This is a genomic window from Dyadobacter tibetensis Y620-1 (genome assembly GCF_000566685.1).
Taxonomy (GTDB): domain Bacteria; phylum Bacteroidota; class Bacteroidia; order Cytophagales; family Spirosomataceae; genus Dyadobacter; species Dyadobacter tibetensis.
On the sequence record NZ_AZQN01000009.1, the window covers coordinates 1 to 57,671 of the forward strand.

Below are 57,671 nucleotides of genomic sequence, written 5' to 3' on the forward strand. Positions count from 1 at the left end.
AACCAGCTCCAGCACTGGCTGTGATGCTATAAGAAGTCCCACTTACTCCACCTGTTATTACTCCTGTATTAGAAATAGTCAATCCTGAGGGTGATGACGAGTAAGTGTAACTTGAATTATAATTGCTGATTGAGTGAGACGATGCAGAAGAACAGGAAGCCGCAGTAGTATTAATACTAGGAGTAGGAGGATTCTGCGCCGGAGTTTGAGTAAAGGAAGCACTAGAGGTACATCCCATACTTGAGGTAGCAGTGATAATATAATTGGTTCCATTTACAGCATTCTCAATCTCTCCTGTTGCCGAAAATATCAAGCCCGAAGGGACTGAAGAATAGGTATAATTAGGATTGTATACATTAAGAGTATGTTTCGAGTCTGACGTACAGGTGGCAGGGGCCGTCACTCGTGCCACCGGAGCCAAAGGAGTAGGATACGCATCTTGCTTCGTAAAAGTGGCAGAAGTTGCAGAACAACCAGCTCCAGCACTGGCTGTGATGCTATAGGTTGTTCCGCCTACACCTCCAGTGATAACCCCGGTACTAGAAATTGACAAACCTGAGGGTGATGAGGAGTAAGTGTAGCTTGAATTATAATTGCTGATTGAGTGAGATGATGCAGTAGAACAGGAAGCCGCAGTTGTGCTGATAGTGGGAACAGCAGGGGTGGTACAAGCCGGAGTAATGGATTCAGAGCAAATAACTAACAAACTATAGGGGCTACTCGGATTACGTGATCCAGAGACACTAGCTGTAATCCGAAGTTGCTTAAATGGAACTGAACTTGAAACCCTGATCCTTGCAGATGCTAAATTCGATCCTGTTAAGGTGGCTCCAGAAAGACTTGCACCTCCACATAACTGCGTGGCAGAATATACCAGAGGACGTCCCTCAGGTGAATTAAAGGTGATCGTCTCTGGACTTCCATCCCCAATTTTCCCTATATCTAGGGTAATACTGGTAATAGACTGTCCAAAAGTTAGGGTATAAGCGGTAGGTCGTACCTGGCCTTGTCCAAAACCTTCGCCTGTCATATTAAAACTTTCGCCTGAACTTACAGTTCCACAATAATTAGCACTGCGATGAACTTGTAGTACTCCTTCACCATTTACAGCGGTCACATTAACTCCAGTAGCGGAAGTTCCCGTAGTCATATGTGTACAGGTTTGGGCAAATGTCTCAGTAGTATTGCACAGTAATGTGGCCATTAACAGCAAAATAACCAGGAATTTGGTCTGATAAATTTTAAAGATAGTATTCATAAAATGTGTATTAGATGTGATATTAAAAATGTGTGGTTGTCTATTCTGAATCCTTAAGTTCTTTTACCTTCGTTTTTTTAGGTTTTCGATATCCAGGAAGTATTCAAAACGAAGATTAGCTCCGAATTTCAACAAACAGGCCAAGACATGCAGCCCAATTAAAATTAGATCAATGGTAAGAGTAGATATTATTAATACTCATTAAGAAAAGTGTTTTAGTGTTGAAAATTTTTGATAATTGTTTCATCCCAGCTCGAGATACTTCGACGACAAAGACAATAATGTTGGCTCGGAATCAGATACTTGAAATTTGGGATTATGCTCTTTTGTTTAGTTCATATAGTAGTGTAGTAATATATAGTGATTATTGATTTTAAATTAGGATTGCATGTGTTGTTGAGAAAAAGAGTGAATCTATATCTGCGATCTCTTCCATATCCCATTCATAATAGTCCTGTGGCCCTATTTTGCGGTTACCGATAGTTACTATCGCAGAGAATCCTATGAAAAGAGGAGCTTTTCTAGATGCGCTCTTAGGAAAAGTGATGGTTAATTATTAAAAGAATAGTCTCTCCCCAGGGCTGGAGAACCCGAGAAGATGGAATTTTTTTTGTGTGTGTATAATGAATCATATTAATCTTATTTTTTATGTACTTTATTAATATTTACTTATCACAGAAAAGTAGTTACCCTATCCCAGAATCCTAGTTCACCCTCGTATACGTACACAAATAATTCTTCAGAAATATCTGGTAACTAATATTTCAGAATGCTCCATTCTCATAAACTCATTCTATTGATTACATTATATGGACTATATTACATTCACCGTATATTACAAATACACCTCTGCTTATTGGCCTAACTATAGGCGGTCGCTAGGCGGTCGCTTCAACAAAATATTAGTATGATGTAGTCACTAAATCGAATAAATTTAATGATACAAATATAAAGCTATCACAAGTAGGCCATGAGGCACTAATTGATCTAAAAAGGGTGAGAAAATTGAGTAGACAGATGGCAAGGGTAAGAAAATAACATGAACTTCATAGGCATTTTCTAACTGATTTATATGGGACATATAGTTCTATTAAGTCTGATTATTCGTCAAATGAGAACGGTATCCCAAACTGTAAACCATGCGATGGGGAAGCATTTCAAGTTTCTAAATCGATAATTTGACGCTAAAATTGAGGATATTGAAGGTAGTCATCTGTCATTAAATGTTTAAAGCTTCCCATCTTACTAGAATTTATGTTAGTATTCTCATAGAAATTATATAAGTATCGACAGAAACCCAGTTTTTCATGAGATCGGCTAAAATATAACCCTCACCATTTAAAGGTTGACTGATACAGCCCCCCATTCATCTTTCGGATTCCAATAAGGAAGATTTAGTAACAGTTTTGAAAATGAATGAAAACACTCCATCGAGAGCTCAGTCCATCAAATGGAATTTGCATTCAATTAAATCCTTACACTATACAGCACTTCATGGAAAAATTATAATATTGAGATTCCAATTTACCGGTCAATATGGAATTGACCGGAATAGGTACAAAGTATTCGTACCGGAGAAGCAAAGAGACTATGACGCAAAATTCTAGCATAACACCTGGGTTCTGACATTCTTCCTCACTTAGGAAATCAATAGTACAGAAACAGGATTATAATTATGATCCATTCTTTTCACTTATAGTAACAGATGATTCGCTGTGCTTTGGTGGAGGGATGCGAGGTAGAGTAATACTATTGTAAGCTCCCCTGTTTTAATACCTGACAACTAAAGTTGAAAATTGTCTAATAATACTTCATATAGAAATAGCCAATTATCAATTTAGCGACCTTTTTAATTATGATATAACCATTAACTTGATCTAATTAATTGATATCATAAACACCCGCAAATAGTGAAGGAATAGATTACTATCGTAATAGATAGTATAGTAATTACTCCACCAAACGTCCTTCCCCATAATTTTAGAGAAAATCATCTAAATGTGATCGTTTTATGCCAATTTATAGCACACATTTCAATCCAACCCCCCTTTTTGAACGATCCAACCCCCTTATGTTAACCATGTAAATATCAAATTTGCAAAACAAAAATTGAAAAAATTGGATAGGTACTAGGAAACAAATCCTATTCAAAAGGTAACATAAAGTAAAATAGAAAACCATTACTCCCAAATTCCTTAAGTCAGGTCTGAAATAGTGGTTTAGGAAATTTGGAACTAAATAAATCAAAACACATTGTATCCCTATGTTCTTTCTGATGGATATCCTGCTATTTCTAACTGCAGAAAGTTCCGAATATCTTAAATATATGCTTAAACCCGGCACATCAACTTATAAACCCGGTGGAAGATCAATATTCAATCAAGTACGATACACCTATTTTTCAAAGTTGGAAAAATATTTGATTGTATATTTCAATGAATTAATTACACCTAAACCAGATGCGTTATACAATTTAGGGGTTGATATATATTTATCAAAAGAATCGAATATATTCGAGAAAGAAAATTCTGTTACTCAAATTCAAGTGCAATATTATACAGCATTAATGACTATATAAAAGCTTAACATGTCATTAAACTTTATAAATTCTTACAATATCACAATCTGAACTGGTAATAATCTCAAAACCAGAGGATTAGATTCTAGTTAAGTTCAGTAGAATTTACTCTCCAACTAAATACCATCTATAAAATGAGAGTGACTTTATAAAGATGAAAAGAAAGGCTGACCTTTTAAGAATAAAGTGAGAGTCAAGATTCAGTCCATATGTCAGGGCTCTAGTTTTGAAAAGCATTATTACACTTCACACCGATATTACATACTTTATTCATGACTAAAACCTCTATCCATAAAATAATATTTCAGGTTGTCTTTGTATGGGCTATTGGCTATGCCATTCCAGCAAATTCCCAAAAACCGACTCGTTTGGTGAAGACAAAGAACATACAGAGTGATAATGGCAAAATATTTGACACTGTGGTCTCAATAGCCAGCGACAGCCTAGGATTCCTTTGGTATGCCACGCCTTCTGGATTGTATAGGTACGACTCCCATCAATTTCGAAAATTCGATAAAAGTGATGGCCTGTATTCGAATTATGTTAAACGCCTATTCACCGACAGTAAAGGGGATTTATGGGTAGGTACCTATAATGGATTGAATCGCTTCGATACCAGTTTGTCAAAATTTGAAAAATATATCTATGATGACCATCTGAAAAATGGTTCAGCTCCAAATGATGTATTCAGTATCCATGAAGATAAGAGTGGAAAAATATGGGTCGGTACGGTAAGCGGTCTGTATAAATTAAATGATAGAAAAACTGGAACCTTTATAAAAAAGATGTCCAATCAAGCCGTTTTTAGTATTGCCTCTAATAGTAATGGTGAACTATGGGTAGCCTCGGAAAGAGGACTAGTAAATATGACTATCGATGGGATAACCTTGGCAACCTATCAAAATGAACCCCACAATCCTAAAAGTCTCAAAAGTAATATGGTAAAGGCGGTCTATGTTGATCCAAATAATACGCTTTGGGTAGGAACATATGACGGAACGGTCAGTAGATTCAACAGAAAAGAAAAAACCTTTAACCATATAATAATTCCTGATCCAAGTCATAATTTTCAGAGTTTCGAAGTTAATACTATCACGAGCGGAGCACAGGGATCTCTATGGGTTGGGACAAACAATGGAGCATATAACATTAATATATCGACTAATCATTATAATCATTATATCAAAAACCGAAGCGACTCAAAGGCTATTAGTGAAAACTATGTCTATTCGATCTTCGATAATGAACTTGGGCAAGTATGGGTGGGTACCTATAACTATGGAATAAATTTATTAGAAAGACCACATGTATTCAACTTTTTCCCTGAGGAAGCAGATAAAAAGGATTCAGATATAGGCGTAGTCAATTGTTTCACCAAGGATAAAACTGGAAACTGGTGGGTAGGCACAGAATCTGAGGGGATTAGTGTCATTGACGGCAATACAAAGCAAATCAGACCTATTCCAAAAATAAATCAGATACTGGGTTCCAATCGAGTTTTTACCATCTTTCCAGATAAAGATGGAAAAATGTGGATTGGCACTTATACCGGAGGCTTATCCCAGTTTGATCCAATAAATAAATCTTGGAGAACTTTTAGACATAATTCGGACTCGACATCCATATCATCTAACGACATACGTTCTATCCTTAGAGATAGTAAAAATCGACTTTGGATAGGAACTTCTTCGGGAATTGATCTATATAATGAAAAAAACCAAACCTTCCAGCATTATTTCCCAAGAAGTAAAAATCAGTACACTTTCACCATTTTTGAGGATTCTAATAAAAACATTTGGTTTTCTACTCAAAACGGAAGCTTCTATCTGGATCATAATGATAAAGTCCGGCCTGTAAGGATATTATCCCCAATAAGTAATGTACCCGATTCTCAGAACTATGCCCTTTGCTTCCAAGAGGATCTCTCTGGAAATATTTGGGCAGGCACCTTCAAGGAAGGACTGAAAAAATTCAACCCATTAAGAGGAGCATTCGAAAGCTACAAAGGTGTGAAAGAACTTACACAAGGGAGTTTAAGCGCTATACAAGTAGATAGGGCTGGGAATCTATGGTTGGCATATCTACACTCCTTGAAACAATTGAATATTAATAGCAACCGTGTGTTCACCTATTCCAGTTCAGATGGAGTATACAATAGTGCTTATAACTGGAATGCTAGCTGGAAGGACAATACATCTGGAAAACTATACTTTGGAACATCAAATGGCATTTTATATTTCAATCCGGCGGACGTTCAAATCAATCAAGTAAAACCAAAGGTTATTCTCACTGAACTGGAAATAGACGGACAAATAGTCCTTCCAATGGATAGTACCAACATCCTGGAAAAATCGATAGCATTCACAAGTAGGATTGATTTAGAGCATACCCAAAATTTTATAACCATAGACTTCGCTGTTCTTAATTACTTACGATCGGACAAAAATCAATTTTCATATAAACTTGAAGGGGCCGATTCTAAATGGCGACCGTTAAGCAAACCGTCAGTAACTTTCAATAATCTATTACCTGGTACTTATACCTTATTCATCAAGGGTGCCAATAATGACAATACATGGTCTATTCCCACTTCCTTAGAAATCGTCATTAAACAACCATTTTGGAAACGATGGTGGGCTATTGTCATTTATGCATTCCTTTTAATAGGTCTTATACTACTAATTGTGCGCTTTTTCTGGATACGAATGACTTTTCGCCAGGCAGCAATAGCCCATCAAGCCAAGCTGGATTTTTTCTCTAATATATCACATGAGATACGCACCCATTTAAGCCTGATATCAGGGCCGCTCGAAAAGATTCTTGAAATCAGAAAGGATGATTACAAAATTGCTCCCTTCCTTATTATCGCCAGAAATAATACTTCCCGGCTAACCTCCCTGGTAGGCGAACTACTTGATTTTACCCGCATAGATGATAAAAAGTTAAAATTAAAAGTAAGTGAATACGAGGTGGTCAGTTTTATGAAGAATGCTCTTTCCGTATTCGATCACCTCTGCCAGGAAAAAGGAATTACGATTACGCTTAAATCCAATATGGATTCCATCTATATATGGGCTGACCAGTTTCAGCTGGAAAAGGTGGTATATAATTTGCTTTCAAACGCTATAAAATATATAGATCGTGGAGATAATATAAAAATCCGAATAGAACAGTTGGAAAAAACTGTAAAAATTGATGTTATAGACAATGGACTCGGTATATCAGCCAAAAATCTTAAATACATATTTGAAAATTACTTTCAGGTGGCCGACGAATTGGGTAAAAATTCCGGCTATGGCTTGGGCTTAGCCCTTTCAAGAAAAATCATAGACCTTCATCATGGAAATTTAAAGGTGAAGAGTATACCAGCCACCCACGATTCCCTGGGGTATACATGTTTTTCCATCATTCTATTAAGAGGGAAAGAGCACTTCTCAGAAGCCGAGTTAGTCGAGAATCAATCAGTCAACCAAGTTAATGTTATAGCGGGGTCGCATAAATCATTATCCGAAATAGACGAAAACGATACAGACAATGACTGGATTAAAGAACAATCGATTCTTATTGTCGAGGACAATCCTCAATTACGCGATCTCCTCCGACTTAGTCTACACCAGACGTATAGAATTTATGAATGTGAAGATGGGGAAGAAGGTTTGCAGCGTGCATTAGAGATTTTGCCAAACATCATTATTAGCGATGTTATGATGCCGGGCATGAACGGTCTTGAGCTGTGCCATGCAATAAAAACCCATATCACTACCAGTCATATCCCCATCATTTTATTGACGGCAAAAGCTTCTAACGAAGATATTCAACAGGGCTATCATCACCTGGCAGACCACTATATCGTCAAGCCTTTCTCCATGATAGAATTAGAATTAAGAATCAGGAATATACTGAATCATAATAAAATACTGCATGAAAAGCTAAACCATCCATCCAATGGGTTGTATTATGAAAATGTGCGAATGAACAACATTGATCAAGACTTTCTTGCAAAAATGGCCTCGACTATTGAAGAAAATCTGACAGATCCGCAGTTCAATGTCATAACACTTTGTAAAAATATCGGGATAAGCAGGCCTGTACTTTACAGAAAAATCAAGGCACTTACAGGTATGTCTATCAATGAGTTCGCCAGAACCGTAAAATTAAAAAAAGCAGCTTGCCTCCTTCGCACAACTAATTATAATGTAAATGAAGTATCTGAATTGGTTGGATTCAGTGATAGAAAATATTTTAGTAAAGAGTTCAAAAAAATGTTTAAAATGAATCCATCGGAGTATATTAAAGTACCATAACGGCAAACAACCTTTAAGAACCAGATGGAGATTTATAATCTCCTCCGTTGCCGAAAATACTATCCGGTCTGTTTCTGGCGGGATTCGTGCACGTTGAACCCCTATTCTGGTGGTTCGAATATTCTTTCGCTGATTCACCGGATCGAATAAATAATTAAAAATTCATACATAGACTACATCCCTTACAACAAACTATAGAAATCATGCCCAATATATTAATTGCCGAAGATCATACGCTAATACGCATGGGTATCAAAATGCTTGTTAAAGAGGTATTAGGTCTCAGTTGGTTGGTTGATTTTGCTGCTGATGGAAGAGAAGTGAAGCAGAAGTTAAGTGAAAAATCATATGAAATGCTGATAACCGAGATTAATTTACCAAACACCAATGGCTTAGATTTGATTTCCTCCGTACTTTCAGCTTTACCCACATGTAAGATCCTTATCCTTAGTCTTAATAATGAAAGTGTTTTTGCTCACAGATTTTTAAAAATTGGAGCCTTAGGATATATTCAGAAATGCAATTCGGACGAGGAGCTAAAACGGGCCATATACCATATCAGCATGGGAAAAAGATACTTTACCGCCAACCAGGCCCAAGAGTTTTCTACTGCGTTTTTAAGTAATAATATTCTGAACCCATTTGAAAAACTTTCTGAACGAGAATTCGAAGTTGCCTTATTACTATTAAATGGCAAGAGTGTTTTAGAGATATCCAATAGCTTATCGATCTGCGTATCGACAGTAAGTACCTATAGAGGAAGAATTTTCGAAAAACTCAGGGTAAATAATCTAATTGATTTTTATAATCTGGCACTTAAAAATCAAGTTATCGTGAATCATTATAACTAATAACTATTTACGGAGAGAATATCATACCTTTCAAAACCTTAGCTATTAGCTAAAGGAACCAGATTACACTCCTTGGATTCCATTAAATGGGCTTAACCAACCACAGTATAAAAATTACTACCGTAAGGATTCCCTCTACGGTAGTAACCAACGAATCAACCTTGCTAACTTAACTTTTGACCTAAACTAATTATATTATCTACTTTCATTTTCTTGAAAATATTCATTTTGATAGTGCTAATGGTAGACACTTTTCTATTCAACATCTTAGCGATTTCAGTGGTTCGCTGTCCCTTAATCAAATAACCAGCTATCTCGCTTTCTCTTTTGGTTAAGCTATTCTCTGATTTTACATGATAAACCCTTTCCATTGCAGCTTCATTGCGCATCAACAGATAAAGCAAATCACAGCCAATATAGGGTTCGCCTTTTTTTAATTTTTCTATGCAGGACTCTAACTCCAATAGTTCATCTTGTTTGGAAAGATATCCCACAATACCGAGTTGAAAATATTTAGGTACCATTTCCGCTACAATCTGATCGTCATAGACAATTATTGAAGAATGAGGATAAAATCGCTTTATAAAACCAAGAATCTGTAGATTGGTTATTCCCTTTTGCTGACCTATAGAAACAATAATTAATTCGGGATTTTCATCTTTGAATTTTTCATAGAATGAAATCATACAACTGCCCTCCAAAGGGTTGGTAATTCCTGCCCTATTCTGTAGGACATTTTTAATCCCTGAACGTGTGATCGGATGTTTATCGATAATAGCAACTTTCATTTTAGTTATTATTTGGCGGACTATAAAACCATCTCCCAGATACATTTTGTCATGAGAGGATATTTTCTAAATTCCAGGTGAAAAAATAATGATTCTACATACGATAATTTTTTACAATGACCCTCACCTCAGAAGTAAATCATTACAGATTTGACCTTCTTTTTGGATTGTGGTCTGATTGTTAAATTATGATAGACAAACTTAGACTAAGTAGTCTCTGGATAAAATAGCTAAGCAATTACCCTGCTGTAGTTTTTGAGCTACAGGTCTCATCCTGACCAAATTGATTGGTATCACCGTACAATATTTGAATATACTTCCACCTATTAAAGCACATCGGGAATACATTGGGATTTAACCTCAATCCAAATAATTTTCTCCTATTTAAAACCAAAAAAGGTTAGAACCTCACCTCAGTTTCTAACCTTAACAATTCATTACGCTATCCTTAAATTTCGACCGGCTTTCAGATTCAGTGAATTCCAGATCATTGATAATGGCCATTCGTTTTTCTAACTAACAATTCTCGTCGAACTCTCAGTTTTCATTCCCATTGAAGCGAATCCATTGCCCCTTTAGCGTCCTGCCATTTATATTCAAAGCGCACCGCAAGTCTGATAGAGGTATAGACCCACTAATCTTAAAAATTCGACCTTGCACATGTGCACTTTCAAACAGAAAATATACCTGGCTGGCCTCATATTCCTCTATAAAGAATTGTCTGATAAATTGTCTTAAATCCTTTTTATGAACCTAAATTACCTTCAGGAGTTTTGTATTGCTGTATGATATTTCAGAAATGTGGTTTGGGAAAGTGCAACCATTCATAGCCCTTTTCGCTACGGCGAACCCACCCTATACCTGGAAACTTTAAATGCGCACCTGCCACCAGAACAGCTTTTTGAGCCATACGAGCATACATTTTTGTTCTCTGCATTTTACCCTTTTCCATGTCAATATCGTAGGTATCATCCAGTTCAGGCAAAACAAACTGTATTGCATCAATGTGAACCAGGTCTCCCCAGAAAATAATTTTCCGGCCTTTACTTTGGAGTTCAAAAGCGGAGTGGCCTGGTGTATGACCGGGTATTGAAATTGATCGGAACCCTGGGAGTAGCCGTGAAGAGCCCTTAAAGGTTTCTATCCTATTACCGTAAGCAGCAAGTATACTTTGTTCCTTTAAGAAAAATTCCTTTGCATCGCCTTCCATTCCCGACAAATAGGCACTGTTCATCCAATAGGCGTACTCTTTCTCATGTAAATGTAAGGTCGCATTGGGGTAAACGACTTGGCCATTCAGCGTTAATCCTCCGGAATGATCGGCATGCACATGCGTTAGATAAATATCAGTAATATCTTCTGGACGATATCCAGCTAATCTTAAACTTTGCGTTAGCTTCCCAGCTGAGGGTATATCCAGAAAATCACCAGCCCCCGTATCGATTAATAACCGTTTCTCCTCCCTCACAATCAGATAAGCGTTTACCGGTATATCCACCGGATTCCTTATACCAGATTTTTCTAAAAGGTGGACAATCTGACCAGGTTCTTCTTCTCTGAATAATTTTTGAGCATCGGTGGAAACAATACCATCAGAAAGTGCTATCACTCTAATGTCGCCCACATAAAAGGAATAAAAATTAGCCTGTTCCTGTGCATGGACATTGAACATGACAATCTGGATCATGAACACCAGTAAGATAGATGCTTTATTACTTTTCATTTTCATTAATATTTATTTGATTTTGCAAAAAAAATAAAACAAACCCGGCTCTAATAGGGCTAAAAGAAAGTCTAGTAACCTTTAAGTAACCAGAAAATGAATAGAGAGATTTTCATATGTAGTAATTGCCCGATGACCAGAACTATGGCCACGATCGGGACTAAATGGAAGCCCATTATTATATACGCCCTGGGAAATCGTACATTAAGATTTGGGGAACTTCATGTTCGAATCGATACCATTTCCCGCAAGGTACTTACCGACCAGCTTAGGGAATTAACAGAAGACGGTATCATTCAAAGAAGCCCCGCTCAAGACAGTTCCCGAAAAGTAGAATATCGCCTGACTGAAAAGGGACTGGCCCTGCTACCCATCATGAATATGCTTACGGAATGGAACCTTAGATATAATGAGTCCGAGATTTAGAATAATATTACATCTGGCAAACTTTTTATAGATATAAAATCAAACCATATCAGAGATTATCATGCCTTCAGAAATTGTTTTACGGTGCAGCGAGGCTTTAAAAAATAGGGAAATGTGCCTAGCCTTTGCAGAGAGTGCCACAGCGGGCCGGATGGCATTTGAGTTCTCGCTCTGCCCTCAATCTGGCAGCATACTCAAGGGGGGGCTTGTGTGTTATGATGCCAGCGTAAAAACGGACGTATTAGGCCTGGATCCGGAATTGATAGAAAAATTCACTCCCGAATCGGCTGAAGTAACGCAGGCCATGGCCCACCGGCTTCAGTATCTGATTCCCTCTGACATACAGGTGGCAGTTACGGGACTGACTACCCCGGGAGGGAGTGAAAATAAAGAAAAACCAGTGGGTACCATGTTTCTTCATATCATCCTCAAGCACCGATCCATTGCCCAAAAAGTCGCTTTCCATGGAAGTCCCGAGGAGATGGTGCTACAAACCATCGATCTTCTGGCGTATACTATTCTTCAGGCCCTGGAAACAAATGTGCCCCACTCCACTCTGGAATCCTGAAAGAGATAGGGTAGGCTAATGAAAACTCAAAATTCACGCTACCAAACCCGTATGGCAAAGTGCATTTGCTCATTCCCATTGTATAAATATCTTCATTAGGTCGTCCGATTTTCCGTCCGTTTTAGGAACTGCTTTAAACCCTAGATTCAAAATCAATGGTTGTTTATCCACCACACCAAATGCTAAAACCTTAAATTTAAAATTATTTCCACGTCGAAGTTCATATTGCTTACCAGTAAAATATCCACCATTCGAAACGAAACTTACAGCACTTGTTTTACTGTATTTAAGCTGGTCTTCGAACTGTCGAATAATTTCCTTTTCAATACCTTGCTCCACCATTTCCTTTGATAAGTAAAGCCATTGTGCAGAGAAAAAATCGCTTTCTATTGAATATTCGTCTTGGGCAGTATAATTTCCTGGGACTAGTATTTCAGTATTCACATATTGCACGCTTTTTATTTCAGCCTTTTGGCCAAAAATATTTGAAATGCTACAGATCAGAATAGCGCTTAACATCATTTTTTTTATCATTATCTTTTATTTATGGCAGCATATAAATGCCCCGGCTACCGCTCTGATTGATTAGTAGTATCAGACTTGAGTGTATTAATATCTTCGATCAGTTGTTCAATTTCCAATTGCAAAGTACCATTATAAATCCCCCTGATTCTTTTTGATTTGTCAACGAGCAAAATATGCTCTGTATGCAAAAAATCGGTGCTGTCTTTGGAAAAACCCAGGTCTTCTTCTGCAAAATACGATTGTCGGGCTAAGGTATATATTTCACTTTTGCTTCCCGTTAGCAAATGCCAATTATTGGCGGTAATTGCGTTTTCCTCTGCATACTGTTTTAGGCGAGATACGGTGTCCATCCATGGGGTCACACTAAAGGATAGCATCACCACTTCATTATTATTTTTAAACACCTCCTGCACCATTTTCATATGCTTTGTCATCACCGGACAGATGCTACCACAACGGGTAAAAATAAAATTGGCAATATGAATTTTACCCTCAATATCAGCATCTGTAATTTTATTCCCATGCTGGTCTGTCATCCCGAATGCAGCAATTTGATGAGTAATATTCTCAGTCGCATCCTTATCGGATGTATAGAACTGAGGAGTAAAATCCGGTGTATTATAATAGGGAAGCTTCATTTCACTATGCTCAGAAGAACAGGAAAACAAAGTTACACAAAGGATGGTCAAACTAATTTTTGAAAACGCTGTCCGGTACATTTATACAATTTTTTGTTCCTAATAATCCATAACGCCGACCATCTTTAATGATGTAATTGGCTTTTATTTTACCGTTGTCATACCACCACTGCTGGGCTCCTTCCTCGTGTCCAGCTTCATAGTTCATCTGTTTTGTCAACAAACCCTCTTCGTTCCATTCACGGCATGTTCCGGAATACTCGTCGGATTCAAAGAAGTAGTGTAATTTCTTATTTCCGTTTTCCCACCACCCGAGCAATTCACCCGTTTTCAAGCCATTGGCAAAATGTCTCTTTTCTTTTAGTATATTTTTGGGATAATACTTCCTCCATTCACCGTCTTCTCTGCCATTTCGGTAACTGGAAATTTCAGCAGTGTCACTGGTCTCCGGGTAGTATGTTAGCAGTATACCGCTAAATAGGCTGTCATTTTCATACAATTCTCCATTTCGCATGGTAATATGGGCCGAATCGGCGTTCACGATTTCCAGCGGAGTATTATTACTTCTTTCATTGGCACTACAGCGCAGCAATGAAAAAAGTAAAGTCAGGAGTAAAGCCTTAATTACTAACCGTTCCGGGCGTACCATAATATCCGCTTCCATTGATATAGGGGTCTGTATTCGTTATATGATAATGATAGATGCCATTTGGGTAATCTTCTGTGGCAGTGGTATGCCCATGATATGCATCCAAGCCTGTTACAGCAGCACCATTTTCTTCAGGCCCGTAGACAGGAAAACCGTCCAGCAAGAAACCCATTAAGGCAGACTTATTGGCTTTGACCGTCGTAAGGTATGTGGGCTCTACATGGTAGTGGTAGCGACTCCCTCCATCTGGATGTCCCCAATATCTATCAAAGCTTTGAATTTCATTAGTAAGGGGTTGTGCCGGTCCTGCATACTGATTATAAAAAGGAACTCCATTAATTGAAACCCCTATTGGCCCCAGGGGCGTAGCGGCATGGTTGTTGGCTTTTGTCGGATTCAATGGTATTTTGAATGTATAATTCTGAGAACCTATCGTATTTGGATTTTTTTTAAACGATACCCCGCCAAATGTAGTGCCGCTAAAAGCCTCATACATATTGCTGCTGGTGGAATAGTAAACACTTTTATAATCAGGCATTCCGTTTGTTTTGATGGTGATGTAGGTACCATCAGACGTTAGGCTGCTGGCCCCATATATTTTTTCATACACGGCAGGAACAGCATTTGTTGTTTCAGTAACTGGGGCATCATCATTCTTACAACTTCCATTAAGAAAAAGGGTAGCTATAAAAATAAAAGGTAGTAAGATCATTGATTTCATAAATTCATGGGTTTTGTCGACTGATTATAGACTTGACTTTATATTACTTAGCGCCTCCAGATTTTGTTGCGCCTCAGTGTCTAAAGGTTCAAGCATTAAGTTGATTGTTTCAAATGGATCCGTACTTAGCTTGTACAGGTATTCTGTTCCGTTTTGAAGTTTAATGTATTTATATTGGTTATTGCGCAAGGTATAGCCATCGTTTCTGGAAGGAGAATTCCCAAAAAATTCACTGTAATTATAGGTTCTCTTAGCAGCTGATGCGTTGGTAAATAGTGGTTTTACGCTTATTCCGTCAAAATAACTGGTATCGCCTATTCCTGCAATATCAGCAAAAGTTGAAAACATGTCCGGCGCTTGCACCAATGCGTTCTCTATTGCATTTTTTCTCGTTACATTTTTTCCGCAAACGATCAGTGGACAATTGATCCCTCCTTGATATAGCGTGCTCTTTGCCCTTCCAATATAGGGGGCTTGCGCCACCTGTGTTGGCGTACCATTATCGCCTATGATCATAAAAACCGTATTCTCTCTTTGAACTTCACTCATGGAAGCGATCATTCTGCCAATTTCTTTATCCATGGATTCAATGGACGCTAGGTAATACGGAAGTGGATTTGCATTCACATCGGACTGATTATTGGATAAAGACTGGTCCGTTATCAAATCCAGGGGAGGTCTGTGGAAGGGGGTATGGGGTGCATTAAAGGCAAGCCATAGGAAAAATGGTTTGGTTTGTTGCTCCATCCAGTTTATCGACTGATTTACAAAATGGGTGGTAGCATAGGTAGTAATATTTTGCTGAGCACCGTTGGTGGTTTGGGTCCAATTATAATAGTCGTTGACCATGCCGATCATGATACCGCTAAAATACTGAACACCAAGGCTTTCTGGTGCCGTAAGATTTACCCCTCCACTCACATGCCATTTTCCGATTACTGCATTGCTGTATTTATTGTCGGTCTTGTCGCTGATGTATTTTTGAATGATCATTTCATCTTCTGACAAAACTTGCCCTGCCGAGCCCACTCCTGTTCTGAAACCATACTTCCCCGTAAGCAATGACGCTCTCGTTGGAGAGCACTCTGGGCTAGTCCAAAAATTGGTAAATGTAATACCACTGCCGGCCATGGAGTCTAATACAGGCGTATTTGCCTTTACACTATTGATACCGGGCGCATTTCCAAATGCATCCCAACCCATATCGTCGGCGATAATAAAGACAATATTTGGCGAGTCATCCAAAACATCTCCTTCTTGGTCTATGGGCGTTTGTTTACAAGAGGCTGCTCCCAATACAAAAATTAGTAAAACTGAAAGTGGAATTATAAGTAGCTTCTGAGTCATCATCAAAAATATTTGTTCGATAGACCTTCTGAAGAGCTTAAGGTTTAAACTTGAGGGTATTTATTCTTGCCCAATGCTCAACTCGTCGACCTTAAGGTCGCTAGTGTGTCGGTTTTATTGAAAAAGTTTTTAGATTTATTCTATAATCATTTCATCCCTCCGGGATTCTACGCCTTTTGGTACTGGTTTGATTCTATAATCATATCATCCCTTCGGGATTTTACGCCTTATGGTACTGGTTTGATTCTATAATCATGTCATGCTTTCTGGATTCTACGGCTTTTGGTGCTGGGTTCATTCTATAATCATATCATCCCTTCGGGATTTTACGCCTTATGGTACTGGTTTGATTCTATAATCAATCATCCCTTCCTGGATTCTACGGCTTTTGGTGCTGGGTTCATTCTATAATCATATCATCCCTTCGGGATTTTACGCCTTATGGTACTGGTTTGATTCTATAATCATGTCATGCTTTCTGGATTCTACGGCTTTTGGTGCTGGGTTCATTCTATAATCATATCATCCCTTCGGGATTTTACGCCTTATGGTACTGGTTTGATTCTATAATCATGTCATGCTTTCTGGATTCTACGGCTTTTGGTGCTGGGTTCATTCTATAATCATATCATCCCTTCGGGATTTTACGCCTTATGGTACTGGTTTGATTCTATAATCATGTCTCATTTTAAAAGGTTACCAACCAAGCTGGAAGGTTGTTTTATCGGCGGGTTGTATTGAACCACGAAGTGGTGTAATGATTATAGCCATATCGAATGGCAATGTTTAGAACCCAGAATGGGTGACATTATTGGCCTATCCGTACATCTTTCGGGATTTTACGGCTTGCATTGCTGGTTTGATTCTATAATCAATCATCCCTTCGGGATTCTACGGAATGGATTTTAGTTTGGGTTTATTTTCCTGTCATTTTAAAAGGTTACCAACCAATCTGGAAGGTTGTTTTATCGGCGGGCCGTATTGAACCACGAAGTGGTGTAATGATTATAGCAATATCGAATAGAAATGATCATAACCCAGAATGGGTGACATTATTGGACCATCCGTACATCTTTCGGGATTTTACGGAATGGATTTTAGTTTGGGTTTATTTTCCTGTCATTTTAAAGGTTACCAACCGATCTGGGAGGTTGTTTTTTCGGCGGGATGTATTGTACCACGAAGTGGTGTAATGATTATACCAATGTCGAATGGCAATGTTTAGAACCCAGGATGGGTGACATTATTGGACCATCCGTACATCTTTCGGGATTCAGTGGCTTGCAATGCTGGTTTGATTCTATAATCATATCATCCCTTCGGGATTCTATGGAATGGATTTTAGTTTGGGTTTATTTTCCTGTCATTTTAAAAGGTTACCAACCAATCTGGAAGGTTGTTTTATCGGCGGGTTGTATTGAACCACGAAGTGGTGTAATGATTATACCAATGTCGAATGGCAATGTTTAGAACCCAGGATGGGTGACATTATTGGACCATCCGTACATCTTTCGGGATTCAGTGGCTTGCAATGCTGGTTTGATTCTATAATCATATCATCCCTTCGGGATTCTATGGAATGGATTCATCTTTCGGGATTCAGTGGTTGGGATTCCTGATTTGATTTGTCCTTAACTGCTTAATAATAAGGGAGCAGCCACATCACTTACGATGCCTTATCGAAGTGAGCGAAACTCCTTACAAAATCAGCATTAGGTCTTGCAAAGAGATGAGCAGCTCTCCTTCCACTGCCGCTACAGCTTCCCCAAACCCTTAACGATGTCTGAAAATCAAATAATCAGGAAGCATCATAGCCTCTTTATAGGTCAAGTTTATAGAGCCCATATCGTTTTCCTAGCCGCTGTTCAATTTCTCTTAAAATTTTAAACCCAAAACTTTCATAAAGATGTCGTGCTTTTTCCATAAACTCTGAGGTATGAAGAGCGATTGTCGTTTCCCCGCTTTCTTTCGCTTTATCAATACACATCGATATCAATGTTCTACCAATTCCCTGCCCTTCAAATGCGGGATCCACAGAAACGAAACGGATATAGCACCATTCCTTAAGATATAGGTCTGTTGGATTTCCATTCGGAACCAAAAAAGCCATTCCTACAATAGGGTCATTGTCGACAATTCCAAGAAAACAAGTTGATTGCTCCAATAGTCTTTCGAAAGTCGCATCGTTTGATACCGTTTCCTGTAATGATCTCCAATTAGAATCGGTCAATTGTGTTTGATAAGGTGACCAAGATTTAATCGCTAAGCCTTTCAAGCCTTGCAAATCTCCCATTGTCCCTTGTCTGTAAGTTATATTCATAATTGATCGTCCTAAGGCATAGTGTCGGTCCATAACTACCATCAAAATATTTTGGTTACGAAATTTGGAAATGAAATGATGCACTAGACTGTCAGTCTATAACCATATCCAACAATAGCGGGGTATTTGGCAATATCAGGCTAGTACCCTACCTAAAGCTGTGCCTTATTTCATATTCTGTCAAAAAACACATCGGTCTCAGAGGCTAGTACCTGTTATCAAAAAATGGTACCAAAGTTAACGCAACAGTAGTACATCATTAGTAAAATAGAAAACATTTGATCGTATAATAATTTACATTATGTTATGTTTATTAAAATCGCATTACAGGCTAATAGTTTAACTAAAGCATATCATTGAATACCATTATAAATCAATTTTTACTAAAAAAAACTTTTAATAAAGTAATATTAACAGCTTCTGAAAGTTTATGTTTGTGTCCAACTATCAACCTAAAAGTTTTTGGTTCTTAAATGAGAAGATTCTTTATCTCCTTTAAGAATCAAAGACTTAAAGTTCCATCTCTTAAAGTTTAAAGGAGCACTCGTCGGCCCCAAAGTGCTTGACTTAAAAAAATTTTAACTATTCAAACCGATTTAAGATTATGAAAAAAAAGATTTGTACCTGCGCTTATAATAAGTATTGCAATTATCTCTTGTGATTCACCAGGAACCTCATCTCTGAATGAAGTTCTATTAACTTCAACTCTCAATAAAATTGAAACTGCGTATTTAGAAGGAGCTCATAAAGATGAAGCTACCCCAAGCGATGGATTAATTACATTTGCATCTGAAAAGGAACAAGAGGCTGTTCAAAAAAGCATATCTGATTACTATAAAAATTTAGAAACTAGATATAGGATTGCATCAGACTTCGACGGCTATGCAGTAGGTGTTGTACCTGATACCGATTATTGTGGCTCGGAAGAAAGAATTAGATATTATATGGATAATGAAGATGGAGGGAATAGTCATCCAGAAGGTTCATGGCAAGGAGCATGGACCATTGATGGAAATGCTAACTCTTGGCATACAATATGTAAAGTAGATGGACGATTATTCAAATTTTTACATTTAACACCTAGTACAGCGAATGGCGGGCCTTATAATAGATCGACAAACTATGCACTAATTAGGTTAGGAAATTTACCACCAATACAAAGGTATTTTAATGATCCATTCATTTTATACCACGATAATGAAGATTCAAACAATAAGAACCTTAGTCAATCGGGTCAATCGGGCAGTAACAGCTATCTAAATAGAACTACCCAAGGAACTACTTTACAATTCTGGATTTCTTATGGTAATAACAATAGGTGGTCAGACGATCCAGCTTACATGCATGAATTTCCGAGTTTAGGTTTTGAATATGGTGTATTTGGTACGGAAATGGCAAGGCAATCTTCGGTTCTAGCAAATGGTGCACTATATATAGATGATGAAAATAGAAAGAATGCGAATTCATTTAAATATCTCAATATTGATCAGACACCTTTGCCAGGCCTTGGCGTAGACCGTACAACTATTGGCCCTTCAGATACTTATTATCGCTTTATGAAGGTGCGATAGTCAATGACATGTTTTTTTTAGGGCCTTAGAATTTTATTAAATCAATGAATAAAGGAGTTATTTTAACATTTTCAATTCTTTTGTGCTTTGGCTGTAGGCAGCAATCATCAGAGAGGATGGTTGCTGCTGAAGTAGATGGTAAAAAGATATACTTACATGAAATAGAATTGAAATTCAGAATACGTTGTATGAATTCTTATTTTCTATTTTTAAAGTAAGAACAATAGCTTTGGAAGATAGGATCGAAAATATACTTTTATCAAGGGAAGCGAAGGAGCTGAATATAACAACGGATAGCCTATTATCCTTTCGTATTTTACAAAGTAAAATTAGCTATTCATTAGAGCAGTTTATTGATAAAAATGGTCTAAAATCTGGAGTTGTCAGATCCGAACAGCCATTTAGGCTAATTCCATTGGATACTAAAGAAGGGCAGGATGTGCTAGCAGATACTTATAAAATGTATGTAAGGAATGAGTATCTCAAAGAATTGAAACAGAAATACCGGGTAAAGATTCATTTAAAACCGCCATTGACACCTACATTAGACATGTCTGGTCTTGTATCTAATTCACGTGGCAACACCAAGTCTGATAGATCTATTTGGATTATATCAGATTTCTCCTGTAGTGCTTGCCGTGAAAACCATAAAGGATTAGAACGGGTTTTTAATGAACTACAGGATGATTTTCATTTTAAATATGTAAGCTATTCAGCAGATATTAACCCAGAAATTAAATTCGTAGCATGTTCCGCCAAACAAGGTAAATTTGGCCAAGCATATAATCTATTATTTGAATCGGCTAGTAATGGCGAAATGAATTGGGATAAACTAGGTTCCCAAATCAAAATTGATACCGCTGCGTGCCAAGCTTGTATGAATACTTTTGATGAAAAACCATTTATAAACAATATTGCTCGGCTACAAGAGCTTAATATTGTAAGTACACCAACTGTTGTGATCGACGACAGGATCTATTACGGACAATTGACATTAACAGCCATTGAGAAGTATATTGAAGATACCAAAAAGTAAGAATACACCTTATCCATTATGTATGATGCGTTTCCACGTAAGGAATTATATGCTTTTCATTGGCTTGTTGACCTCACAATCGTGTATAAAGAATGTCGACTTAGATCTTAAACAAAGTCAGCAAGATGAAGTATTGGTAATTGATGGCCAGTTTAATAATTTGAATCTTGGTAATTACGTAAGGCTAACCCGTACCAGACCTACTAATAGTATCTCTGAAGTACAGCCTGTTGTCAATGCATTCATCACCGTCTCCTCTGCTTCGGGTGAAATTGATACGCTTATAAGCGAAAAGTTATTAAAAAAAGGAGAATATGACACCCTTTTTGAAGGATACTATTATTCCAAAAAGATCAAATACAAAGTGGGTGAAACTTATCACCTGGAAGTTTTAGTAGATAAAAAACGATATCAAGCAACATCTACCATGCCTGCTGTACCTGCTATCGACTCAGTAAATGTTTTTTATGATAAAAATGCCAATTCAGGTGAAGCGTTCAAATATCTGCCTTTATTAAGTTTTCACGATCCCAGGCCAGATAAAAACTATTATATGACTCAGGTTTGCTGGGTTGGTTACTCCTTTTGGCCAGATGACACCTATACGCTACCCGCTTCCCTTCCATGCAGTTTCAGAGGTAATCTTTGGAATGTTGCCATAATTGCAGACACTTATTTACCTGAATATGTCAAAGATTTAGATTTTTCTGTGGGCACTTCCCCAAACCCCAATCCTTTAAAATGGCTTGGACCCAATCAATACATGGCTTACCTCTTTTCCCTTACCCCTGAAGCCTACTCCCATTACGAAGCATTAATCAAAAGTATCACCAGTGATGGTGGTGTATTCTCGCCTACTCCTGCAAATGCCCCTACCAATATAGAAAGTGACTATCCAGTTGCTGGTTTTTTTAATACCTCTGGTGTTTCATCTAAATTTTTTAGAGTAAATCCAGTAACAAAATAATTATAACCCTATAATTAAGTAAAATGAGAGTAATTATTGCATTGCTGTGCATATTATCTGGATCATATGCGTTTGCACAAAATGTAAGAATGAGTGGTAAAGTGTATGATATAACATCAGGAGAAGTATTACCACAGGCAAACTTATATGTGATCGATAAAAATATATCGCATGTAACTAGTAACTACGGGTTTTATTCCATAGAACTTAATCCGGGAAAGTATTTGGTGAGTGTGTCTTATGTTGGATACTTAACGGATACTATAAACGCAGTACTCACAGCCAATAAAACAATAAACATGGGCCTAAAACCAGCTGATAACCAATTAAATGAGGTCATTATTGTGGCCAATAATAAAATAGTAAACACTGAAATTCCTGGCAAAAATAGTTTATCTGTCAGTCAGATTAAAAATATGCCAACCCTTGGAGGCGAGGCTGATATCTTACAATCCCTGCAATATTTTCCTGGCGTGCGCTCTGCCGTCGAAGGAACAACTGGCTTATCCGTTCGGGGAGGTTCATTTGATCAAACCTTAATAACGCTGGATGATGCTCCGGTTTATAATGTGAGCCACGCATTAGGATTTTATTCAACTTTCAATCCTGACGCTGTAAAGAATGTTGATATTTATAAGGGCTTAATACCTGCACAATTTGGGGGACGATTATCTTCAGTGGTCGATATTCGTATGCGTGAAGGTAATGACCAAAAATTCAAAGTTTCTGGTGGAATTGGTTTGATCGCAAGTCGACTCACGGTGGAAGGGCCAATTATCAAAAACAGATCCTCCTTAGTAATTTCCAGTCGATATAGCTATGCAGGATCTATTGTAAACATAGCCGAAAACCTCGCAAAATCACTAAATCTAGGTGGTTTCAAGTATTTTCAGGGAAATAATAAAATCAAATTCTTTGATTTAAATGCCAAGGTAAATTGGAAAAGTAAGAATGGTAAGGATCAGATTTATTTCTCTAATTACTCAGGTGGAGACTGGTTCCAATTTTATGTCTTAGTGCGAGGCACCTACACCAAATGGAATAACCAGACAGCAACACTCAGATGGAATCATATCTATAGCCCAAAGCTCATTTCCAATAGCACCATTTATGTAAGTCAATACCACTATGACTATAGCTTGGTGAACGACAGAAGAGATTTTGCCTGGAAGGCTGGATTAAATGAAATTGGTCTCAAACATCAATGGGATTATTTTGTCAAAGGCAATGCTACTTTAAAATTTGGCTTGGATATTAGTAGAACCAAGATTGACCCAGGCTCAATAACTCCAAATTCGGACTCCTCATTAACAAAACCCTTTTCATTGAACACCAAGCGGACGATTCAGTCGGGCCTACATATTGGTATCAATAAACCCATAACATCCAACTTGAACACCTATTTAGGTATAAGATACAGCATGTACGGCCAATTGGGTCCAGGCGTCAATTACCTATATTCCAGAGATTATATCCATGTTACTGATTCAGTGAATTTTGTTGCTGGTAAGATTCAAAATTTTCGTTCAGCAATTGAGCCACGTTTTTCCTTAGCATATTTACTTTCCGAAAGGGACAAGCTGGACTTGTCGTTCAGCAGATCGACACAGTATTTTCACTTATTGAGCAATTCTGCTGCTGGACTACCTACTGATGTTTGGTTTCCCTCAAACCAGAATATTGCCCCACAGAAGGCTAACCTTGTTTCGTTAGGTTATCACCATAAGGTAAATGCATATAATTTATCAGCCGAAATATATTTCAAAAAGATGAATGGTGTAATTGATTTTATTGATAATGCGGAAATGTTTTTAAGCCAACAGGTAGAAACGCAATTGAGAACAGGTTCTGGCCGTGCCTTTGGCCTGGAGACGTTTTTTGAAAAACAAGTGGGGAAATTAACAGGATGGATCACCTATACCATTTCAAAAACCGATAGAAATATAATCGGCATAAATCAAAATAAAACCTATCCTACCCGTTTTGATCGACGTCACAGTTTTTCTGTGGTTACGAATTACAAAATCAGCAGAACATTGAATTTTTCAATGGATTTTCAATACAACTCAGGTGCAGCCGTTTCATTGCCAATAGCCAATTATGCCTATCAAAATGCTACTTTTAACTATTATAATGGACGAAATGGCTTTCGGCTACCTGCATTTCATAGGTTAGATTTTCAGTTAAGTATCTTAAAACAAAAAAGGCATGGAGAAAGACGATGGGTAATCGGTGTTTATAACGCATATAACCGCAGAAATTTGTTCTCTGTTGAAGTGCAGCCTGCAGATTATCAATATTTTAAATATTCCAATATAACGGCCATTTCTCTTTATGGTATTGTTCCTTCGTTAGGATATAATTTCAAGTTTTAGTAAATCCGGTTAAGGAGTCTATAAGGATGTATAACAAGGATCAACTGTTTCACTTATAGCTTTATTCTATCGTCCTTGTTGCAACCCCAATAGAGTTTACCTTTTCTTTAGATTTTCCATAAATCGGAGATCCAGAAACAATAGGGAGTTGTGCAGATGCTGACAGGCGGCGATAATAAAGACAATATTTGGCGAGTCATCCAAAACATTGCCTTCCTGGTCTATGGGCGTTTGTTTACAAGAGGCAGATCCCAACACAAAAAATAGTAAAACTGAAAGTGGAATGATAAGTAGCTTCTGAGTCATCATCAAAAATATTTGTACGAGAAGAGCTGGAGGTTTAAACTTGAGGGTATTTATTTTTGCCCTATGCTCAACTCGTCCACTTTGAGGTCGCTAGTTTGTCTGTTCTATTGGAAAAGTTTTTAGGCTCGGGTTGCTGGTTTGATTCTATAATCATATCATCCCTTCTGGATTCTACGGAATGGATGTTAATTTGTCTTTATATTCCTGTCATTTTAAAAGGTTACCAACCAATCTGGAAGGTTGTTTTATCGGCGGGTTGTATTGAACCACGAAGTGGTGTAATGATTATAGCAATGTCGAATGGCAATGTTTAGAACCCAGAATGGGTGACATTATTGGCCTATCCGTACATCTTTCGGGATTCAGTGGCTGGGGTTGCTGGTTTGATTTGTTCTTAACTGCTTGAATCCTTGGATCAGATGGAGCCTAGGCCAGGAGAAAATCTCCTGTCCTTCGTGTCAATCTTTGTGGTACTAAGTAACCACAAAGGCTACGAAGAAGACACAAAGGACACGATGGATGAAAATGTAAGGAAGCAGCCATATCATTTACGGATCCTTACAGAAGTGAGCAATACTCTCTACAAAATCAGCACCAGTTCTTGCAAAGAGATAAGCCAATTTTTTATTTTTCTACTTAAATTGCAGTTCAATTCAAACACAGATCCCATGGCTTTTCAGTTCAAAATACAACTCAAAAATATATCCAAACCTACCGTATGGCGCAGGGTGGTGGTTCCTTCAGAATACACCTTCGAGCAGTTCCACGAGGTGATCCAGGTGGCTTTCGGCTGGGATATGTACCATCTGTTTCAATTTAATTCTCCTGGCGGCAGAAAAGATTCGGTGACGATCGGATTGGTGGACGAAGAGTTTGACGACTGGGACGAAGAAAAGCTCGACGCTTCGGAAACGGCACTTTCCGATATTTTTGAAGAAGAAGGCCAAAAATTTAGCTACGTATATGATTTGGGTGACGATTGGGACCACCAGATAACCCTTGAGGCTATCGTAGACGACACATCAGCAACCCCTACCCTGTTGGACGGCAAGGGCGCCTGTCCTCCCGAAGATTGTGGAGGAGCTCCCGGGTATACGCGTTTAAAATCTATCTTGGCCGATCCTAAGCACGAGGAATATGCCAGCATGAAAGAATGGTTGGGACTGCCTCTGGACATGCACTTCAACCCGAACGAGTTCGACTTGGAAGACCATCAGGTGATGGTCTCGGAGGTGGAATAATCCCCTAAGAGGACCCCACTAGCGGGTCCTCTCAAAAATATGTGTCCCCGATCCGATGCCATCGAGCATGAGATACTCCCCTTCCCAGACAGCCTCTTCAGTTTCTCCGTCTACTTTTAAGGTGGGATCCTTTCGGCCTAGCCCGGGCAAATATACCTTCGCTTTGATATTGACAGGAAGGTCTATCTTGAGGGTATATCGCCCATTTTCATACTGCCAATCCAGCTTGATATTCCCCTTATCGGTAGGATAGATCCCACCAGCCGTTTTGAGTTTATCTCCAAACCACAGGGGTTTGATCTGCACGAGATCGTGCTGAGCCTCTAGGGGCTTTATGCCCAGCATATACTGCTGCATTCCCAGCAGTCCCACCGCCCCCCACGGATGTGACATGCTTTCGTTCACCTCGTTGGCATTCCAAGATTCCCAGGTAACAGTCCCCCCGAGCTTGAGGGTACGGGCCCAGCCGTCCCAGTCGGAATTGGTGTACAGCTCCATCAGATGCTCCCCCTCTCCGGCTTCGCCAAGGGCTTCGGGGAGCCAGCGGAGGCAGATCATCCCCACTTGCATCTGTCGTTCTTTGATGGCGGCAATCACCCGTTGCCGATTGGCTTTAGGGACCATGTCCAGTGCCAATGGAATAATATTGGCATGCTGAGAGACATGCCCACTGGGCCGCCGATCTTGGTAAAGTCCATCGATATATACACCGTCTTCGTTGACTAACCTGGCATTCATGGCTTCTTTCATGGCACTGGCCTTCCCCTCATAAAGGCTTATATCCGAATCCATACCGGCTACAGCTGCTATTCTGGCCATCATCAGGAAGTCGGCATAGGCGTAGGCATTTATGACGGTGCGGGAGGTCGCATCCATATCATACCCGTACCGCATGTTGAGAGGCCAGTCGATAATTCCATTTTCATAAGGCCCCTTGCCTCCTGCCAGTTTGTAGATCAACCCAGTATCCTCATCCCGATGGGCGTCAACATAGCGGGCAATTTGTCTGAGCCGGTCGTAATTTTTCTTCAAAAATTCAGCATTCCCTGTCTGCATATAATAGTCCCAGGCCCATACCAGGTACGACTGGGTATATTCCGGAATGTCGCGGGCCCCATCCACATTAGGATATACGGCATTGAGTCGTCCATCGGGCCAATACTGCTCCTGAGAGTCCAGAAACTCATTAAGTATGCGTAAGTTCATAGTCCTGTCGCCCATCACGCTTAAGTTGGGAACACCCTGCGACCAGCTATCCCCCAGAAAACCACCCTTCTCCCGGGTCGGTGTATCCATAAATCCCTCCTGCGCCCCTACCACCAACGAATGGACCATCAGATCCCAAACTCGGTTGAGGGTGCTGTCGGATGAAGTGAAAGAGGATCGGGAAGGATCGAGTTCATAATGACGGGTAATGAAAGTTACATGATCTGCATCCAGCATATTGGGACTGTTTTCTACCTCCAGATACCGGAGACCAAGGTATACGTGAGGCTGAAAAACGGAGGACTCGCCATTGAGGATATAATGATATTCGAGATTGGTCTGTTGATCGAGATCGGTAGAAATGCTGCCATCCCCTTGGAGGACGAATCCCCCCTGTACCTTCACACTATCGCCGGATTTGCCCCCATGAAAGGCTATTTTAAAGCTACCGGCATAGATTTTCCCCAGATCGATCAGATATTTCCCTGTAGGCATTTTCTTGACCGAAACGGGTTTTATCTCCTTTTCAATAACCCTGGTCAGATCGGGCCGGAGGGTGCCCGTCCAGGGAGCCGCGGGATGGGCTCCGATTTCTATGGCCTGCTCCCAGACCGAATCGTCGAAACCGATCGCATTCCATCCTTTCACGGCCTTGCGACTGTCTATTTTTTCGATACGGCCTATGCCCTCCCCATTTCTCTGGGGCTGCCCTGTTACCCACTGCATTGCTTGGGCCTGCTTCCAGCTGCTGTCGCTACCCACAACGAGTAGATCTCCTTCGCCATAATCCACAAGAGCTTTCAGTAAGAGGCCCCGCTCTGCCTTGGCCCTTCCCTGCCCGCCCCCATACCAATGCGTAAGACAGGCAATTACATTCTTCTGACCGGGCTTCAGATAAGGGGCAATGTCCCAGGCCTGATAATAGGCATACTGTGGATAATGGTGGTTAAAGCCCTTGCCCACCCTTTGTCCATTGACATAAAGGTCGTAGCTATGGTGGGCAGCCAGGTATACTATTGCAGATTTGGGTTGTCGGCGCGGAAGTGCAAATGATTTCCGGTAATAGGTATAATCGTCTGGAGAATCACTTTTCCGACGTATCCAACTGGCCCCTGCCCAGTCGGCATGGCCCGTTAGCCCCGTTGTAAAAGTGGCGGGCTCAGCATATGGACTAATTAGGTCATCTTTGTCCCAGGTCCGCACCTTCCAGTAATAGGTATGAGAGGATTTCAATGGCTGTCCTAAGATATACACGTAATTCTGTTTGCGGGAGGGTATTTTGCCGCTGTCCCATATATCTCCCCGATCTGCGTTCAGCAGGACTGGTGTCGAAGCCACTAGAATCTGATAGGCCGATTGAACCTCGTTAATATCAGGGTCGCTGACATACCAGCCGAAATAGGGACGGTCTCCCGTGCCTATAGGGTTCGTCTTGTCGAAAACCCGCAGGTGATGTGGAGCCCGTGGAGCGGCTCCTTGGGCCAGGAGTGGCGCTGATTCAGTTAGAGTCAGACACAACAAAAAATTGAATACAAAAAAATATACGGTCCTGTTTATCATGATAAGGCGCTAGATCATGCGCCAACGATCCCATTAACTTGACTGCTGGACATTGTGACGCTATAGGGTAAGACGACAGGACGGCATCTTCCACCCTACAGCCAGATGGCTGCGGACTTGAGCTTCACTTCCATTTCCAAGGTTTCTTTTAACAAGAATGTTTATAAACTTACCTTCGTGCCTTGTTTTCGAGCAGGATTACTGAAGGACCGCTCTTCAGCCATTTCTCTCCCAGACCGGTGCTGTCGCCTTCGGCTTGGAAAGACACATAAGACCCCAGGGCCAGGTCAATGTCTCCATCCCCATCCAAGTCGCCGGCATCCATAACCATCCACCGTCCCTGGGTAGCCTGCGGAAAAGAATGCGGGGTAAAACGTAATTTCCCTTTGTTCTCCAGATACACGAAACTCTCCTGAGGCTGGTGGGCATAGTCGGGAAAGAAGGAGATAGCGGCCAGATCTAGGTCTCCGTCCAGATCATAGTCCCGGGCAAGGGCCTTATAGGCCCCATTGAGTGGGTAAAAATATGATTGCTTAAAATTCAGTTTACTATCGTTGAGGAAAATATAAAGGCCATGGTAGGCCTTTAGCAGGGGCGTCTTGTCGGCATTATCACCGCAGACATAGAGGATATCTTCATGCCCGTCCCCATTGAAGTCTGCCAGAGAAAAATGCTGGGAGCCATTGAGCGGCAGGAACTGCAGGAGGCGCTTTTCTTCAAATCTCCCCTCTCCCTGATTCAGATAAAGGAACATGCCTTCATCGCCCTGGGCCATCAGGGCCATGATGTCCGGCTTGCCATCCCCATTAAAATCCCGCACTTCGGCATGAATGGCCCCGGGCATATTGCGTAAAATATGAGGCTTTAAAGTACCATCAGCAAGGTGCTCGTACCAAGCGAGTCGACCGCTATAATTCCCATATTCGCAGGCCAGCAGGTCCAGCACTCCGTCCTGGTTTAAGTCGATTCTTTGTGTTTGCGCCGGTCTTTGCAGATCGTTGACCAATGCTCCTTCGGAGGAGGCAAGCCTGCCTTTATCATTCTTTCGCAGGAGCCAGACGGCCCCGTTGGCGGCATCGGTAGGAAATACGCCTCTGCCCATGCTGGTAAGATAGGCTCTGTCGGAATCTTCTTCAAAACCTACCACAGTTGCCTTCAGGGGCAGGCTATACTCCTCTTCAAGGGTATGGGAGAGAAACGATAAAATATGACTTTTGGCGTCGCTAAAAACCAAGCCTTTTCCGCTCTCACGGAAGTGTACCAAGGTGGTTAGTGCAGGCCGATGCGCTAAGGCAACTTCTCGGTAGGCAAATTGCTTCAGATCGGTTGGTATAGGCTCCTTCCTGCTTGGAGGAGCCAACGTTTCGGGGGCCAGGGTCAAGTAGTATTGAACGATTTTCTCCCAGTCCTCACCGGCGATAAGCGGCTGCTCGGGAAACACCCCTGACAGTCGTATCTGTTCGGCATCGGGGCCGGAACCGAAAAGACTATCGGGTCGCAGGCCACCGGCATAAATCCCCAGCCTGTGCCCCATGTCAGGAAGCACGTCATAGCGCCAGCTGTCCTTGGGTAGCAAATCGGGCGCTACAAAAGCATGACAGCGGCCGCAGTGCGTCTGGGCCAATATGTCGCCAGGCAATTCTGAAGGTGCCAAGGTAGCGGAATCCTTTCTTTGTTGTGAGGTACACGATTCCAGGAAGGCCATTAATAGGCAAACGGAAGCCATGATTTTTATATGCATCAGCTAACGATCACCCGGCGTTTAAAAATATGTCTCTCATTAAAAACGATTATAGACAGCAGTATAAGTGAATAACCTGTTAGTTGAAGAGCATTGATGGGTTCATGAAAATAGAATAGGGCAATTAGAAAGTTCATCAGCGGATTGACATACAACATGATCCCGATGGTAGAGGAATCGACCCCTTGTAGCGCATAAAGGTTGAGAAACAAAGGTATGATGGTAAACAGCACAGCAATCAGAATGATCATGCCATAGAAATAAGGCTCAACGGGAACCGCTCCTGAAAATGAGGAGAAGAAGGGTAGAAGTGTCAGGGCTGCAAAAACGATTTGTATGGTAAGAATAAGAAACTTATCAATGCCCACATTTTTACGCTGGCTTACCAGATACAAGGCATAAGACAGTGCCACAATCAGGCTATATGCAATGTCGGCCCAACTATTGAAGGAAAGAATCAGACAACTCACTATGCTAATCGCTACGGCTACCCACTGCCAGCGGGACAATCTCTCATTGAGCACAAAATAGGCAATTACCGTAGTCAGGATAGGACAGACCAGATAGGCGAATGAGGCAGCCTTCACACTGATATGGTTCATGACATAGATAAAAAAGAACCAGTTGGCCGTGAGTAATAATCCTCCTGACAGGGTAAGAAAAACGGTTCTTTTCTTTTCTCTGGATGACATTTCCTTATACAATCGAACGCTTTTACGCAGGACATCTCGGCGGATGACGACACTGATAAAAGTCATAATGATGGCGCAGAAAAATACCCGATAAAATAATATATCCAGCGATGCATACTGGTACAGGGGCTTGAGTGCCAGACTAAAAAATCCCCAGATCACAAAAGCTAGAAAAGCAGAGAGGTAATATTTAGAAAATGCCATACTAAAAATAGTTATGCATTACGAACAGCAAGAAGAGGGCACAGGTTCATCAACGAACCTAAATAATGACGGTAGGGTTTTATTTAAAAAAAAGGTTTTGTCGTACCTTGCGGCCCATTAATGAAAAGATTGAATATGAATCATAACGATATACGCCTGATTGCTACTGATATGGACGGGACCCTTTTGAACTCCCAGCATCAGGTCAGCGAATCATTTTATCCTGCTTTTGAGCGACTAAAAGAGCTGGGCATACATTTCGTAGCGGCAAGTGGCCGGCAATATTTCAATTTGGCAAAGACCCTGGCACCTATCAAGGATGATGTCATTTTTGTTTCTGAAAACGGTAGTTATGTGGTGTTCAGAGAAGAGGAAATTCACGTTCAGGCCCTACCACATAACGATGTATATGAACTAATTAGGATGGCCCGCGCCATAAAAGATAATTATATTGTAATCTGTGGGAAGAAAAAAGCCTATGTAGAAAGTGATGCGCCTGAATTTCTTGCGCACCTTACCCTTTACTTCGAGCGTTATGAGGTTGTGGAGAACCTCTTGGAGGTAACGGACGACGATTTTCTAAAATTCACCATATGTGACTTGAAAGGATCTGAGCAACATGTTTATCCGCATTTCAAGCATTTACACGACCAATATCAGGTAAAAGTATCAGGCCCCATCTGGCTGGACATTTCACATAGGCAAGCAAATAAAGGAGTAGCTATGGCTATGATTCAAGAACGACTGGGCGTGACGAAGGCACAAACAATGGTTTTCGGCGACTATTTCAACGATGTTGAGATGTTATTACAAGCCGACCATTCCTATGCCATGGAAAATGCTCATCCTGATGTAAAAAAAATAGCCCGGTATACTGCCGAGAGTAATGATAATAATGGGGTCGTAAAAATTTTGCAGCAGGTGTTGCTGGCACAGCAAGCGGTTTAATTAAAACCATTTATGATATTTCTAACTCACCAATTTATATGAAAAGAGTCGTTATTACTGGTATGGGGGCGATCACCCCTCTTGGAAATTCCGTAGAGGAATTTTGGGCCAACATACTGGCCGGGAAAAGTGGAGCCGGTCCTATCACCAAATTTGATGCAGAAAAATTTAAAACCCGCTTTGCTTGCGAGGTAAAAGGCTTCAATGGGGAAGATTTTATTGATAAAAAAGAATTAAAAAAATACGATGGGTTCACGCAATATGCCATTGTGGCCAGCGATCAGGCTATCGCCGATGCAAAGCTAGACTTTTCGCAAATGAGCGAGCAAGAGCGCTATCAGGTTGGTGTAATCTGGGGCAGTGGCAATGGAGGCATTATCACCTTCGAGCAACAACTGAAAGAGTTTCATGCTGGTGACGGTACACCACGCTTCAACCCCTATTTTATCCCAAAAATGATCGTGGATATCGCCGCAGGTGTGGTATCGATCCGTCATAAGCTACATGGCCCCAATTACTGCACAGTATCGGCATGTGCTTCGTCCAATACGGCCATCATCAGTGCCTTTGACACCATTCGGTTAGGGAGAGCCAATATTATGATTGCCGGTGGTTCAGAAGCCGCTATAACCGGTTCGGCAGTGGGAGGATTCAGTGCAGCGCAGGCTCTTTCCAAACAAAATGATGATCCGCAGGGAGCGTCCAAACCCTTCGATCGCGACCGCGATGGCTTTGTGATGGGTGAGGGTGCTGGTGCCCTGATTCTCGAAGAGCTAGATCATGCTCTCGCCCGTGGAGCATATATCTACGCAGAATTAAAAGGAGGAGGTATGGCTGCTGACGCGTATCATCTCACGGGAACCCCTCCCGACGGTTTGGGAGCTGCCTTGGGTATCAGCAATGCACTCGCTGACGGGGGCCTGCATCCCGACCAGGTGGATTACGTAAACGCCCATGCAACTTCGACGCCTCTAGGTGATATTGGCGAATTAGTAGGCATACAAAAAGTATTTGGAGAAAGAGCACTAACAGTAACGGCTACCAAATCCATGACAGGCCACCTATTGGGTGCTGCCGGGGCGGTGGAAAGTATTATCAGTATTTTGTCTATACGCGATAATGTGGTACCTCCTACCATCAATACTAAAAATCTGGATGAGCGCATTCCTGAAAGTATTGAAATTGTTTTAGGTACTCCGCTTAAGAAAAAAATTGATGTAGTAGTCAATAATACCTTCGGTTTTGGGGGGCATACGGCAACTTCTATATTCTCGCGTTACGAATAGCGGATGGATCGCAGTAGACCTGTGAAGCGTCAAAACGAATGGTAGAGAAGGCCACAGCGACTATTCTATGTCCAGTGGCCTTCTTTATTTATTTGAAGGTGACAGGTACGGCCACAACGGTATTTGCCCAGCCGATCATCAGGTCTGCAGCCTTGGTACCAGTAGAAAAAAACTGAATAGAGAAATTCTCTGCGTATTCATTCGAATCCGATTTAACAGGAACGGTTACGCGCAATACGTCCTCGCTTTCCCGATATTTATATGCTCCCCAAAAATCCAAGTCTTTGTTCAGAATAATGGTCCATTCCGTTTTGTCAGGAATGGTGTACAAGGAATAGGTTCCGGCCTTCACGGCCTTCCCACCTAACTTCGCATCCGTAAAAAAAGTAATTTCTGTAGCTTCATCAGCGCCGGCACGCGACACCTTGCCGAAGGGCACCAGTTCCCCAAATATTTCGCGGTCGTTGGCATACGGACGGCTGTAAGAAACCTTGGCTAAGGGCTTTTCCCCATCCTTGCGGTCGTGCGCAAAATTATCAGGAAAATAGGATATATCTCTAGGACTTTTATCGAGCCCTCGAAAGGTTTGGGCTTGTGCAGTGATTACCACCAAAAATAAAGCAATTGATAAAATAATGTTTTTGCTCATGATTTAATAATGTTTGTTTTTCTAAAAATAGCCTAAAATTGTTAGAAGGGCTTAATTATCAAACATCCTTTCTTAAAAAAACAAAGTTATAAGAATCTCCTTTGGGCTGTAGCCATTCCAGCAATACCCTTCTTCCAACAATTGGCCATGATAAAGTGTATCTTTGCACAAAAAATCACGAACACAAATATCCCTTTATGCCCTTTCAATCCCTCGGACTTTCGGAACCCTTGCTAAAAGCCATTGAGGCGCAACAATATACTAAGCCCTACCCTATTCAGGAACAGGCCATACCGGCAATCAGGGCGGGAAAAGACGTATTGGGCATAGCTAAAACAGGGTCGGGGAAAACGGCCAGTTTTGTTCTTCCTATTTTAGAATGGTTCCAAGATAAAGGTACACCTCAAAACAGATCGATTCGGGTATTAGTTTTGGCCCCTACCCGTGAGCTGGCGATTCAAATCGGGTCTGTTTTTCAGGCCTTCGGTGAGAAACTCCCCCGAAAAGTGAAAACCATGGCCGTTTACGGTGGTGTATCCATTAACCCGCAGATGATTGGCCTTCAGAATGTAGAGGTGCTTGTGGCTACGCCCGGCCGACTCCTGGATCTTCTCTCCCGCCGGGCACTGTCTATCTCTGAGACCGAGATACTGGTACTTGACGAAGCCGATAAGATGCTGAATATGGGTTTTGCCGACGAAATGAAGGATATTCTATTTTTACTCCCCAGGAAAAAACAAAGCATATTATTTTCTGCTACCCTAGGGGATGCGGTGGAATCTATTCACCAAAGTCTTCTTAACAATCCAGTAAAAATTTCCATAGAGGAACCCGAGCAAGATCTTGAACTTATCAAGCAATCGGCCTATAGGGTCAGTTCCGAAAGGAAAGGACCGTTGCTTCGCTATCTCATTAAAACGGAAGAGATGCAACAGGTACTCGTATTCGCATCCTCCAAACGTACGGCGGATAACCTAGTAGAAAAGCTTAAGAAAAATGGGATAGATGCTGCCGCGCTTCATAGCGAAAAAAGTCAGGGAGCAAGGACCGAAACACTCAACAAATTTAAAACGGGCCGATTGAGGGTACTGGTGGCTACCGACCTTGTATCCCGAGGTATAGATATACAATATCTTCCTTATGTGATCAATTTTGATCTACCCAGATCACCTCAGGACTATGTACATCGGATCGGTCGTACGGGTAGAGCCGGAGCTACCGGTGAGGCTATCTCCCTAATCTGCCCCGAAGATGAACACCATTTTAAGATCATCCAGAAGAAGATGAAAAAAAGAGTTGATATCCTCGAAAGTGACGATTTGGAATTGAAGGGGTATTGAAAAGGGATTTAGGGAATAGGGTTTAGGGATTAGGTGCTGTATGCTATAGGCTTACAGCTTATAGCCTATAGCATACAGTACCTAATCAAGGGTAAATTTTCATGTTTCGGCCCTTCTTCGGTTAAGAACATATACAACCCCTTGTGAACATTCTATGAAAACTATTGCTTTTAAAATGAAGCTACACCCTGGTCAGGTGGCTGAATACAAGAAACGACATAACAAAATTTGGCCTGAACTGGTGACGCTGATAAAAGAGTCGGGAATCTCTGAGTACTCTATATTTCTTGATGAAGAAACAAATATCCTATTTGCCATTCAAAACCAGTCGGGAGAAGGCTCCTCTCAGGATTTGGGGCAAACGGAAATTGTACAAAAATGGTGGAAATATATGGCCGATATTATGGAGACCAATCCGGATTATTCCCCGGTAAGCACTACCTTAGAACGCGTTTTCTATCTGGAATAAAAAAAATACGGGCAGGAAGCAATTAGTCTCCTGCCCGTTCCGAATATGAAGTTTATTATTCGGATAGCTTTTTAATATCTTCCTTGCTGCCCTTCCAAAAGGAAATTTTCTGGCGGTTCCAGGTATAACTCACTGCTACGGAATCTCCCCACGCAATTACTGCTGGGTAGCTAAATTCATCCTTTTTTTCTCCACTATCCAGATCGAAGCGATATGGCCAAGTTTTACCATTATCTTCTGACATAGTCAGGGAAAGTGGAGAGCGCGATCCCCAATCGCTATCATCGGGATTATATGCTAATACCAGACTGCCATCTGAAAGCCGATCGAGGTCGATACCGCTGTTAGGATTGGGTAAACCTGTGGCTATAATTTCAGACCAGGTCTTACCATTATCTTCCGAATCACTGCGTCCAATTTTACCTCCGGTAGTACGCACCAGCATATGTACCTTGCCAGGCTCAGACTCCCACAAGGTCGGTTGAATGGCACCTTTGCCTTTGATCGCAGTAGTATCCATTTTAAAAAATGGAGATCTATTCCAGGTTTTTCCTGCATCCTCACTTCGATCTACAAAAACCTTCCAGCCATCTTGCTCGTCCGAGGCACCTGCTAGCCAGGAGCCATCTTTTAATACAATCAGCTTATCTTTTACGGGGCCACGTCCTCCTTTGTCGCCAGGAACGAGTTCTGTAGCTGCAGACCAAGTTTCACCTCCATCTTCCGAAGTTTGCACCCAGGTCTCCCAGGTAGGAATAACTTTTCCAACTTTGAAATATAAAATGACTTTGCCTTGGTCGGTTACCTGAAGCACTGGGTTCCAGTGGGCATCTTCTCTTATTTTGGCAACTTCCACAGGAGCACTCCAGTTACCTGGTTGTCCTTTGGATAGCCAGATACCCACATCTGGGTCCTTTTCGGCCGTACCGCCAAACCATGCCACTAGGAAATTCCCATCATCCAAACGCACCAATGTAGAGGCGTGACATTGGGGAAAGGAGCGATCGTCACCAAAAACGAAGTCGGTCTCCACCTGAGCTAATTCATTTTCTTCTTCTTTAGGAGCCGTTTGACAGGCTGATAGCCATACAATACTACTCAATACCACCCCAAGGGTGAAGGAACGGTTAATACGGTTCATCATCATATATTTTCATTTTCAAAAGGGTACCAATCCAAGTACACCTTTCAGAGGCCAAAGGACTATTAGCCCAGATGTTTTTTCAACTCTTCTATTGCTGCAGCGGGTGGCTGCTGTCCGTACAGAATATCGTAAACTGCCTGAGTGATGGGCAAAAATACCTTTTGATTTTCATTTATAGCCATAATACTCTGAGTTGCATAATATCCTTCTGCAATCATTTTCATTTCGAGCTGAGCCGCTTTTACAGCATATCCCCTACCAATCATATTTCCAAAAAGCCTGTTCCTGCTAAATTGAGAATATGAGGTTACCAACAGATCGCCTAAATATGCTGGCGAAGCCAGTTCCCGCTCCCGAGGATCAATGGTACTTACGAACCTACCTATTTCTTGCATGGCATTGGACACTAAAACAGCCTGGAAATTATCTCCAAAACCAAGTCCATGAGTTATGCCACAGGCAATGGCGACTATATTTTTCATAACTGCTGCATATTCTACTCCATATAGGTCACCCAAGGCCTTAGCCTGAACATAGCGGCAGGTCATCAGTCTTGCAAAATCTTCTGCCGACTCCTGATTGGTGGAAGCAATGCTCAAAAAAGATTGTTTCTCTAAGGCTACCTCCTCGGCATGGCAGGGTCCTGCAATTACGCAAGTATGAGCCAGGTCCACTGCAAAAGCCTCTGTCATCCAATCCGTAACCAAGCTGTTCACCCCCGGAATCATTCCCTTTATAGCCGAAACAATTACCTTTCCTTCGAAATGCCGGGGCTGGAGACCTGCGAGTGATTCTTGAATAAAGGCGGCGGGAACGGCCAATATCACATAATGACTGCCTTTGAGGGCTTCCGAAACCTGTTCATAAACGCGAATTTTCTTAGGTGATAAATATACATCGCTCAAGTAACTTGGGTTATGATGAAAATTCCGAATGTGCTTGATATCCGTTTTGCTTCGCAGCCACCAACGTATCTGTACATGCGTTTGTTCGCTTAATATTTTTACCAAGGCCGTTGCCCAGCTTCCACCCCCTATTACCGTTATCTTCTTTAAACCCTGTGTTTCCATCGTATGCACCTCCCTGACCCAGGGGTCTATATTTGTGTTATTTGGTTAAATTCTGCATTCTAATGCCAAAATAGGAAATAAATCAACTTCCACATACACTCTCCGTAAATCGCTTGGATATTTACTGGATCGCAATGCTGTTTCCTTATTCCCGCAGCTATAAAACGAAATTTCCTAAAATAAACCAATTGGGCTATTAAATCTGGTGAAACGTTTTGATTTATTCAAAACTTACCATTAATTGTACCATTATACATTTTATACCTACCACTATAACAGACTAACCGATGAGTAAGCTAGATGATTTGATTTCGACCTACCAAGAAGAAGCTTCGAAAATTGGACTGAACCTAGACAACGACTTACTAATGAAAGTCACCAAAGGCCTTGGCCCCTCTATTTATAATGCGGATGCTGCCAAAGTTTCTTGCAGTGATCAGAGCGAATTAGATCGGGTAAAGACCAGCTACCTGGTTAACAAACTGGGCCTAACCGATGGACCTGAGCTCGATGCTGCCATCAAAGAAGTATGTGAAAAGTTCGGGAGTAGCAACAGAAATAAGCACCGGGCCCTTTTTTATTATATGTTGGCCAAGAAATTTGGCAAAGAAGGCATTTATCAATAAATATGTTCTAGCCCCAGAATAGACCATACATAAGACATAAAAAATCCTTGCAGCAAAGCCGCAAGGATTTTTTTTAACCTAAACTAAATCGAACTTATTACATAGTCATAACGCAACTATGGTTACTTTAATTGGATTAGGTTTACTCTTTTTTCTCATCTCCGACTTTCTTACTCACTAAATCTCCACTTTTCAAGTTTTTTGACACCATGATATATGGGCCGGAAATAATCTGGTCCCCTTTCTTAAGACCAGAAAGGATTTCTATATTATCAAAATCGCTGATACCCGTTTTCACTTCCACCATTTTAGCGACTCCAGCCGAATCCACAAAGACTACTTCCTTCAAATCGTCTTTCTTAGCCTTAGTTTTTGCTTCTGAATTTTCGGTAGATTCTTCTCCATCGTTAGGTTTGACATTCTCCGCACGGGTGGTTACGGCAGCAATAGGGACTGCTATGGCCTTATTCTTTCGCTCTGTAATGATATCTACCGATGCTGTCATCCCTGGCTTAAAGGGGTAGGATTTTTTAGATCTGTTTTGCATCAGATCTGAGAAGGATTCGTTCAGAATTTTCACCTTCACTTCGAATTCCGTTACAGCATCGGCTGATATTGTCGTCGTCGAAGATGCCAAACCGGCTGCCGTATTGGCAATCTCTTTTACCACTCCTTTAAATTTACGGCCACTACCACTGTATGCGTCTACATCAATCTCCGCAGTATCTCCTAAACTTACACGGACAATATCATTTTCATTTACGTTGACCCGGACTTCCATATTATTCAAGTTGGCTATACGCATCATTTCCGTTCCGGCCATCTGTGAAGTCCCTACAACTCTTTCTCCGGCCTCCACATTGAGCAATGAGATGATGCCGCTGACAGGGGCGAAGATGCTGGTCTTTCTGAGGTTTTCGGCTGCGTCTTTAAGGCTGGCTTCAGCACTACGAATATTGTATTTGGCGGCTAGAACATTGGCATTGGCAGATTCCAATTCCTGCAGGGCTACCCGATATGTAGATTCCGCTTGTTCATACTCCGAAGGAGAGATCACTTTATCGGCGTATAATTTTTTGTTACGCTCATAGCTGGCCTTGGCCTGTACCAGTCGGGCTTCCGACTGGGCAACTGCCGCCTTTGACTGTTCAAAGCTCGCCTTACTGGAGTTTACTGAGGCTTGGGCACGGGCCATTAATGACTCATAATTGTCCGGGCGAATTTTTAATAATAACTGCCCCTTCACCACAGAATCGCCTTCCGCAACGTTCAGACTAATTATTTCTCCTGAAACATCAGGGCTCAATTTTACTTCTACCTCTGGCTGAACCCGCCCCGAAGCACTTACCCGCTCAATAATATCTACTGCAGAGACTGTTGCATATTCTACTTCGGAAGTGGTAGGCTTCCCTATCAGTCCCGCTTGCTTGGCTCCAAAAAGCCCTCCAATCAGTAAGACAACCACTCCGGCTACAATCCACCAGGTTTTTTTTGAAGATTTACGGGCCATAATGTAATATTTATGCTTATGAAATTTTAAAAAGATTAGTTTGCCTTTTCCTCTGATCTAGAAGTCTGAAAGGGGACGATTCATATAAAAGTCTAAAATCTTAGTTCGGAAGACATAATCATATTTAGTCTGAACCAGATTAGATTTGGCTCGATCGAGGTTGGCTTTGGCAATATTATAGTCTAACGAATTGATGGCACCCACATCGAAGCGTACCTGCGACACCCGAAAGGCTTCTTCCAAGGCTTGTACCTGATTGGCCGTTGCCGAGTAACGCTTGGCTGCGTTGGTCATATCTATATAGGCCTGCTCTACGTTTTTCCGGATAGTCAGCATGGCCTGTTCACTTTGAGCCACCAAATTCTGCTTCTGAAGCTTCGCATTGGCTACATTGTATTTCACCTGAAAATTACTAAAAATAGGAATTCTTAAACTTAGATTTAATCCTGTGTTCCTGTTTCCATCCAGCTGATTAAAATATCCAAAGTTTTCATATCGCCCATTGGGAACGGTAACCTTATTAATCACCGGGACACTAACCCCCGCATAGGATACGTAGCTGGTCGTGGACGGTATATCCTGAATGGTGCTTCCGGTCCCATCTGCAACAAAACGCTCTTTGGGAGCAGCACTGGAATAGGCCGAACCTATTCCTCCGCTCAGAGATAAGCTAGGCATACCCGCACCTTTGGCGATTTCTATAGAACGATCCGCCGCTTCTATTCGTAATTGGGCCGCTTTCATCTGAGGCAGTCCACTGAGAGCTACCTCAAAAATTTCCTGGATACTCGCATCATAAGCCGCCAGAGTCGGGTCGGCCACATCTATTTTCACTACCTCAATAGGTTCGCTTCCCGGCATATTCATCAGCTGCTTCAGATTAAGCTTGGCCGTTTCCAAATTATTTTCAGCGTTCACCAGACTGAGCTCATCATTGGCGACTTGTGCCTTCAGATCTAGCAGATTACTCTCTGCTAATGTGCCGGCATCGACCAGTCGGGAGGTGCGATCCATCTGTAAACGGGAAGCCTCCACTTGGCTCTGGGCAACTGCTATAAGCTCCTCATTGGTTATTACCTGCAGATAAACCAAAGCTACATTTAGCATGATATCGTTTCGAGTCACTTCTAAATCAGCCTCACTTGCCTGCAGATTGGTGCTATTGCGTCTGACCGTATTTTGGAGTTGAAAACCGTTGAACAAAGTTACCGTTGAATTCAAATTGAAATTGCTAGAATTCACGTTACGCTGCACATATACGTTGGTATATGGGTCGATATTACGGCCTGCACTAAAGCCCTGGCCAGCACTGAAACCAAGGCTAGGCCAGCGCTGCCACTTCGACTGCTGCAGTATATTATCGTTATTACGTACCTGAAGCTGAGATATCCGGACTTGCGGATTTGTCTCCAGGGCAATGCGGATACAGTCTTCCAAAGAATAGGTATGCTCCGGCTGGTTTACATCGGTTTGAGCCTGTCCCCTACCAACACCCAGCGCAGATACCAAAACAGCCAGCAGAAATTTGTATTTCAGTAACGAATTAAACATAATTACATATTGGTTATAGTCCCAATATTAAGGCAAGTAAAATCAAACAACCATCCATTTTATACGGACGGTTGTAGGAGTAGGTAAAAGGGGAAATGAAAGACTTGGTTAAGAATGGAAGAACATATAGCCCAACCAAATACCGGCTAGTACTCCGATCATATCCGCTATTAATCCGGCTACTACGGCATAGCGTGTATTCTTAATACCAACTGATCCGAAGTACAATGCTACTATATAAAGAGTAGTATCGGCCGACCCCTGAAAAATACAGACCAGTCGCCCCACAAATGAGTCGGGACCAAACTCTTTCATGGCATCGATCATCAGGGCTCGGGCTCCGCTACCGCTCAAGGGCTTCATCAGGGCTACCGGAAGGGCGTCCGTAAAATCAGTATTCCATCCCGTGAAGGAGAACATCCATTTTAAAGCATCGATCATATAGTCCATGGCACCGCAATTACGAAATGCGCTAATAGCCACTAACAGACCTACCAGATAAGGAATAATGGTTACCGAAGTGGTAAAGCCCCCTTTTGCCCCTTCAATAAAAGCATCGAAGACATTCACTTTTTTATACATTCCAGCCATCAGAAAACCAGCAACCACCGATAAGAGGATGGAGTTCCCTGTAACAATTGATATAGTTTCGATCTGCTCCTTGGGTAAACCCGACAGATACCACAGTGCCAGTGCCATTACTCCGGTCACCGTTCCTAATCCTAAAACTACCGTGCGATTCCATAGGTTGATTCTTTGCCATAATGCTGTAATGATTAGGCTAACCACCGTAGTCACATAGGTACCTACCACACAGGGGATAAAAACATCGGATGGACTAGATGCTCCTAATATTGCTCGTTGCGCTATGATAGTTAGGGGGATAATTTGCAGGCCGGAAGTATGCAAAACCAAAAACATGATCTGGGCATTGGAAGCCGTATCTTTACTTGGATTTAATTCCTGCAAACTCTGCATGGCTTTGAGACCAAAAGGGGTCGCTGCATTATCCAACCCCAACATATTAGCCGAAAAGTTCATAATCATCTGCCCATTGGCGGGGTGATCGGCCGGAACTTCAGGGAATAATTTGTTAAAGAAAGGCCCAATAAACCGGGCAAGCCCGTTGATTACACCCGCCTTTTCTCCAACATTGAGCACACCCAAAAAGAAGGTCATTACACCCGTCAACGGCAGGGCAATGTCCATAACTGCCACTTTAGACATATCGAGCATTCCTTCCACAATCGCCTTGAAAGTCTGCACATCGCCTAAAAGCAAAAATTTGAGTGCCGCTATAGCTAATGCGATAACAAAAAAACCTACAAAAATATAATTTAACGCCATATAAAAATCTTCAGGATTGCGTGTAGGCGGCAAACCCGACTCCAGAGAATACAGGGTTGTACCGGACCAATCCAATTAAAACAGAACAGGAATGCCGTGATTAAAAACACAGACCTAAAAATAGAATAAAATGACGAGTTTAAAAGGATTTGTTACTTATCCCCTGATTTAGCTCTACTATAAAAGGTCAAATAAGCCTTTACTCCCCTGAAGACCTACTTACCGGCACGATACTAAGCTAGAGGCAATACTGCGTCTTAGAAATAGAATCTCAGATAATAAAGGATAGGAAAGGTCAAAAAAAAATAGGTATTTTTGGCTGGGTAACCACTGATATCTTTATAATATTGAACCGACCTTTACATGAAATACTTACCATTTTTCCTCCTGCTGTGGCTGGCAGCCTGCAATAATCAGCAAAAGGAGGAACAAAATACCCAGCTGCCAGAAATAGTCAACGACACCATTCCAGAAGTCAGAGAAAAGGTTAGCGAGAAGGCCGTAGCCACATTCGAAGAGAAAGTAAAGGATCCGGAAGGGCTTAATAACTGGAAATTTAAAGTGCAAGCTTTTGAAACGCCGGCAACCTTCACCTATCTGCTTAATATTCAATATATGGAGCTACGGGTCACCGATACACTGACCATTCCCAATTTTGGCATTCGCCCCAGCGTAGCGCTACACCCTGGCCCCTCCAAACTGTCCTGTATCGTAGGATTTCTAGACAAGGATTCTCTCTTCAAAGATTATAAACAAATAGAAATTGTAAAAGGCCAGCTAAAAATACGGCAACTTAAAGGCTACCGACGAGCCCTTTACAAGAAGTTGTAAACGCAAAAAAGTGGCGTCTGGTTTAACTCAGACGCCACTTTTATTTATAAATTTGGTATATTATGCTTTGAAAATATCATCCATTTTCTGGCTGATCGTCTGCAGACGCTTCCGATCTCCTCCAGAGACTTCGGCAGAGGCCCATCCCGAGTATCCGATTTTTTTCAGCGCTTTATTAACCACCGGCCAGTTGACATCACCGTCAAAGAACTCCACTTGAAAGCCCTTCCAAAGGCCTTCATCATTTTGTTTCTTGAAGCTAAACTCTTTCAAATCGAGCTTCAGAATGCGGTGGTCCAGCGCTTCTATCCAGGAGGCTGGCCAGCTATAACGTAGCACATTTCCAATATCGAAATACCACCCGACCATTTCACTATCGAATTCATCGACATATTTGGCCGCTTCCAAGGGACTTAACAAAAATTGATTCCATACATTCTCGAATGCAATCTTCACTCCGGTCTTTTCCGCTACGGGCAAAAGTTTCCGAATTTCTGCCTGTGAGCGTTCATAGGCTTGGGCATAAGACACCTCGGCATTAACTACACCTGGCACTACTAATACAGTAGTTCCACCGTAGGCCTTGGTGTCCCATAGCGCTTTTTCTATGGATTTCGTACAAAGTTCCCGTTTGGCCGGATCAGGGTCGGAAAGCGGATATTTCCAATGCATGGAATTGACTGTCCCAGGCAGTAATAAGCCTGTTTTGTCCCGGGCGGCCAACACTTCTTTCATATCCAGATTATCGGGAGAATCAAGTTCCACCCCATCAAAACCTAAATCTTTCAGCAGTTTGAATTTGTCCATTACAGATAAATCCTCTTTAACCATCCCCCATTTCAGGCTTTTCTTCACCATGGGTTGAGCGGCTGCTTTCGCTTCGCTGGCTATAGTCTGGCTACCGATTGCCGAAACAGCGGTAGCTGCCAGCGCACTTTTTATAAGAAAATCTCTTCTATCCATAGCCATTATGAAAACGCTGTTATTCCTGGCTTGGCCACTTCTATTGCCGGAGGTGCCATTTGGAAGCTATAGGTATCCGGCCCCAATACTTCTGTCGAGTTGAGTGCCTGATCCCAGCTGATGCGTTTTCCTGTATAGGCCGCCATACGTCCCATAATAGCCGTCAGCGTGCTATGTGCCATAAACTCTCCGTCATTGACATGATTGCCACTGCGGATAGCAGCAAACAGTTCATTATGTTCTGTTTGATACATATCGTTATTTGCTCCATCGTATTTCCATGGATTTTGACCATAGATCTCATGATGATTTTTGGCACAATTAACCATGGCGCGTCCCTTTGATCCAATGGTTTCTACCAGGTAGCTGTTTTCACAATTGGCTTGCTGACGAGAGTGGTGGAATCCTTTTACGCCGTTATCATAATCGTATACAATGGAGAAATGATCGAACACATTGCCAAAAAGTTCGTCAGTCCGTACCTGACGTCCCCCGGTTCCTACTGCGGATATAGGTAACTTACCACCCATAGCCCAGGCCATCATGTCGATGCTATGTACGGCTTGTTCTACGATATGATCCCCTGCAAGCCAGGTATAATATGTCCAGTTACGAAGTACATATTCGGCATCGGTCCATCCTGGTTGACGAGGGAAAGACCATAAGGTACCCGTATCATACGTGTTATAAACTGCAGAAATATCTCCTACCGCACCATCCAAAATACGATTGAAACTAGCGCGTTTAGGCTCATGATATCTCCAGCAAAACCCTGACATCAGGGAAAGATTCTTTTGTTTCGCCATTTTAGCGGCATCCAATACTTTCCGTACCCCAGCAGCATCCACAGCAACTGGTTTTTCACAGAAAACATGCTTACCGGCCTTTACTGCAGCAGTAAGGTGTTCTGGGCGAAAATGCGGAGGAGTCGCTAGAAGTACCACATCCACACCAGAATCTAAAACTTTCTGAAAGGCATCGAAACCAAGGAACTTACGATCTTCGTCAACCTTAACTTTCGCACCATGAATTTTACTCAAATTGGCATGAGAAGAGTCCATCTTATCTTTGAAGATGTCGCCCATGGCATGCAGAACAACATTTTTATCGGCTTTTAAAGCCTGATTTGCTGCGCCAGATCCACGACCTCCACAACCAATCAAACCAACTTTAAGAGTCTCACTGTTTACTCCTGCGTATACTTTGTTAGGATTCAGGATGGCCACGGTTGGTAAAGCACTGCCGGCGATTGCCATGCCTGCCATCTTTAATACGTCTCTACGAGATGCGTTCATGTTTAAAAAAAGGATTAAGGATTTAAGGAATTATATTGGTCAATTTCTACAAAAAGCCGAACCATCGTTTGGTTCTTAGACTATTAGAATTTAAAGTTAAATAATTTCGCTCAAATATTTAAACAAATGAAGCAAAAAAAATGCGAGTGTGCTCGAAACCGCAACCAGGCCAAGCCAAGAGCCACAGGGGAATATAGCCTTCAAAAAAACGACTTTATCAAGGGATTTAATCCCATTGTACCTCGATCACTTCTTCTTTCAGATCGATGGTGGTATACTTCTCCCGGCCAATACGCTTCAAAGATATTTTACCCTGCTGCACCTTCCCTACTTGTTGGGCAATAACATCTTTGGTATTCTTTTTACGGTAAAGGGCAACCAGCTGCTCGTTGCTTTTAACATCTATTGTTATGTTGCGACCCTTGGCCTTAACCATTCTGGAATTAGATGGCAAATAAGGAGCTTTGGCCAGAGCCAAGGCCCGGGAGGCCTGAGGAACACCATAACCCACATAGTTATTGCCATAAGGATATAAATGAGCCGACTTTTCAATCACCCCAATAAGCTCTTTATTGGTTAATTTCGGATTAGCTTGTAGCAAGCAGGCAGCAAATCCGGTGATTACAGGTGCGGAAAGGGAAGTTCCATATAGAGAGAAGCATGAAACATTGGGCTTTACATAAGGTAAAAATTCTGGCCCCATACTGCTGTACCCAATCCTATTCCATAATTTGCTATTGGTGGCCCCAATCGACAATACACCCCTAGCATCGGCTGGGGCCGAAACGATCTCCCAGCTTTTATCTTCACCCTCATTACCGGCAGATACGATGAGTAAGATTCCTTTTTTATCGGAGGCTATTTGAGCTGCCTTAGTGATGGCACTTGTTTTTCCATCCATTTGAGCGGGAGTATAATTTTCCTTTGGATCGGTGAAGCCTTTAGCATAGCCCAATGAAGTATTGATCAAGCGAACCCCCAGACTATCCATCCATTCCATAGCCGCAATCCAATTATCTTCTTCGCCCCGATACTCACGCATGGAATAGTCGGTACGGGCCAGATAGAATTTGGCATTGGTGGCAAGCCCATATTGGATCTGATCTTTGGCGTCAATGCCTGCAATAGAGGCTAACACCTCTGTCCCGTGCATATCTGAGAAGGATTCGGCAGTGCTAAACAGCAGCTCACCGGGCCGACCCGGTTTCACGAAATCCCTTATACCCAATATCCGTTTGTTTTGAAAAATCTGCTCCAAAGAATAAGATGAATCGGCTCCGTAGAAACCCGCATCGATTACACCTATTGTAATATTTTTGGCGGTAATATTCTGTTTCTGAAAAATTTCAGCTTGTACCTGAGACATTACCGGGGCCATTTGCGCCCGCTCCACAGGAGCGGTTGCAGCAATATAAAATCCAGGGTCTATGGGTTCAACAGACGCGACGAAATCTAAATTCTCCAGCTGGGCAACTTGCTCCCTGGTGAGCTTGGCAGATACCGCATTAAGCCATTTGGAGCGGTTAATGATCTGCACCTTCTGGCCTCTGATCAGCTCCTCATAATGCGTATTAATCGGCAAGTCATATCCATCAAACCGCTCCAAACCCAGCATCTGGCGATTTTCCATGGTTAAATGCGACACCGCAGGGGCCACACTCATATCCTTATTTTTTAAATAAATCCAATATTTTGGAGAGGCAAAAAGTAGACTCGGGAGAAAACAAAATAAGATAAGAATGTGCCTTTTCATGGGTATTACCGAACTGTTAGGTATTAATTTTACTGATTTTAAAGAGACCCGTGGCCTTTCTCAGCCTTAAGCCATCTATTTTTTGTACTTTCGATTTTGAGTTGTACCTCGAAATAGCGTATAAACTTGCATATAGGTTTAAAACAGAGCTATTTCTACTTGTATCGTTCGCAAATATCCAGACAATTATTCGATAAACGTAAATTTGTATAATTAATTACAGAAACAAACCTATTATTAAGATGCGCTATTCCCCTATCGATTCCCAACTTTTTATAGATAATCGCAAAAACCTCAAGGCCCACCTACCTGCAAAATCCATGGTGATTATGCAAGCCAATGATGTTTTGCCGACTAATGCCGATGGGACGATGGCCTTTAAACAGAATAGCGATTTCTTTTACCTGACAGGAGTCGATCAGGAGGAATCGACTTTACTCCTATTCCCCGATCACCCAGATAAAAATTACCGGGAAGTATTATTTCTTCGAGAAACGAACGAAACAATTGCAGTATGGGAAGGAGACAAACTTTCGAAGGTGCAGGGTACAAAAGTGAGTGGAATTGAGCGCATCCATTGGACTCATGAATTTGAAAGGGTATTCCGGGAAATGATCTACGAGGCAGATACGGTATATTTTAATAGTAATGAACATACGCGTAATGATAGCCTTACCCAAAGTAGGGACGCTAGATTTATAGAACGTTTCAGACAAGACTATCCTTTGCACAAACTGGCACGTATCGCCCCAATCATGCATCGGTTGCGGGAAGTAAAGCATGAGATCGAAATAGAGCTTATGCGGCAGGCTTGTGGCATCACTGCGCAGGGCTTCGCTCGGCTACTGAAATTCGTAAAGGCTGGTGTGTATGAATATGAAATCGAGGCCGAATTACTCCATGAATTTGTTAGGAGCCGATCAAGGGGATTTGCCTACCAGCCTATCATTGCTTCCGGGGCCAATGCTTGCGTACTACATTATATTCAGAATAACCAAGCTTGTCAGCCAGGTGATGTGCTTTTACTGGACGTGGCGGCAGAGTATGCCAATTACAATTCAGACCTCTCCCGGAGTATACCAGTCAGTGGGCGGTTTACACAACGTCAGCGCTCCGTATATGATGCCGTACTAAGGGTATTTTACGCCTCACGAGACATGTTGGTAAGCGGAAACACTTGGGATAGTTATCACCGGGAAGTAGGACGACTGATGGAAAGTGAACTAAAGGGCCTGGGATTGCTCTCCGATCATGACATTACCAACCAGAACCCCGAATTACCAGCTTATAAAAAGTACTTTCCTCACGGTACCTCTCATTTTCTAGGACTTGATGTTCATGATGTAGGAAGCAAATACCATCCCTTCGAACCGGGAATGGTGTTTACCTGTGAGCCCGGGATTTACATCCGGGAAGAGGGCTTGGGAATAAGATTGGAAAATAATATTTTGATTACCGCCGACGGCCCCGTGGATCTAATGGAGAATATACCTATCGAAGCCGATGAAATTGAGACCTTGATGAACGAGAGATGATCCCGGATCATCTCAGATAAGAAAATCTTTCAATATTAAACTTAGCAGAATAGAACTAAACGCACTCCGGAAGAATAAGGTAAGCAACTTGCTAAACGGTTTAAATTATTGTCAACTTGACAATAATCATTCCTTTATAAAACTTACTCTCTTAAATTATCGTTATAAATAAATCCGTTTTCCCTTTTAGTAAATACAAATAGAAAAACCCACTTGAATAACCCTATAATACTATGTCGATCCATGTGCAGAAGAAATTGTGGGCAGTAATATTATCCAATACGCTCTCCTCCGAATCGGAATGGTTGGAGCAACGCAGTCAGAGTACGGTAATGGAACTTATGACAGGATTTGTGGCCGCTCCGCGATTCTTAAGAAAAACGATTATTCAGACTAAAAAAAACGAATCTGCTGAGGAGTTTCCTTCCCCAGAGGAAATTTCGGTTACGGACTGGTCCCTGGTTCGGCTGTGCAGGGTCTGGCTCCTACTTAAGCTTGAAGAACTAGATCCCAAGCATTTCAAACAAAACATAGAAACGTTATTTGACACGGCTGAAATAAACGAGTTAGTGGCATTATATTCCGCCCTTCCGGTTCTATCGTCTCCAGAGCAATGGTTGTTTCGGGCAACTGATGCCGTACGTTCGAATATGGGTCTTGTTTTTGATGCTATAGCGCTCAGAAACCCATATCCTTCAAAGTATTTTAGCGATCAGGCCTGGAACCAGTTGGTGCTTAAAACCATTTTTAACGACAAGCCCATACACCTGATTATGGGTCTCGACCGGCGTAAAAATGAAGCCCTGGCTCATATCCTTTCCGATTTTGCTCACGAGCGCTGGGCCGCAGGGCGTGTAGTAGCCCCAGAAGTGTGGCGACTGACGGGACCTTATATGAATGAAAAACTCTTGCAGGATATGAAGGCCTTATTTGCCTCTTCGTCAGCCGACAACCACAGGGCAGCAGCGCTTGCCTGCGGGGAGTCCACTTTCCCTCCCGCTTTGGCCCTGTTGGAAGAACACCCCGAACTAGCCATTCAAATTAAGACTGGAACACTTAACTGGTCTGATATCGAATTTAAAGAACTTAATACCTATGTGCCTCAACCCTAACGAATCAACTCCTAATCCTTCGCATTTCGAGGATTCGGATCAACAAATAGCAAATCCGGCCCACCGCGAACTGGCATGGGAAGATTACCGGGAGCTGATTAAAGATATGAAGTTTTTCGACCCTCATATCCATATGGTCTCCCGCACCACCGACGACTATCAAGCTATGCGGCAGTCGGGCATTATAGCCCTAATAGAGCCTGCTTTTTGGCTGGGTCAACCGCGTACAGGTCTGTCGAGCTTTAAGGACTATTACAGCAGCTTAGTGGGTTGGGAACGCTTTCGATCTTCCCAGTTTGGAATCAAACATTACTGCACTATGGGGCTCAACTCCAGAGAAGCAAATAATGAGCCTTTGGCTGAGCAGGTGATGGAAATTTTGCCCCTCTATATTTATAAAGAAGGAGTGGTAGGGGTGGGAGAAATAGGCTTTGACGATCAGACGGCAGCAGAGGAAAAATACTTTCGTCTTCAACTGGAATTAGCCAAAAAAGCCAAACTCCCCGTACAAATTCATACTCCCCACCGAGATAAAAAGAACGGAACCGAGCGCAGTATGGCTATAGCCCTGGAACATGGACTGGATCCTTCCTGGGTAATAGTGGATCATAATAATGAAGAAACAGTTAAAAGTGTGCTCGACCAGGGTTTCTATGCTGCCTTTACCATTTATCCATTTACAAAAATGGGAAATGAAAGAATGGTAAAAGTCGTCGAACAATATGGACCTGAACGTATCATGGTCAATTCCGCTGCAGACTGGGGGATCTCCGATCCATTGGCTATTCCTAAAACAGCGGCCTTAATGAAAATGAGGGGCATCTCGGCGGAGACCATTCGCATGGTAACTTACCAAAACGCCATAGATGCCTTTGGTAAGAGCGGGCAGATCGACGTTTCAGATTTCGGCAGTGACCAGTCTGGTGAAGGTATAGATAAGTTTCATGGCAACTCTATCCTCCGCGGAGGGCAGCAGCTTAATCCTAGTAAAGAATCCCTTGTAATTCAATAAAGTGAGTAAACTAAAAGCATATTTGCAACTAACCCGTCCTGCCAATCTGGTCACGGCTCTGGCCGATATTTTTGCCGGATTGACCATTGCGGGTTTCACCTTTTCCGACAGCAGTCCACTACCACTTCTGGGTGCTACACTGGGTTTGTATGGAGGCGGCGTAGTAATGAACGACGTTTTCGATGCCCAATTGGACGCCATTGAGCGACCTGAACGTCCTATTCCGAGTGGACGAGTTTCCCGGTCCTCAGCAAGTATGTTAGGAATCACCCTGCTAAGCCTGGGCATTATTTTAGCCGCTTTGATCAGTTTCGAAAGTGGATTGATCGGGTTGTCCATTGCACTGTGCACCCTGATCTATAATCGCCTGGCCAAGCATCATGCCCTGATGGGCCCCGTAGTAATGGGTCTATGCCGCGGAGGTAACCTCATATTGGGTATGAGTTTGATTCCTGCCTCCTTGTCTCGCTGGGGCTGGATAGCCCTTGTCCCCATAATCTATATTGCAGCTATTACCATGATCAGCCAGGACGAAGTACATGGGGGCAAACGTCGGACATTATATTTTGCAGCGTTGCTATACCTTATGGTTCTGGTGACCCAGTTAACAGTTGGGTATTTACAAGGCAACCTGCTGCCTACACTTCCGTTTTTGCTCTTGCACACCTGGATGATAGGTCGTCCCTTATGGAATGCAGTTCAAAATCCCATCGGTCCCATGATAGGCAAAGCCGTTAAGGCTGGAGTAATTTCATTAATCGTGATGAATGCTACCTGGTGTATGGTATTCGGCCTATGGCCTGTTGCCTTGGCCGTACTCTGCCTACTACCCCTATCTCTCTGGCTCGCCCGTGCTTTTGCCGTCACCTAAAGGCTGAGGCCCTAACCTCAGCTACCTTGGACCCATAATGCGCTCCTGTTAGCTACATGAACCTGACGGATCGATAAATATGTAAAGTCATTGAACCAAAACCCGTTTTATACCCTTTGTACCAAGCGGACCAACCAAAATATAGCCTACTTTTTTGCCCACATAATAAGATGCAGTCCATACAACAAACCTTTCAGATCACTTATACCTACGGCGTATATTTCACCGAGCATCTGTTTGGGTTATCCAACCCAGAATTAAAAACATTTTTCAAAGCCATTCCTTCAGAAGGTTTTGAAAGAAAGGCCTTAGTGGTCATAGATCAGGGAGTGGCCAATTGCCACCCTAATCTCACGAATGAGATTCAGGCATATTTCCAGCAACAGGTTTCGGGGGTAACCCTTTCTGGTCCAGCATTAATGGTACCAGGAGGAGAGGCTTCCAAAAATAATCCAGCCCATTTTAACACGATTATCGAGGCTATAGACCAGCAGGGCATTGATCGGCATTCTTTTGTCATCGCCATAGGTGGAGGCGCCGTTTTAGATCTTGTTGGCTATGCTGCTGCAGTAGCACACCGAGGCATTAAACTCATCCGTATCCCTACCACCGTGTTGGCCCAGAATGACTCGGGGGTTGGGGTGAAAAACAGTATTAATTTCCAGGGTAAAAAGAATTTTTTAGGCACCTTTGCCCCTCCTATTGCCGTCTTTAATGATTATCATTTTCTGGGCACGCTGGAAGATAGAGATTGGAGAGGTGGGGTTGCGGAAGCTATTAAGGTGGCCTTGATCAAAGACTCAGTATTTTTTGAATGGATCGAGCAAAATGTGGCAAAATTAGTCGCCAGAGATCAGGAGACTATGTCATATTTAATATTTAGGTGTGCCCAAATGCATACTGACCATATTGCCGGCGGCGACCCCTTTGAATTTGGTTCTTCCCGTCCTTTAGACTTTGGTCACTGGGCCGCGCACAAACTCGAGTATCTCACCAATTTTGAGGTGCGCCATGGAGAAGCCGTGGCGATGGGTATAGCCCTCGACTGTGTATATGCCCATTTGGCCGGCATGCTTCCTGCAAATGACCTTAACAGGATTCTTCAGGTATTACAGGGTCTAGGATTCACTTTGTATCATGACAGGCTTTCAGAAAACAATAAAATAAACCTAAAAAATGGAATTCAGGAGTTTCGCGAACATCTTGGTGGCCGACTTACCATTATGCTTCTGGAAAAGATTGGACAGGGAGTAGAGGTACATCATCTGGATGAAGCATTGATCAGCCTCGCTGTAGACCATTTGGAAGGCTTACATTTAAAATCCCTTTCTTACCCTTAAGAAATCTATTTATGTCGGAATTCTAATCTTGGTATTCCATAAAACTAATCACATGAAAACGCCATACGGACACCTCACCTATTGCAGCAATATACATCCGGGAGAACGTTGGGAAGAGCATTTTGCCTCTTTGAAAGAGAGCCTACCCCTTATAAAAGAACAGCGATCTCCCACTCAATCTTTCGGCCTGGGTCTTCGCCTGGCCAACGAAGCCTCGCTTGCCCTGAGCGAGAGCAAGAATCTGGCCGAATTTAAGGCATGGCTGGAAGCCGAGGATATTTATGTATTTGTTATTAACGGCTTCCCATATGGTGGTTTTCACGATACCGTAGTAAAAGATCAGGTTCATACCCCTGACTGGACCACAGATGAGCGCCAGGCCTATACCTTTCGGTTGTTTCACATTCTGAGCCAGCTTCTTCCCGAAGGTATGGACGGCGGAGTGTCCACTCCTCCTTTATCTTATAGATTATGGTGGGAAAGTGACACCCAAAGGCTGTTTGCCACCGAAAAAGCCACGGCCCATATGCTCCAAGTGCTAGATGAGCTGATCGGAATAAAGGAAAAGACTGGCCGTAACCTGCACCTGGATATAGAGCCGGAGCCCGACGGAATCCTCGATAATATTGCCGACTTTATCGATTGGTATACTAAAAGTTTGCTTCCGACAGGTATATCCTATTTAAAGAAAAAATACAGCCTCGAGGAGGAACAAGCCAAGTCGATTATTCTCAACCATATTCGCCTTTGTTATGACATATGCCATGCTGCCGTCGCCTATGAACACCCTAAAGAGATTCTATCAGACCTCCAAAAATATGGAATTCAGGTTGGCCGCATTCAGATTAGTTCGGCTCTGAAAGTTGACTTTAGTGAAAATACAGAAGCCAAACTTCAAGCCATATCTACCTTTAACGAGCCCATTTACCTGCATCAGGTAGTAGCACGAACTGCCGCCGAAGAGTTGGAACATTATCCCGACCTTCCTCAGGCCCTGGCCGCCCACCACGATAATCAAAGAGAATGGCGAGTTCATTTCCATGTCCCTTTATTCATATCGAGTTATGGACTCTTAGAATCCACGCAACAGGAAATTATTGATACTTTGGCTCTGCATCAAAAACAGCCATTTACACAATTTTTAGAAGTAGAAACTTATACCTGGGGTGTGCTTCCAGCAGATTTACAGAAGCCTATAGCTGAATCCATCAGCCGGGAACTGGCCTGGGTAGAGACTACTCTTGCTTCGCTAAGCAACCCAAAGGAATGATAATTTCAACTATCTATTGAGCATACTCTCAAGCCTTCTCTCAAAAGAGCGGGCCCCTAAACCAAAATCATAAAAACATGAATAAAACCGTCGTGATCGATGTGGTAGGGCTAAGTGCCAACCTAATCGGAGAGCATACGCCATTTTTGACGGCATATTTAAAGAATCGGTATATGACCCCCATCAAACCCCTGCTCCCCGCGGTAACAACCAGTGTACAGAGTACTTATATAACCGGAAAATGGCCCTCAGAGCACGGCATCGTTGGTAATGGCTGGTATGATCATGATGACGCAGAAATTAAATTTTGGAAACAGTCTAACCATTTGGTTCAGGCTGACAAAATTTGGGATAAAGCGAAACAATTAGACCCCAGTTTTACCTGTTCAAAAATGTTTTGGTGGTATAATATGTACTCCACTGCCGACTATTCGGTTACGCCCCGCCCACAATATCATTCAGATGGAGTGAAAGCACCCGATTGTTACGCCTACCCTGCCAGCCTGCGGGATGAGCTGCAATCCACCTTCGGACAATTCCCGCTCTTTAGTTTCTGGGGACCGAATGCAAATATCGAATCGTCACAATGGATCGCTGACGCTTCTCTCTACGTGGACAAGAAACACGACCCTACCCTTACGCTGATTTACCTCCCGCATTTGGATTATTGCCTGCAGAAGTATGGACCTGACTTTTCAAAAATCCAGAAGGAGCTTACTGAAATTGACGGGTTGATCAAGCAATTGGTAACCCATTATGAACATCAGCAGGCGGAGATTATTCTGCTTTCAGAATATGGCATACAACCCGTTGACCGCCCCATTCATATCAACAGAATTTTACGGAATGAGGGTCAAATCGCCGTGCGACATGAACGCTGGTACGAGTTACTAGATGCGGGAGCCTCAAAGGCTTTTGCAGTCTCCGACCATCAGGTAGCCCATGTATATTTCAATGACCCCAGCGAACAAGACCGAATTGAGGAAATATTACAGCAGACACCCGGGGTCGCAATGGTCCTCGACAAAACAGAACAACAGGCACATCATATCGACCATACACGATCGGGAGACTTGGTAGTGGTGGCCAAGGCCAATAGCTGGTTTACTTATTATTACTGGCTAGATGACAAGCTCGCCCCTGATTATGCCCCCTTAGTCGACATCCATAGAAAACCAGGATACGATCCGGTAGAAATGTTTATGGATCCCAAAAACCCATTTATAAAACTTAGAGCAGGGTATAAATTGGCAAGAAAAAAATTGGGCTTCCGATATCTCATGGATTTAATCCCCCTTGACGCCAGCCTAATCAAGGGATCTCATGGATCCATTGATACACCTAAAGAGTACTATCCGGTATTGATTAGTAGCCAACCCAGCGACACCGCTGCTATCTGCCCAACCCAGGTGTACGATCTGATATGGAAAAGTCTGACCCGAGAATAATCTTAAGGATTCTAATCCTGGCCACTACAGCCCCCAGTCCCCTGTAGTGGTCAGAAATGTCCCCAAAGGCCAATGATAGCATAGACGATCATGGCCAGGCAAAGTAGAACCTGCACCAGCACCCCGGTAAGGAAACCGATGAGAGAACCTACTGCTGCTCGGGTGGCAGGCTTAAGAGGAAGCCCAGCTAACAGTTCTCCAGCCAGGGCACCTAAAAAGGTACCGACGACCAAACCTATTCCTGGCAGTACCACAATACCCAACAACATTCCTACGACAGCTCCTACAGCCCCGTACCGCGTACCTCCAAAACGTTGTGTCCCCCAGATAGGGAGGTAAAAATCCAGTACGGCCATACCAACCGACAAAATGCCGAAGGTCACTAGCCAAGTGGAAGTGAAATGCGTGTAGCTAGAAATATGCAGTAAAATAAGGCCGGCAAAGCTTAAACCGGGGCCAGGAACGGGCAAAATTGCGCCTGCCAACCCAACCACCAGGCAGAGGCCTCCAATCAATAATAAAAAAATATCCATATTACGTTTTGAGTATTTATCGATCAAATAACGAAAAAACAGTGGGTCGTCCTATCTTTGCACAATATTTGCAGGGACTTAGTCGAAAAGCATAATAGAAATTATAATTCAACAAAATAGATCAAAAGGATGTCGAAAGTACTCATCATTGGTGCCGGTGGCGTAGGTAGCGT

46 protein-coding genes (1 of these 46 running past the window's edge) are annotated in these 57,671 nt (G+C 42.1%); 23 read left to right on the plus strand and 23 right to left on the minus strand.

The window, feature by feature from the left end:
* The coding region (locus X939_RS0118715) for a hypothetical protein (protein ID WP_025764811.1) at positions 1 to 1,258 on the minus strand (1,258 nt) is incomplete at its 3' end.
* Positions 1,259 to 4,108: 2,850 nt separating this feature from the next.
* On the opposite strand from X939_RS0118715, the gene X939_RS0118725 reads away from it, so the two are divergent.
* Together X939_RS0118725 and X939_RS0118730 are read left to right on the plus strand one after the other, a co-directional pair.
* On the plus strand, positions 4,109 to 8,140 hold the full coding sequence (locus tag X939_RS0118725) for a hybrid sensor histidine kinase/response regulator transcription factor (RefSeq protein WP_025764813.1): 4,032 nt from the start codon (positions 4,109 to 4,111) through the stop codon (positions 8,138 to 8,140).
* A gap of 203 nt (positions 8,141 to 8,343) precedes the next feature.
* Entirely contained in the window at positions 8,344 to 8,991 is a 648-nt protein-coding gene (locus X939_RS0118730; RefSeq protein ID WP_025764814.1) for a response regulator, read from the plus strand.
* 164 nt (positions 8,992 to 9,155) lie between these two features.
* On the opposite strand, the gene X939_RS0118735 is transcribed toward X939_RS0118730, so the two are convergent.
* Both X939_RS0118735 and X939_RS0118740 read right to left on the minus strand, forming a co-directional pair.
* The gene (locus X939_RS0118735) at positions 9,156 to 9,779 is read right to left on the minus strand and encodes a LuxR C-terminal-related transcriptional regulator (RefSeq protein ID WP_198034456.1); all 624 of its coding nucleotides are present in this window, start codon (positions 9,777 to 9,779) and stop codon (positions 9,156 to 9,158) included.
* A 793-nt stretch (positions 9,780 to 10,572) separates the two neighbouring features.
* Positions 10,573 to 11,502 carry an MBL fold metallo-hydrolase gene (locus tag X939_RS0118740; protein WP_198034457.1) on the minus strand — a complete coding sequence of 310 codons (930 nt, stop codon included), beginning with the start codon at positions 11,500 to 11,502 and terminating at the stop codon, positions 10,573 to 10,575.
* A gap of 132 nt (positions 11,503 to 11,634) precedes the next feature.
* Here X939_RS0118740 and X939_RS0118745 point away from each other — a divergent pair, with 132 nt between their 5' ends.
* Together X939_RS0118745 and X939_RS0118750 are read left to right on the plus strand one after the other, a co-directional pair.
* Positions 11,635 to 11,928 (plus strand): winged helix-turn-helix transcriptional regulator, encoded by a 294-nt coding sequence (locus tag X939_RS0118745; RefSeq protein ID WP_084299560.1) that lies wholly within the window; start codon positions 11,635 to 11,637, stop codon positions 11,926 to 11,928.
* Between the two features lie 61 nt (positions 11,929 to 11,989).
* Positions 11,990 to 12,496, plus strand: a complete 507-nt coding sequence (locus tag X939_RS0118750; RefSeq protein WP_025764818.1) for a CinA family protein — start codon at positions 11,990 to 11,992, stop codon at positions 12,494 to 12,496.
* Positions 12,497 to 12,565: 69 nt separating this feature from the next.
* On the opposite strand, the gene X939_RS0118755 is transcribed toward X939_RS0118750, so the two are convergent.
* The 6 genes from X939_RS0118755 to X939_RS0118780 all read right to left on the minus strand — a co-directional run bounded on the left by X939_RS0118755 (position 12,566) and on the right by X939_RS0118780 (position 18,696).
* The gene (locus X939_RS0118755) at positions 12,566 to 13,030 is read right to left on the minus strand and encodes a hypothetical protein (RefSeq protein WP_025764819.1); all 465 of its coding nucleotides are present in this window, start codon (positions 13,028 to 13,030) and stop codon (positions 12,566 to 12,568) included.
* Positions 13,031 to 13,065: 35 nt separating this feature from the next.
* Positions 13,066 to 13,659, minus strand: coding sequence for an SCO family protein (locus X939_RS0118760; protein ID WP_229236106.1), 594 nt, complete (start codon positions 13,657 to 13,659; stop codon positions 13,066 to 13,068).
* 52 nt (positions 13,660 to 13,711) lie between these two features.
* Positions 13,712 to 14,323 (minus strand): toxin-antitoxin system YwqK family antitoxin, encoded by a 612-nt coding sequence (locus X939_RS0118765; RefSeq protein ID WP_025764821.1) that lies wholly within the window; start codon positions 14,321 to 14,323, stop codon positions 13,712 to 13,714.
* Positions 14,280 to 15,029 carry a YHYH protein gene (locus tag X939_RS0118770; protein ID WP_025764822.1) on the minus strand — a complete coding sequence of 250 codons (750 nt, stop codon included), beginning with the start codon at positions 15,027 to 15,029 and terminating at the stop codon, positions 14,280 to 14,282. The genes X939_RS0118765 and X939_RS0118770 overlap by 44 nt, the downstream gene beginning before the upstream one ends.
* A gap of 24 nt (positions 15,030 to 15,053) precedes the next feature.
* The gene (locus X939_RS0118775) at positions 15,054 to 16,379 is read right to left on the minus strand and encodes a sulfatase-like hydrolase/transferase (RefSeq protein WP_052353501.1); all 1,326 of its coding nucleotides are present in this window, start codon (positions 16,377 to 16,379) and stop codon (positions 15,054 to 15,056) included.
* Positions 16,380 to 18,195: 1,816 nt separating this feature from the next.
* A complete protein-coding gene (locus X939_RS0118780; protein WP_198034458.1) occupies positions 18,196 to 18,696 on the minus strand; it encodes a GNAT family N-acetyltransferase in 501 nt (166 codons plus the stop codon).
* Positions 18,697 to 19,472: 776 nt separating this feature from the next.
* Between X939_RS0118780 and X939_RS0118785 the strand changes: the two genes are divergently transcribed.
* From X939_RS0118785 to X939_RS0118800, 4 genes are all read left to right on the plus strand, one after another.
* Positions 19,473 to 20,267, plus strand: a complete 795-nt coding sequence (locus tag X939_RS0118785; RefSeq protein ID WP_510185984.1) for a hypothetical protein — start codon at positions 19,473 to 19,475, stop codon at positions 20,265 to 20,267.
* Between the two features lie 184 nt (positions 20,268 to 20,451).
* The gene (locus tag X939_RS0118790; RefSeq protein ID WP_025764826.1) at positions 20,452 to 21,303 is read left to right on the plus strand and encodes a DsbA family protein; all 852 of its coding nucleotides are present in this window, start codon (positions 20,452 to 20,454) and stop codon (positions 21,301 to 21,303) included.
* A gap of 22 nt (positions 21,304 to 21,325) precedes the next feature.
* Positions 21,326 to 22,270: a DUF4249 family protein gene (locus tag X939_RS0118795; RefSeq protein WP_084299562.1), complete on the plus strand. Its 945-nt coding sequence runs from the start codon at positions 21,326 to 21,328 to the stop codon at positions 22,268 to 22,270.
* 23 nt (positions 22,271 to 22,293) lie between these two features.
* Positions 22,294 to 24,645, plus strand: coding sequence for a TonB-dependent receptor (locus X939_RS0118800; protein ID WP_084299564.1), 2,352 nt, complete (start codon positions 22,294 to 22,296; stop codon positions 24,643 to 24,645).
* A gap of 96 nt (positions 24,646 to 24,741) precedes the next feature.
* Here X939_RS0118800 and X939_RS0118805 read toward each other — a convergent pair whose 3' ends face one another.
* Complete coding sequence (locus X939_RS0118805) at positions 24,742 to 24,954, minus strand: hypothetical protein (protein WP_025764829.1); 213 nt, start codon at positions 24,952 to 24,954, stop codon at positions 24,742 to 24,744.
* A 416-nt stretch (positions 24,955 to 25,370) separates the two neighbouring features.
* Between X939_RS0118805 and X939_RS0118810 the strand changes: the two genes are divergently transcribed.
* On the plus strand, positions 25,371 to 26,192 hold the full coding sequence (locus X939_RS0118810; RefSeq protein WP_229236107.1) for a plasmid pRiA4b ORF-3 family protein: 822 nt from the start codon (positions 25,371 to 25,373) through the stop codon (positions 26,190 to 26,192).
* An 18-nt stretch (positions 26,193 to 26,210) separates the two neighbouring features.
* Here X939_RS0118810 and X939_RS0118815 read toward each other — a convergent pair whose 3' ends face one another.
* From X939_RS0118815 to X939_RS0118825, 3 genes are all read right to left on the minus strand, one after another.
* Positions 26,211 to 28,919, minus strand: a complete 2,709-nt coding sequence (locus X939_RS0118815) for a family 78 glycoside hydrolase catalytic domain (protein WP_198034459.1) — start codon at positions 28,917 to 28,919, stop codon at positions 26,211 to 26,213.
* Between the two features lie 208 nt (positions 28,920 to 29,127).
* Positions 29,128 to 30,699 carry an FG-GAP repeat domain-containing protein gene (locus X939_RS0118820; protein WP_025764832.1) on the minus strand — a complete coding sequence of 524 codons (1,572 nt, stop codon included), beginning with the start codon at positions 30,697 to 30,699 and terminating at the stop codon, positions 29,128 to 29,130.
* A complete protein-coding gene (locus tag X939_RS0118825; RefSeq protein WP_025764833.1) occupies positions 30,699 to 31,595 on the minus strand; it encodes an EamA family transporter in 897 nt (298 codons plus the stop codon). The genes X939_RS0118820 and X939_RS0118825 overlap by 1 nt, the downstream gene beginning before the upstream one ends.
* A gap of 135 nt (positions 31,596 to 31,730) precedes the next feature.
* On the opposite strand from X939_RS0118825, the gene X939_RS0118830 reads away from it, so the two are divergent.
* Both X939_RS0118830 and fabF read left to right on the plus strand, forming a co-directional pair.
* Entirely contained in the window at positions 31,731 to 32,543 is an 813-nt protein-coding gene (locus X939_RS0118830) for a Cof-type HAD-IIB family hydrolase (RefSeq protein WP_025764834.1), read from the plus strand.
* 38 nt (positions 32,544 to 32,581) lie between these two features.
* On the plus strand, positions 32,582 to 33,829 hold the full coding sequence (fabF, locus tag X939_RS0118835) for a beta-ketoacyl-ACP synthase II (RefSeq protein ID WP_025764835.1): 1,248 nt from the start codon (positions 32,582 to 32,584) through the stop codon (positions 33,827 to 33,829).
* An 88-nt stretch (positions 33,830 to 33,917) separates the two neighbouring features.
* Here the strand turns inward: fabF and X939_RS0118840 are convergent, their stop codons facing one another.
* The gene (locus X939_RS0118840; RefSeq protein WP_025764836.1) at positions 33,918 to 34,478 is read right to left on the minus strand and encodes a DUF2911 domain-containing protein; all 561 of its coding nucleotides are present in this window, start codon (positions 34,476 to 34,478) and stop codon (positions 33,918 to 33,920) included.
* Positions 34,479 to 34,675: 197 nt separating this feature from the next.
* Here X939_RS0118840 and X939_RS0118845 point away from each other — a divergent pair, with 197 nt between their 5' ends.
* Both X939_RS0118845 and rhaM read left to right on the plus strand, forming a co-directional pair.
* Complete coding sequence (locus tag X939_RS0118845) at positions 34,676 to 35,818, plus strand: DEAD/DEAH box helicase (RefSeq protein WP_025764837.1); 1,143 nt, start codon at positions 34,676 to 34,678, stop codon at positions 35,816 to 35,818.
* 175 nt (positions 35,819 to 35,993) lie between these two features.
* Positions 35,994 to 36,287, plus strand: coding sequence for an L-rhamnose mutarotase (gene rhaM / locus X939_RS0118850; RefSeq protein ID WP_229236108.1), 294 nt, complete (start codon positions 35,994 to 35,996; stop codon positions 36,285 to 36,287).
* 55 nt (positions 36,288 to 36,342) lie between these two features.
* Here rhaM and X939_RS0118855 read toward each other — a convergent pair whose 3' ends face one another.
* Positions 36,343 to 37,434, minus strand: coding sequence for a sialidase family protein (locus tag X939_RS0118855; RefSeq protein ID WP_025764839.1), 1,092 nt, complete (start codon positions 37,432 to 37,434; stop codon positions 36,343 to 36,345).
* A gap of 59 nt (positions 37,435 to 37,493) precedes the next feature.
* Positions 37,494 to 38,501 carry an NAD(P)H-dependent glycerol-3-phosphate dehydrogenase gene (locus X939_RS0118860; protein WP_025764840.1) on the minus strand — a complete coding sequence of 336 codons (1,008 nt, stop codon included), beginning with the start codon at positions 38,499 to 38,501 and terminating at the stop codon, positions 37,494 to 37,496.
* Between the two features lie 287 nt (positions 38,502 to 38,788).
* On the opposite strand from X939_RS0118860, the gene X939_RS0118865 reads away from it, so the two are divergent.
* Positions 38,789 to 39,127, plus strand: coding sequence for a DUF2853 family protein (locus X939_RS0118865; protein WP_025764841.1), 339 nt, complete (start codon positions 38,789 to 38,791; stop codon positions 39,125 to 39,127).
* A 142-nt stretch (positions 39,128 to 39,269) separates the two neighbouring features.
* On the opposite strand, the gene X939_RS0118870 is transcribed toward X939_RS0118865, so the two are convergent.
* The 3 genes from X939_RS0118870 to X939_RS0118880 form a co-directional block, all read right to left on the minus strand.
* Entirely contained in the window at positions 39,270 to 40,637 is a 1,368-nt protein-coding gene (locus X939_RS0118870; protein WP_025764842.1) for an efflux RND transporter periplasmic adaptor subunit, read from the minus strand.
* Positions 40,638 to 40,694: 57 nt separating this feature from the next.
* Positions 40,695 to 42,188, minus strand: a complete 1,494-nt coding sequence (locus X939_RS0118875; RefSeq protein ID WP_025764843.1) for a TolC family protein — start codon at positions 42,186 to 42,188, stop codon at positions 40,695 to 40,697.
* Between the two features lie 108 nt (positions 42,189 to 42,296).
* On the minus strand, positions 42,297 to 43,535 hold the full coding sequence (locus X939_RS0118880; protein WP_025764844.1) for a spore maturation protein: 1,239 nt from the start codon (positions 43,533 to 43,535) through the stop codon (positions 42,297 to 42,299).
* A gap of 363 nt (positions 43,536 to 43,898) precedes the next feature.
* On the opposite strand from X939_RS0118880, the gene X939_RS0118885 reads away from it, so the two are divergent.
* Positions 43,899 to 44,366, plus strand: coding sequence for a hypothetical protein (locus tag X939_RS0118885; RefSeq protein ID WP_025764845.1), 468 nt, complete (start codon positions 43,899 to 43,901; stop codon positions 44,364 to 44,366).
* A gap of 60 nt (positions 44,367 to 44,426) precedes the next feature.
* Here X939_RS0118885 and X939_RS0118890 read toward each other — a convergent pair whose 3' ends face one another.
* From X939_RS0118890 to X939_RS0118900, 3 genes are all read right to left on the minus strand, one after another.
* Positions 44,427 to 45,329: a sugar phosphate isomerase/epimerase family protein gene (locus X939_RS0118890; protein ID WP_025764846.1), complete on the minus strand. Its 903-nt coding sequence runs from the start codon at positions 45,327 to 45,329 to the stop codon at positions 44,427 to 44,429.
* A gap of 5 nt (positions 45,330 to 45,334) precedes the next feature.
* Positions 45,335 to 46,624, minus strand: a complete 1,290-nt coding sequence (locus tag X939_RS0118895; protein ID WP_025764847.1) for a Gfo/Idh/MocA family protein — start codon at positions 46,622 to 46,624, stop codon at positions 45,335 to 45,337.
* 226 nt (positions 46,625 to 46,850) lie between these two features.
* On the minus strand, positions 46,851 to 48,377 hold the full coding sequence (locus X939_RS0118900) for a S8 family serine peptidase (protein WP_025764848.1): 1,527 nt from the start codon (positions 48,375 to 48,377) through the stop codon (positions 46,851 to 46,853).
* A gap of 242 nt (positions 48,378 to 48,619) precedes the next feature.
* On the opposite strand from X939_RS0118900, the gene X939_RS0118905 reads away from it, so the two are divergent.
* From X939_RS0118905 to X939_RS0118935, 7 genes are all read left to right on the plus strand, one after another.
* Complete coding sequence (locus X939_RS0118905; protein ID WP_025764849.1) at positions 48,620 to 49,912, plus strand: aminopeptidase P family protein; 1,293 nt, start codon at positions 48,620 to 48,622, stop codon at positions 49,910 to 49,912.
* Positions 49,913 to 50,145: 233 nt separating this feature from the next.
* Positions 50,146 to 51,024, plus strand: coding sequence for an EboA domain-containing protein (locus X939_RS0118910; RefSeq protein WP_025764850.1), 879 nt, complete (start codon positions 50,146 to 50,148; stop codon positions 51,022 to 51,024).
* Complete coding sequence (locus X939_RS0118915; RefSeq protein WP_025764851.1) at positions 51,008 to 52,036, plus strand: TatD family hydrolase; 1,029 nt, start codon at positions 51,008 to 51,010, stop codon at positions 52,034 to 52,036. The genes X939_RS0118910 and X939_RS0118915 overlap by 17 nt, the downstream gene beginning before the upstream one ends.
* A 1-nt stretch (position 52,037) precedes the next feature.
* Positions 52,038 to 52,907 carry a UbiA-like protein EboC gene (gene eboC, locus X939_RS0118920; protein ID WP_025764852.1) on the plus strand — a complete coding sequence of 290 codons (870 nt, stop codon included), beginning with the start codon at positions 52,038 to 52,040 and terminating at the stop codon, positions 52,905 to 52,907.
* A 170-nt stretch (positions 52,908 to 53,077) separates the two neighbouring features.
* On the plus strand, positions 53,078 to 54,247 hold the full coding sequence (locus X939_RS0118925) for a 3-dehydroquinate synthase (RefSeq protein ID WP_025764853.1): 1,170 nt from the start codon (positions 53,078 to 53,080) through the stop codon (positions 54,245 to 54,247).
* Positions 54,248 to 54,299: 52 nt separating this feature from the next.
* Positions 54,300 to 55,517: a metabolite traffic protein EboE gene (gene eboE / locus X939_RS0118930; RefSeq protein WP_025764854.1), complete on the plus strand. Its 1,218-nt coding sequence runs from the start codon at positions 54,300 to 54,302 to the stop codon at positions 55,515 to 55,517.
* 77 nt (positions 55,518 to 55,594) lie between these two features.
* A complete protein-coding gene (locus X939_RS0118935; RefSeq protein WP_025764855.1) occupies positions 55,595 to 56,965 on the plus strand; it encodes an alkaline phosphatase family protein in 1,371 nt (456 codons plus the stop codon).
* A 50-nt stretch (positions 56,966 to 57,015) separates the two neighbouring features.
* On the opposite strand, the gene X939_RS0118940 is transcribed toward X939_RS0118935, so the two are convergent.
* Positions 57,016 to 57,498, minus strand: a complete 483-nt coding sequence (locus tag X939_RS0118940; RefSeq protein WP_025764856.1) for a DUF456 domain-containing protein — start codon at positions 57,496 to 57,498, stop codon at positions 57,016 to 57,018.
* A 129-nt stretch (positions 57,499 to 57,627) separates the two neighbouring features.
* Here X939_RS0118940 and X939_RS0118945 point away from each other — a divergent pair, with 129 nt between their 5' ends.
* Positions 57,628 to 57,671, plus strand: the start of a protein-coding gene (locus tag X939_RS0118945; RefSeq protein ID WP_025764857.1) for a saccharopine dehydrogenase family protein. The gene runs 1,168 nt beyond the window's last position; 44 of the gene's 1,212 nt are visible here — the first part of the coding sequence; it begins with the start codon at positions 57,628 to 57,630; its stop codon lies off the right edge, out of view.

Excerpts from the sequence above, each read along its gene's own strand:
- X939_RS0118825 (WP_025764833.1), bottom strand. The coding sequence starts at position 31,595 with ATGGCATTTTCTAAATATTACCTCTCTGCTTTTCTAGCTTTTGTGATC.
- X939_RS0118725 (WP_025764813.1), top strand. The coding sequence starts at position 4,109 with ATGACTAAAACCTCTATCCATAAAATAATATTTCAGGTTGTCTTTGTA.
- X939_RS0118755 (WP_025764819.1), bottom strand. The coding sequence starts at position 13,030 with ATGATAAAAAAAATGATGTTAAGCGCTATTCTGATCTGTAGCATTTCA.
- X939_RS0118760 (WP_229236106.1), bottom strand. The coding sequence starts at position 13,659 with ATGAAGCTTCCCTATTATAATACACCGGATTTTACTCCTCAGTTCTAT.
- X939_RS0118860 (WP_025764840.1), bottom strand. The coding sequence starts at position 38,501 with ATGGAAACACAGGGTTTAAAGAAGATAACGGTAATAGGGGGTGGAAGC.
- X939_RS0118800 (WP_084299564.1), top strand. The coding sequence starts at position 22,294 with ATGAGAGTAATTATTGCATTGCTGTGCATATTATCTGGATCATATGCG.
- X939_RS0118870 (WP_025764842.1), bottom strand. The coding sequence starts at position 40,637 with ATGGCCCGTAAATCTTCAAAAAAAACCTGGTGGATTGTAGCCGGAGTG.
- X939_RS0118925 (WP_025764853.1), top strand. The coding sequence starts at position 53,078 with ATGCAGTCCATACAACAAACCTTTCAGATCACTTATACCTACGGCGTA.
- X939_RS0118905 (WP_025764849.1), top strand. The coding sequence starts at position 48,620 with ATGCGCTATTCCCCTATCGATTCCCAACTTTTTATAGATAATCGCAAA.
- X939_RS0118865 (WP_025764841.1), top strand. The coding sequence starts at position 38,789 with ATGAGTAAGCTAGATGATTTGATTTCGACCTACCAAGAAGAAGCTTCG.
- X939_RS0118805 (WP_025764829.1), bottom strand. The coding sequence starts at position 24,954 with ATGATGACTCAGAAGCTACTTATCATTCCACTTTCAGTTTTACTATTT.
- X939_RS0118855 (WP_025764839.1), bottom strand. The coding sequence starts at position 37,434 with ATGATGATGAACCGTATTAACCGTTCCTTCACCCTTGGGGTGGTATTG.
- X939_RS0118885 (WP_025764845.1), top strand. The coding sequence starts at position 43,899 with ATGAAATACTTACCATTTTTCCTCCTGCTGTGGCTGGCAGCCTGCAAT.
- X939_RS0118795 (WP_084299562.1), top strand. The coding sequence starts at position 21,326 with ATGATGCGTTTCCACGTAAGGAATTATATGCTTTTCATTGGCTTGTTG.
- X939_RS0118840 (WP_025764836.1), bottom strand. The coding sequence starts at position 34,478 with ATGAGCAAAAACATTATTTTATCAATTGCTTTATTTTTGGTGGTAATC.
- X939_RS0118830 (WP_025764834.1), top strand. The coding sequence starts at position 31,731 with ATGAATCATAACGATATACGCCTGATTGCTACTGATATGGACGGGACC.
- X939_RS0118820 (WP_025764832.1), bottom strand. The coding sequence starts at position 30,699 with ATGCATATAAAAATCATGGCTTCCGTTTGCCTATTAATGGCCTTCCTG.
- rhaM (WP_229236108.1), top strand. The coding sequence starts at position 35,994 with ATGAAGCTACACCCTGGTCAGGTGGCTGAATACAAGAAACGACATAAC.
- eboE (WP_025764854.1), top strand. The coding sequence starts at position 54,300 with ATGAAAACGCCATACGGACACCTCACCTATTGCAGCAATATACATCCG.
- X939_RS0118765 (WP_025764821.1), bottom strand. The coding sequence starts at position 14,323 with ATGGAAGCGGATATTATGGTACGCCCGGAACGGTTAGTAATTAAGGCT.
- X939_RS0118735 (WP_198034456.1), bottom strand. The coding sequence starts at position 9,779 with ATGAAAGTTGCTATTATCGATAAACATCCGATCACACGTTCAGGGATT.
- X939_RS0118915 (WP_025764851.1), top strand. The coding sequence starts at position 51,008 with ATGTGCCTCAACCCTAACGAATCAACTCCTAATCCTTCGCATTTCGAG.
- X939_RS0118745 (WP_084299560.1), top strand. The coding sequence starts at position 11,635 with ATGACCAGAACTATGGCCACGATCGGGACTAAATGGAAGCCCATTATT.
- X939_RS0118890 (WP_025764846.1), bottom strand. The coding sequence starts at position 45,329 with ATGGATAGAAGAGATTTTCTTATAAAAAGTGCGCTGGCAGCTACCGCT.
- X939_RS0118780 (WP_198034458.1), bottom strand. The coding sequence starts at position 18,696 with ATGAATATAACTTACAGACAAGGGACAATGGGAGATTTGCAAGGCTTG.
- X939_RS0118810 (WP_229236107.1), top strand. The coding sequence starts at position 25,371 with ATGGAGCCTAGGCCAGGAGAAAATCTCCTGTCCTTCGTGTCAATCTTT.
- X939_RS0118775 (WP_052353501.1), bottom strand. The coding sequence starts at position 16,379 with ATGATGACTCAGAAGCTACTTATAATTCCACTTTCAGTTTTACTAATT.
- X939_RS0118940 (WP_025764856.1), bottom strand. The coding sequence starts at position 57,498 with ATGGATATTTTTTTATTATTGATTGGAGGCCTCTGCCTGGTGGTTGGG.
- X939_RS0118750 (WP_025764818.1), top strand. The coding sequence starts at position 11,990 with ATGCCTTCAGAAATTGTTTTACGGTGCAGCGAGGCTTTAAAAAATAGG.
- X939_RS0118880 (WP_025764844.1), bottom strand. The coding sequence starts at position 43,535 with ATGGCGTTAAATTATATTTTTGTAGGTTTTTTTGTTATCGCATTAGCT.
- X939_RS0118910 (WP_025764850.1), top strand. The coding sequence starts at position 50,146 with ATGTCGATCCATGTGCAGAAGAAATTGTGGGCAGTAATATTATCCAAT.
- X939_RS0118875 (WP_025764843.1), bottom strand. The coding sequence starts at position 42,188 with ATGTTTAATTCGTTACTGAAATACAAATTTCTGCTGGCTGTTTTGGTA.
- X939_RS0118895 (WP_025764847.1), bottom strand. The coding sequence starts at position 46,624 with ATGAACGCATCTCGTAGAGACGTATTAAAGATGGCAGGCATGGCAATC.
- X939_RS0118900 (WP_025764848.1), bottom strand. The coding sequence starts at position 48,377 with ATGAAAAGGCACATTCTTATCTTATTTTGTTTTCTCCCGAGTCTACTT.
- X939_RS0118845 (WP_025764837.1), top strand. The coding sequence starts at position 34,676 with ATGCCCTTTCAATCCCTCGGACTTTCGGAACCCTTGCTAAAAGCCATT.
- X939_RS0118740 (WP_198034457.1), bottom strand. The coding sequence starts at position 11,502 with ATGAAAAGTAATAAAGCATCTATCTTACTGGTGTTCATGATCCAGATT.
- X939_RS0118730 (WP_025764814.1), top strand. The coding sequence starts at position 8,344 with ATGCCCAATATATTAATTGCCGAAGATCATACGCTAATACGCATGGGT.
- X939_RS0118935 (WP_025764855.1), top strand. The coding sequence starts at position 55,595 with ATGAATAAAACCGTCGTGATCGATGTGGTAGGGCTAAGTGCCAACCTA.
- fabF (WP_025764835.1), top strand. The coding sequence starts at position 32,582 with ATGAAAAGAGTCGTTATTACTGGTATGGGGGCGATCACCCCTCTTGGA.
- X939_RS0118770 (WP_025764822.1), bottom strand. The coding sequence starts at position 15,029 with ATGAAATCAATGATCTTACTACCTTTTATTTTTATAGCTACCCTTTTT.